We start from the raw sequence: 57,671 nt of genomic DNA, 5'->3' as shown, positions 1-57,671 counted from the left end.
TTTCCAATGGTGGCCATTATGCGAGGCATTCAGCCTAGTGAAGTGGTTGCACACACTCAAGTCTTAATCGACGCAGGATTTAGATTAATTGAGGTGCCTCTTAATTCACCCGATGCGTTTACGAGCATTCGTTTATTACAAAAGACGTTTGGTGACCAAGCGCTCATTGGGGCTGGTACCGTTTTAACCATGCCTCAATTGACTGAGCTTGTTGCTACTGGCGCAAAGTTAATGGTTTGTCCACATACCGATGTAGAACTGATTAAAGCAGCCAAAGTCGCTGGTTTGTATGCTATGCCAGGTTTTTTCACAGCGAGTGAAGCGTTCGCTGCTTTGCATGCTGGTGCAGATGCGGTGAAGCTTTTTCCAGCAGAAGCATTGCCTAGTATTAATGTTATTAAAGCATTAGGTGCTGTGATTCCTGCTCAAGCTTGGTTGTGTCCTGTCGGCGGTGTGACACCAAATAATGTTAAAGAGTATTTGGACACAGGTGCTAGGGGATTCGGTTTAGGGTCTGCTTTGTATAAAAAAGGACAAGAGGTAGCGGTTACTAAAGCCAATGCAGAGTCCTTTATGGCGGCTTGGAAAAAATATCAGGCATAATATGCGACCAAATTGGTCGTTTGAGGCATCAAAATAGCGTTGAATACGATCATTAGGTGTTGCCTAAAAAAGTGTCTTCTGTATCTTCTACTTTAGAAATATCTTTTTCAAAACCAACAAGTTGTGTTTTTGATTGAGTGGATAGAGAGTCCCTTTTTTATTGCGCTGGCCAGTGTTGATACAACTGAAGAGCAATTAGCTCAACAGAATTGACTGGTCATGTTATAGCCGTTGAACTAATTGTGTCTGGCCTATTAAGCCAGTCATGTGCAGGAGCCTAGAATGAAGTTAGGTGTTTGTTATTATCCAGAACATTGGCCGAAAAGTCGTTGGCAGCAAGACGCTAAAGAGATGCGAGAGATTGGCATTGAATATGTGCGAATTGGCGAATTTAGCTGGAGTACGATTGAGCCACAACCCGGTGAGTTACATTGGGAATGGTTGGATGAGTCATTGGATACGCTATATGCTCAAGGGCTAAAAGTTATTTTAGGGACACCGACGGCAACGCCGCCTAAATGGTTGGTTGATCGTCACCCATCCATGTTAGCAAAGGATGAGCTGGGTCGTGTTCGTCACTTTGGTTCACGCCGCCACTATACTTTTGCAAGCCTTGAATATCGTGAAGAGTGCCATCGGATTGTCACCTTAATGGCTAAACGTTATGGTCAGCACCCAGCGGTTGCTTCGTGGCAGACTGATAATGAATATGGTTGCCATGATACGATTTTGAGCTATGCCGAAGCAGACTTAATCGCTTTTCGTATTTGGCTAAAAGACAAATATACCACCATTGATGCATTAAATTCGGCTTGGGGGAATGTCTTTTGGAGTATGGATTATTGTTCGTTTGATGAAGTCGATTTGCCTAACCTGACAGTGACAGAAGCTAATCCATCTCATCGTTTAGATTTCCAGCGTTGCTGTTCAGATCAAGTAGTCGCGTTTAATAAATTACAAGTAGATATTCTTCGTCAGTATTCTAAAGAGCGCGATTTAGTTCATAACTACATGGGCTTTTTTACTGCGTTTGATCACCATAAAGTGGGCCAAGACTTAGACGTAGCGAGTTGGGACACTTATCCATTAGGCTTTTTGGATCAAGAAGACATCTATACACCAGAAGAAAAGCAGACTTATTTACGAGTTGGTCACCCAGATTTTGGCGCTTTTCACCATGATTTATATCGAGGCTGTGGTAAAGGGCGCTTGTGGATCATGGAGCAGCAACCGGGACCTGTAAATTGGGCACCACATAATCCAACGCCAGCGGATGGTGCTGTACGTTTATGGACGTGGGAGGCCTTTTCGCATGGTGCTGAACTTGTCTCATATTTCCGTTGGCGTCAGGCTCCGTTTGGGCAAGAGCAAATGCACACTGGTTTGTTGCGCCCTAATGGACAGAAAGCTGAAGCGGCAAAAGAAGCGGCGCAGGTAGCTCAAGAGGTTCGTGAATTGTCTCAAGTCATGGGGCTAGATGCAGATGATTTGATGGCTTTACCAGAATCTGGCAAGGTCGCGTTGATGTTTGATTATGACGCATGCTGGTCGCTGGATATTCAGCCTCAATCACGAGCATATAGCTATATGAGCTGGTGTTATCGTTTATACGAAGCATTACGTGAGATAGGCTTGTCCATCAATATTGTGTCGGCTGATGCGCCACTTGATACTTACGAAATGTTAATACTACCCGCTCAAGCGCATATTTCTTGCGATCTTCAAAAACGGCTAGACGACTATAAGGGCGTGCTTTTAGCTGGCCCGCGTACCGGCAGTAAAACGGACAGCTATCAAATTCCTGAAAATTTAGCACCAGGCCCGTTAGCGACATTACTACCTTTGTCGGTTGAGCGAGTTGATGCATTACCAAAGCATACCCAGCCTGAGGTATCGGGTCATTGGGGTGAGGGTAAATTACATACTTGGCATGAGCAAATTGCCACCGACTTACCCTGTCTGTTAAAAGATAATGCAGGCAATCCTGTTTTGGTGGGTGACAATAAACGCTTTTATCTTGGCTCTTGCCTTGATAAACCTTTGTTAAAAGCGTGTCTTGTGAAATTATCAGAAAAGGCTGGATTGGCAACGGAATACTTGCCATCTGGTGTACGAATTCGTGAGCGAGGTAAATTAATTTTTGCCTTTAATTACGGACTACAAGCAGCGTATTATCATCCTGATAATGCTCAGCTTATAATTGGTGCTGATACTTTACCAGCAGCAGGTTTGGCTATTTGGCAGAGAGACACTGCTGATAGCAAGTGATTGCTGTTACTTTCGTCAATAAAAAGAAAAAGGGAACTATCAAATGAAAAAAATATCACATTTACTTATTGGGGCATTTGCTTTTGCAGCGGTTTCGTTCGCTCAAGCCAGTACCTTGGTGATTAACTCAGATCAAGCGGATCCGGCGCCTAAAAAAGCGTTTCAAGAAGTGATTCAAAAATTTGAGGCCGAAAACCCTGATATCAAAGTGAAATATAACCTATATGATAAAGAAGGTTATAAAACAGCCATTCGTAACTGGTTGGCAACAAGTCCTCCAGATGTTGTATTTTGGTATGCGGGTAACCGCATGAAAACATTTGTTGATCGCGGCATGTTTGAAGATGTGAGTGACATTTGGAAAAAAGAAGATCTGAAAAAATTAATGCCTTCTGCTACTGCGGCGATGACGATTAAAGGCAAACAGTACGGTATACCATATACTTATTACCAATGGGGTATTTACTACCGTAAGGACATTTTCGCTAAATTAGGCCTAGACGTTCCAAAAACTTGGGATGAGTTTTTAGCTGTAAACGCTAAGTTAAAAGCGAATGGTGTAACACCTATTACGATAGGGACTAAGTACTTATGGCCTGCGGCAGGTTGGTTTGATTACTTAGATCTACGTGTGAATGGCCTGAAATTTCATATGGACCTAATGGACGGCAAAGTGGCTTACACTGATCCACGAGTTCGTAAGGTATTTCAATACTGGGACGAGTTGGTTAAACCTGGTTACTTCTTGGAAAACCACGCGTCTTATTCATGGCAAGAAGCGCAACCTTTCTTGTATAACGGTAAGGCTGCTATGTACTTAATTGGTAACTTTATCACGCCTAATTTCCCGAAAGAATTAGATGGAAAAATTGGTTTCTTCCAATTCCCTATTATCAATTCTAAAGTACCAGTGGCTGAAGATGCACCAATGGATACTGTTCATATTCCAACACGAGCTAAAAACAAAAAAGACGCGCGTAAATTCTTAGAGTTTATGGCACGAGCTGATAATCAGACTTTGGTTAATGCGGCGTTATTGCAAATACCAACGAATATAGACGCTCATGCTCCAGATAATGTGTTCCTAAATGATGGTGTTAAAATGCTTAAAGCTGCTTCTGGTACATCGCAGTTTTACGATCGAGATACATCGCCTACTATGGCTCGTGAAGGCATGAAAGGTTTCCAAGAATTTATGGTGAAACCTGATCGTTTAGACGCTATTTTGAAACGCCTTGAAGGTGTGAGAAAACGCTCTTTTGATGTGAAATAATTGTTATTGGTTAGAAATTTTTAGAATTGTATTTCTAAATACATAGTAAAAAGCCCGCTAGTGAAGAGACTAGTGGGCTTTTTTATTGCCTTAAACAAGCGTTTTATCTTTTGGGGATAATTAAAGAGAGATCTTGCTTGAAGAGGGTGATTAGGCAAATATCACGACACACAGCACAGTGTGTAGTGGCATAGTAGGCCGTGATATCTATGCCACTACAATCATTATAAATTATGATTGCTTAGAATTTATAAGTGACAGAAAGGTAGTTAGATACTCCCGTTGATCTCAAGCTAGAAGAGTCTCGGATGCCGTAAATATTTTTATAAAGTTTCAGACCGTACCCAACCGCATAGCGTTTAGAGTGCCAGTAAATCCCCTGAAATGTTGCACCACCAGAACTTGCGGTGCTGTATTGGCTTTTTAATCCAAATTGATAGTCAAGATACCCTTGATACGCGATAAAAGAACCGTTATCAAACGTTTTCACAGGCTTGAACCAGTTCGTAGAAAATTGATAGCCATTCCAGTCATCACGGTTATTCGTTTCATCGTAAAGTGCGTATAGATTCATGCCTACTTTGCCTAGCCATGGCATCTCTACATCCGCACCTAAGCCAACGAAATAATTGTTTACAGCATATGTGCCATAACCACCATCTTGGTTAAATAGTGTGGAGATGTATAATTCCTTAACAGGGCCGAATGAAAGGTCTTTACCAGTAATGCCATCCAGTGAGAATCGAGGGTTAAGTTTCAGAAACATTTTGTCTTTGCCATACTTATCACTGTCGGCATCGTTAGTGATATTGAAAACGTCAAGGTATCCGTATAAATCTACAATACCTGAGCGCCCGCCAAATTCCATTTCTAGGTAGTCATGACTATTTTTCCCTGGTAGCTCATTAAAAGCATACATCAGGTTAAACTGCTTCCAAGAGTAATCGTTTTTATGAATGTCATCGGAATAATCAGTTGCTAAGGCGGTTGTCGTTGCGGCTGCCATGCCTAGTGCCAAAAGTAATTTGCGCATTTTTTTCTCCATTTTATGTGGATATTAGTATTTGAATATATAACCAACTGGTCAAAATTAAGACCTTAATGTGGATGTTACATCGTTTTTTTGTCATTACAATGGCAATTTATGTAAATAAAATGATGCCCTTTTTTAGAGAGATTTTGTTCTCAGTGCACCAATAGGCTGACGTTAGAATTTGTTTTTTTATTCTTAAAATTCAAGTCATTACATTTTTTTAAAAAATAAATAACGAGTAAATGTTAGCTTTTGGTGCACTTCAGTTGAAAAATAATTTTGAATGTTTTTTTTAAAAGTTGTCCTAGTGGACAATTTTTCAAACTTACAGTCAGGAGCGAGGTGCATCTATAAGTAAATAACAGGTTTTAGAAAAAGCTGTATTTCGTTATTATTGATTGCTCTATGGGTTGGTTTATAAAGGTTGTGTTATATGTCGTTAAAAATTGGTTTTGTTGCGTTAAGTGGTGTTCTTATTTTAAGTTCATCTAGTGCTTTTGCTTTCAAGGATTATTGCACTCCTAAGCTAAATACGTATTTAGAGACGGTACAGCAGACAGTAGATTCCAAATATGTGCCAGCTAGGCAAAAGGAAGTGGCTCAAAAAATATTGGATAGAGTGAAATCAAGCCGAAATGAAACAAAAGACTGTGTGTTACTAGACAAATTTTTGCCATAAGGCGTCACTTACATTTTTATACGTAATAGCGCTGTATGCCTAATGTGCTTATTCTATTATTGATTTATCAAAATGGAGTGTAAGTTGGCATGATTGCGTTAATTTCAGCATTGAAGAGCTCAGGGCGTTTTTTGAATATGCGTTCAGCCGCTATTATTTTTGAAAATAGTAGTGTGTTGGCAAATGATCAAGATACGCAAATGGTGCAACTAATAGAGTCTTTTCGAGACTCATCTTTGACGTCTGACCTTACTGTCGAAAGTCTTGCAGATTCGCATGATCAACTAAATGCCTTCTGGAAAGGTATTGTATCCCACGGAAGTATCATAGTCCGGCGACTTGATGATCGAGGTGCTGAGGCTGTCTATTTGATGCTTTTCAATAAAAATGAAAGTGTCGGTTTTTCTGATGAGTTTTTTGATGATTTATATTTTTTAGCAAATAGTTTGAAGCAGCTTATTTTGGTGAATACCACTAAGCAGGATTTCACGCCATTTTTTGATCATTATGATGATCTGCTTGAGTTTGCGGATGATAACTCAAGCGCCATTGCTATTCTTGATGAGCAGTTTCGCTTTCGATTCGCTAATAAAAAACTCATAAATAACTTTAATTTACCCCTCGACGAGGTAATGGGCAGGCACATTTGTGACCTCCTTGGCGAGAGGGTCTATTGTGCAGTAAAGAGTGATTTAGACTCAACATTAAGTGGTTTAAAAACATCGTTTCGAGTTGAGTTACAAGGTGCTTTTGATGCTGAGGGGCTTGTGTTAGAAGCTATTTGTACGCCTAAGAAAAATAACGGCCGGATTGTAGGCTTGTATCTTGTTGCTCAAGATGTAACAGCACAACGAAAAACATTAAAAACACTGCGAGACCTTCATCAGATCACGGCTAATTCCACGACAACTTTAGAAGAAAAGTTACAAAGTATTTTAAGTGTTGGTGTCTCTCAATATAATTTACCTTTAGGGATTATCAGCTCGATCAAAGATGAAGCCTATACAGTAGAGTTTTGTATTTCCCCAAATAATGAACTTTCTCCCGGTATGGCGTTTAATTTAGGCCATACGTACTGTGTGCATACCTTCAATAACGATAGACCAACCTTTTTTCATCATACAGCCAAAAGTACGCTCAAAGATCATCCTTGTTATCAAAATTTTGGCTTGGAAGCCTATATTGGCGCAATGATTAAAATTGATGGTGAAAGCTGGGGTACGCTTAATTTTTCCAGCCCTAACCCTAAAGTAGAATTGTTTAGTGAAGATGATATTGAGCTTATGAAACTACTCGCTCAATGGGTAGGTAATGAAATAACTCAAGACAATGCTCTGAAAGAGCTAAAAGCCTCGGAGCGTCAACAAAGCCTGTTACTTAATTCAGCCCATGATGGTTTTCTTGGTGTAAATTTGGAGGGAGGAATTGTTTTTGCTAACCAAGCGGCCAGTCATATAACAGGTTATCGTTTAGATGAGCTATTGGGGCAACACTATCACGATATGCTTCATCATTCTCATCTTGATGGTCGGCCTTATTTACTTGAAGAGTGCCCGTTTAATCGGACGTTGATAACCGGCGAGAGTAGCCAGTCACTGGCAGAGCCTTTGTGGGGGAAGGAAGGTGTCTTTATTGGTGAATATAATTGTGTCGCCATGAAGGACGGCGATAATCTGGTTCAAGGTGCTGTCATTACTTTTCAGGATAGAACTAAGCAGTTTGAAATTGAACAAGAAGTGTTGGAGCAGAAAAAGCTCTTTGAATCTTTATTTGTGGACGCCCCTTCTGCGATTGCATTGGTCAATAATCTTCGCAAGGTCGTTATGGTAAACCCTGCATTTTGTGCTCTTTTTGGGTATTCAGCCGAAGAGGTTGTGGGTCAAGATACTGCTATGTTGTATGCAGATCAAGGTGATTATGCTCGTATTGGTGCTGAGTGTTATGCAGAAAATAGTACTAATAGACAGCCGGTAAACCGCATTGCTTACAGAGATAAAAGTGGTCGTATTTTTTACTGTGAGACCGCTGGAAGCATGATTAAAGGGAAAGACGGTAATGTCGAAGGTTATATTGGTCATATGACAGATATTACTAGCCGACTTCAAGGCGAGCAGGAAGCATTAAGAGCAAATCAGCGCTTTACCATGGCCTCAAATGCCGCTGGCATAGGGGTTTGGGAATGGGATTTAAATACATATGAGCTGGTGTGGGACGATTGGATGTATCGTCTTTTTGGCGTACTTAAGGAAGAGGTAAGTGATCCATATAGTGTCTGGTTGCAATTAATCCACCCTGATGATGTTGCCATGTTAAGAGATAAGCTAGAAAAGTTTATTCAGGGCGTAGGCAGTTATGATACAGAGTTTCGGATAGTGCGTTTAGATGGTCAAATTCGGCACTTGAAGGCAAAAGGTATTTTGGAGCGTAGCCTAAATGGCCTGCCATCAAGGCTAATTGGAGTGAATTTAGATATTACGGCGCAAGTCGAAACGGAGGTTGTTCTTCGTAAAGCAAGTCATGAAGCAGAAATGGCGAATAAGGCAAAAAGCAATTTTCTGGCAACGATGAGTCATGAGATTAGAACGCCACTTAATGGTGTATTGGGTATGGCTGAGCTGCTTTCACATTCTACTTTAACGGATGAGCAGGCTTCGCAGCTGGTTATTCTTCAGGAGTCTGGCGAAAGTTTGTTGGAATTAATTAATGAAATATTAGACTTTTCCAAAATAGAAGCGGGTCAACTAGCGATTGAAAATGTCGACTTCAATCTTGAAAAAACGATTTATGATGTGGTTCGCTTATTAATAGTTAGTGCAGAAAAAAAAGGCTTAGATTTATTAGTTGAGTATACAAGTCACACGCCTAAGCGCTTTGTTGGTGATGCTTTTAGAATTAAGCAGGTATTAATTAATCTTGTTAGTAATGCGATTAAATTCACTCATCAAGGTCAGGTTGTTGTGAGTGTTAGGTCACAGGCCGATTTACTTGGAAGCATCAGCCTTTCTATAGAGGTAAGGGATTCAGGTGTTGGCATTGCTGCCTGTGTTCAAGACTCCTTATTCAAAGCTTTCACGCAACAAGATTCTTCAACAACGCGTAAATTCGGTGGAACTGGACTTGGGTTGGCCATTACTAAGCAGTTAGTCGAATTAATGGGCGGCAGTGTGGTGTTGCAAAGTGAAGAGGGTGTTGGTTCCTCTTTCACTGTGTCGCTTGTGTTGATGGAAAGTTATGTCAAAGAATCTCCCGAAAAAGTGGATCTTTCTCGGTGGCGAGGTGCCAAAACATTAGTGGTGGATGATAATGCGATTAATTTGATGATTTTATCAAATCAATTATTAGAGCTTGGTATTCAGTGTGATCAAGAGCTTGATGCGCTGCATGCTTATCAGAGTGTGGTCAATGCAGGGCATGAAAAGAAACCCTATGACTTAGTTATCTTAGACTACCAAATGCCAGAATTAGACGGTTTAGAATTGAGTCGCCGTATTCGAGAGCAAAGTCTTGATAACTATTGTCCTGCAATCATTATTGCATCTTCGTCCGGGCGTTTAAATCGAAGTGATCTACAGGAGGCTGGTGTGAATGTTTGTTTGACCAAGCCTGTGGATAATCATTCTTTATCTTTAGGTCTTAGCGCAGCACTTAATAGTCAAGTGATAGGAAAGCAAATATCTTACTTTGAATTTGGTGAGCGAATGGTACAACCGCTAGAAGAAAACCATCAGCAGTTTTCTGGAACTGTGCTTATTGTTGAGGATATGAAAGCTAATATTGCTGTTGCTCGAGGTCTAATTGAAAGAATGGGGCTCGGTATTATTGAGGCTGAGAACGGGGAAGTAGCGGTGCAAAAGTGGAAGGCTTATCGGCCTGATTTGATTCTGATGGATTTACATATGCCGGTAATGGATGGTTTAACGGCTATGCGAGCAATTCGAAGCGCAGAGAAAGGGTCGACTGATAATAAAAGAGTACCTATCTTTGCATTGACGGCAGATGCGCTTAATGAAAGGTTGTCTGATGTGGAATCAGCCGGTGGGGATGGCTTAATTGCTAAGCCGTTTAAAACACAGGATCTGGTGCGAATTTTCAAAGAACTCTTTCATCAGAAAGAGAGTCTGGTTAATTCAGATGCCAAAAGCGAGTTAGGCAATGATTGGCAAGAAAGCAAAGAAACTAGATTAGATCTAACAGTATTAGATGAATTAAAGGATGTGCTAGGCGACGATGTGAGTATGTTGTTTGATGCGTTTTATGAAGATGCAGACTCTATTGTTATGATCTTAGAAAAAGAAAATAAGAAAAAAACATCGCAGGTGGATCTAGATGTAGTTTCTAGAGCGGCCCATAGTATGAAGTCCATTTCTCAAAATTTAGGTGGGCGAGGGTTGTCTGCTCTTTCTGCACAATTAGAAAGCATAGCTCGGCAGGGAAAGGTTCAAGGTGTTCACTCGTTAATCATCTTGTTGGTAAAAGAGTACATGCTATTTTCTGAAGTGCTTAATAAAGAACGATAAGGTTTTATGAATATACTCATTGTTGATGATACGAATGCGGATCGACTTTTGCTGAAAATGTATTTGTCTAAGTTGAAGCATAATGTGATTGAAGCGGCGAATGGAGAGCAAGCCATTACCCGGTATATCGAAGGTGCTGATGAACTTGATCTCATCCTTATGGATGTGCAAATGCCTAAAATGGGTGGCTTTGAGGCGGTGAGTGAAATTCGCCGCATTCAAGAGTCCCGCAACTTAGAGTGGGTGCCTATTATCTTTTTGAGCGTAAGTGCTGAAGTGGATGATATTGAAGAAGGTATTCATAATGGGGGAGATGATTATTTAATTAAACCCATTCATCAAAAGGTATTGGTTGCAAAAATGTTAGCCATGCAACGAATTGCTGATATGCGACATCGCCTTCTTATTGCGAATGGTATTTTAGAGAGCCAGGCGTCAATAGATCATTTGACTGGAATACTTAATCGTCGAGCTTTTGAAGCAGTGTTAGATAAAGAGGTCGCACGCTCACAAAGATTGTCGTCTTCCTTTTCTCTTGCTTTGTTTGATTTTGATTACTTTAAGCGAGTTAATGATGAGTATGGCCATGATGTTGGTGATATTGTTCTGGTTGAAATAGTAGATAGAATCTCTAAAGGGTTGCGTACTGATGATGTAGTAGGGCGTGTTGGAGGTGAGGAATTTGGTGTCTTTATTTCTAATGCCGTTGGTGATGGTGCTCAGTTGGCTTGTGAGAGGTATAGACGATTAGTCGCTGAGCGTCCAGTTGTCTATAAGGGCGTCAGTATTCCAATTACGATTAGTATAGGGTGTGCTGCATTCAATGTAGAAACGGATTCAAAAAAATCGATCTATAAAAAAGCGGATGTTTGTTTATATGATGCGAAGAGGACAGGTCGTGATAGAGTGGTATATCAGGATTAAGGTGTACTTATTCAAAAACATTAAAAAATAAACATGTAAAATGCCCGTATTAGCGGGCATTTTGCTTTTTATTGCAGTAGGGAAGAAATATCCAATAGGTTAATGTCGTTTCTTTTAGTAAACTTTTAGGTCTTAGTGCAAAGTAGGTGAATTATGGTAAGTCGACCGTCTTTAGAAACGGCTACAGCATCGGACCCTGATCGCTTTGTTGAGCCTTTGGAGTTGGGGAAGCGAGTGAAAGAAATTCGCTTAACCAAAGGGTGGACGTTAGAGGAAGTCAGCAAAAGGACAGGGATTGCGCGATCTACTCTTTCTAAAATTGAGAATGACCAGGTGTCGCCGAGTTTTACTATTGTTCAAAAGCTGATTAAAGGGCTGGGAATGGATTTGCCTCAGTTGTTTGTTGAGGCTAGTGAGCATTCGATTGCAGGGCGTCGTGATATTACACGCAAGGGCAAAGGAGAGCCGCACCCGACAGCGACTTATGAACATGAATTGTTAAATTTTTCCATCAGTCGAAAAAAAATGGTGCCATTTAAAACGAAGGTGCGAGCAAGAAGCTTTGATGAATTCAAAGAGTGGGTTCGTCACGATGGGGAAGAGTTTTTGTTGGTGTTAGAAGGAAAGATTAATTTTTTCTCTGAGCTCTATGAGCCAATTGAATTAAAAGAAGGGGACAGTGTGTATTATGATGCAAGCATGGGTCACACTGTGGTATCGACATCTATTAAAGATGCAGAAATTCTCTGGGTCGTTGCTCGATAGAGATCAACGCCAGAATAATAATAGATAAATAAAAAGGTTTTAAACGTTATGAATCAATGGAATCCAGCCAGTTGGAGAGAAAAAACCGCATTGCAGCAGCCAGTGTACCCAAGCGCCGAGCATTTGGCTCAGGTAGAAGGCACACTTGGTAAAATGCCACCTTTGGTATTTGCTGGAGAAGCGCGTCAATTGAGGTCAGCCTTATCTAAAGTCGCAAAGGGTGAGTCCTTTTTGCTTCAGGGTGGAGACTGTGCCGAGAGTTTTGCTGAATTTCATGCCGATAATATTCGCGACACATTCAAAGTGATGTTGCAAATGGCGGTGGTACTGACCTATGCCGGAAAATGCCCAATCGTTAAGGTAGGGAGAATGGCGGGGCAATTTGCTAAGCCGCGCTCTGCAGGCACTGAAACTATTAATGGGATTGAGCTGCCAAGTTACCGTGGCGACATTATCAATGGCATTGATTTTACCGAAGCAGCGCGGGTGCCAGATCCTGAGCGTTTAGTTCAGGTTTATAATCAAAGTGCGGCAACCATGAATCTGTTGCGTGCCTTTTCTCAAGGTGGCTTTGCAGACCTTAATCAAGTACACCAATGGAACCTGGACTTCTTAAAAGCCAGCCCTGCGGGCGAGCGCTTTCAAGGCATTGCCGACAAAATAGACGATGCGATGCAGTTTATGCAGGCGTGTGGTGTTGGTAGTGGTATGGCTCAGCTGCAAGAGACGGAGTTTTATACGTCTCATGAAGCCTTGTTGTTGCCGTACGAACAAGCGTTGACTCGTCAAGACAGCTTAACTGGCAATTGGTATGACTGTTCTGCTCATATGCTATGGATCGGAGATCGCACTCGTCAGCTAGATGGTGCGCATGTGGAGTTCTTACGAGGCGTAAATAACCCTATTGGTGTTAAAGCGGGTCCAACAATGGACCCTGAAGACTTATTGCGCCTGTGTGATGCCTTAAATCCGAACAATGATCCAGGTCGTTTAAATATCATTGTTCGTATGGGTGCCGATAAGGTAGAAGAAGGTATGCCTAAGCTGATTCAAGCCATTCAAAAAGAAGGCAAAGAAGTGGTTTGGAGCAGTGACCCCATGCACGGCAACACAGTGAAAGCGAGCTCAGGCTATAAAACTCGTCATGTGAATCATGTGTTACGTGAAGTTCAGCAATTCTTCCAAGTGCATAAAGCAGAAGGTAGTTATGCTGGTGGTGTGCATTTTGAAATGACCGGTCAGAATGTCACTGAATGTGTTGGTGGTGCGTTTCAGGTGACAGAAGAGGGACTTGCGGATCGTTATCATACGCATTGTGATCCACGTTTGAATGCGGATCAGTCTCTAGAGTTGGCATTTATGATTTCGGATACGTTAAAAAAAGCGCGTGCGTAAGTGTGTTGTTCTGAGGTGAATGCTGTTTTGCATACCTAGACAAAAAAAGCCCAGTGAATAAATATTCGCTGGGCTTTTTAATGTGCTGATCAGTCAGAGCGAAGCTCTTCGACTCTATAGTCTAGCCTTTACGGCGACGGAAAGAAGATGTAGCGGTTTTTGATGTGATATCAATTTTCGCCATAATCATTGCCATCTCTTCAGCTTCGGCTTGTTGTTGCGCTTTCAGCTTGTCTTCGCGTTCCTTTTTAGAGGTTTTCTCTGCTTCACGAAGCATGCGTTGCATGCTTGCTTTGCTTTTAGGGCGCTCGACTTTTGTTATGTCAGAGGGTTTTGTGGGGTCTGCTGCTATAGCGGTCGATGCAGGAGAGTCTAAACGATCTTCACCTATGAGCTCACCAAAAAAGGAGCGAGCCGTCGGCTTCGGTGCAACTTCTTTTTTTATTGGTAGCTCAATTGACTTTTTTACAGCGGCCTTGCGTGTTTTCTTAGGCTGCTCGGCAGTAGAGACGCCGTTTGCGTCAAACATAGCCTTTTTGCCAAAACTTAGACCAGCTGACTTTGCTGTTGTTTGGCCAATTTTATAACCGCGTAGACTTTCTCCGTTATAAATGGAGACGTAGTCTTTTTCTAATTCGTAAAGCTCTTGCTTATCTTCTGTTTCAAAAAGCTCTTCGACAGCAAATGCACTTATGTCATGCTCTCGAATGTCATCATAAAGTGGGAAATCCAGACCTTCATTCGCTGCTTCAACGTATTGTTCAAAGCGTTGAAAACCGCTATTGAAAGACGTGCCAATGTAGTGTTTACCGGTGATATTATTTGTGATTTTAAAAACGACCAAAATCGCTGCCTCTTACTTAGTATCTTTTGAATAGCACACAAACCCGATTTGCTAATGGTTGTCCGAAAGCGAATCAGGTCTATAGAAAAATAGAATTTAGATTTTTACGACGAGATTTAGTCCGTCGCGGACGTTGAGGTGAACATTTTCGACTCGGTTATCTTGCGCAATTAATTGGTTTAAATCATTGACGGCGATGTCGCTATTCTCTTTAGGGTCTAGGACTCGGCCCTGCCATAAAGAGTTATCAATGATTATTAACCCACCTTTACTTACGAGTGGTAATACCGCTTCGTAATAATTAAGGTAATTACGCTTATCTGCGTCGATAAATACTAGGTCAAAAAGACCTTCAAGACTTTGGATTGTATCTAAGCCAGGACCAAAAATTGTTTTAATTTTGTATCCGTGCGGACTACGATCAAAAAAAGACTGAGCAAACTCAATTGCTCGGGGATTGGTTTCACAGCAAATAATCTCACCGTCACTTGGCATGCCTTCAGCAATAGATAAAGCAGAGTAACCGGTAAACATACCGATCTCTAAAGCGCGCTTAGGTTGCTTTATGGTGGTAAGAATCTTCAAAGTACGGCCAATGATTTTGCCAGACAACTTATTAGGGTATCCCATGTCTGAATAGGTTTTATCAACCAATTCAATGAGAAGATCTGGTTCTGATTGAGTGGTGTCAATGCAGTAGTTGTCGAGATGGTTAAGATCCATAAGGCCTTTCAATGATTTATTTTGTTGCGAAACAGCCGACAATTTTACCCTGACCGACGAGAATGTCTATGGTTAAAAAAAGAAAAAAGACTTGATTTTAAACTATTCTCTTTTGTTGGTTTTTTCACTGATTGTAATTGGTAAATAAGCGTTCGCAAGATATCTGTAAAAATGCTATTTTAGGCGCCTTAAATTGACATGTGCTCTTTGGTATGGAGCACCACTGACTCCAATAGGAGAAAAAAATGCCTGTAATTACTTTGCCTGATGGCAGCCAACGTACTTTTTCTAACCCAGTTACTGTTATGCAAGTGGCTGAAGATATCGGGCCGGGTCTTGCGAAAGCAACGATTGCTGGTCGAATTAACGGTACTTTAGTCGATGCCTGCGAACTTATTTCTGAAGACTCAGATGTCAGTATCGTAACGGGAAAAGACCCTGAAGGGGTTGAAATCATTCGTCACTCATTCGCGCACTTGGTTGGACACGCTGTAAAGCAATTGTTCCCAACGGCAAAAATGGCGATTGGTCCGGTTATTGATGATGGGTTTTATTACGATATTGCGTATGAACGTTCTTTTACCCCTGAAGACATGGCGGCGATTGAAAAACGCATGGCTGAGTTGGTAAAAACGGACTACGACGTTGTTAAGAAAATGACGCCAGTTGCAGAAGCTCGGGCTGAATTTGAAGCGCGCGGTGAGTCTTACAAGATCTCTTTGATAGATGGTTTGGATGACTCGGTAGAAAATGTTGGCTTGTATTACCATGAAGAATACGTCGACATGTGTCGTGGGCCTCACGTCCCGAACACTCGCGTATTACGCCACTTTAAACTGATGAAGTTGGCAGGCGCCTATTGGCGTGGTGATTCCAATAATGAAATGCTGCAGCGTATTTATGGCACAGCATGGAATGACAAAAAAGAATTAAAGGCGTACTTGACGCGCATTGAAGAAGCAGAAAAGCGTGACCATCGTAAGTTGGGCAAAAAGCTTGATCTGTTTCATGTGCAAGAAGAAGCGCCAGGTATGGTGTTCTGGCATCCTAAAGGCTGGAGCTTGTACCAAACAATTGAGCAGTACATGCGTAACAAACAGCGTGAGAACAATTATCAAGAGGTGAAAACCCCTCAGATTGTTGACCGCGTGTTATGGGAGAAGTCTGGGCACTGGGGTAAGTATCATGAAAACATGTTTACGACTCACTCAGAGAACCGTGATTACGCGGTGAAGCCAATGAACTGCCCATGTCATATTCAAGTGTATAATCAAGGCTTGAAAAGTTACCGTGACTTGCCGTTTCGTATGGCTGAGTTTGGTTCTTGTCACCGTAATGAGCCTTCTGGTGCGTTACACGGTATTATGCGAGTGCGAAACTTTGTGCAAGATGATGGCCATATCTTTGTTACGGAAGGCCAGATTCAGCAAGAAGTATCAGAATTTATCGATTTGTTACACGAAGTGTATGCAGACTTTGGTTTTGATCAAATTATTTATCGTTTATCAACTCGTCCGGAGCAGCGTGTTGGCTCTGATGAAGTGTGGGATAAAGCGGAGAAAGCCTTATCAGATGCATTAAATGTCGCTGAATTGGATTGGGAAGAGTTGCCTGGTGAAGGGGCTTTTTACGGACCTAAGATCGAATTTTCTCTGAAAGACGCGATTGGTCGTGTTTGGCAGTGTGGTACGATCCAGGTTGATTTCTCAATGCCGACTCGTCTGAATGCGCAATATGTGTCTGAAGATGGCTCTCGCCAAACACCGGTTATGTTGCACCGTGCCATTGTTGGTTCGTTGGAACGATTTATCGGTATTTTGATCGAAGACACAGAAGGTGCCTTTCCGGTCTGGCTAGCGCCTGAACAAGTTGTTATCATGAATATTACAGATCGTCAGGCAGATTATTGTTCTGATTTGGAAAAAAGATTAAATTCAAACGGCTTTAGAGCGAAACTTGACTTGAGAAACGAGAAGATCGGGTTTAAAATTCGCGAGCATACTCTTCAACGCGTACCTTATATGATCGTAGTTGGGGATAAAGAAGTGGAGCAGCAACAAGTTGCTGTCCGAACTCGTTCCGGCGAAGATCTTGGAGTGATGAGTATTTCTGATTTTGAAGATTTGCTTAATAAAGAAGTAGCTCGCTGTAGTCGTAAACAAGAAATGGAGAAATAGCTATAAAAGGTAATATGAATCGTGGACGTAATGCAAGCAAGCAGCGTCCTCTAATCAACGAAAACATTCGAGCCACCGAAGTGCGTTTAATTGCAGCTGATGGTGAACAAGTTGGCGTTGTCTCGCTTGAAGAGGCACTTAAAGCGGCTCAAGAAGTAACCCTTGACCTAGTGCAAATTGCCGATTCAGACCCCATTGTTTGTAAAATCATGGACTACGGCAAGCATATTTTTGAGGCGAAGAAAGCGAAAGCGGCTCAAAAGAAAAATGCTAAGCAGATTCAAGTTAAAGAAATGAAATTCCGTCCAGGGACGGAGGAAGGGGATTATCAGGTAAAACTCCGCAACCTGATACGTTTCCTTGAAGGCGGGGATAAGGCCAAAGTATCACTACGATACCGCGGTCGTGAAATGGCCCATCAGGAGCTTGGCATGCATCTTATGAATCGAGTCGCTTTAGACTTAGAGGATTATGGTGTAGTGGAGCAAGCTGCGAAAATGGAAGGTCGCCAATTGACTATGGTGCTAGGCCCCAAAAAGAAGAAGTAGTTTGAATAACATCTGTTATTAAAAATTACACTAACATTAACGAATGCGAGAGTGGTTTTATCATGTCCAAAATTAAGTCACACAGTGGCGCAGCTAAGCGCTTTAAACGTACCGCGAATGGTTTTAAGCATAAGCAGTCTCATACTAGTCATATTTTGACTAAAAAATCGACTAAGCGTAAGCGTCATCTTCGTGCAATGAAGAGTATCGCTCAAAGCGATAAAGCTTTGATTGTACGTATGTTGCCATACATCTAGGTCGATATTTTTTAGTTCATTAATTCATTAGTATAAGGTTTATATTATGCCTCGCGTAAAACGTGGTGTTCAGGCTCGTCGCCGTCACAAAAAGATTTTAAAGCAAGCTAAAGGTTACTACGGTGCACGTAGCCGTGTATTTCGTGTAGCTAAACAAGCAGTTATCAAAGCTGGTCAATATGCATACCGTGACCGTCGTCAACGGAAGCGTCAATTCCGCGCATTGTGGATTGCTCGTATTAACGCCGCTGCACGTATCAATGGTTTGTCTTACAGCCGTTTCATTGCTGGCTTGAAAAAAGCAGCAATCGAAATCGACCGTAAAGTATTGGCTGATCTAGCTGTGTACGAGAAAGAAGTTTTTGCTGCAATCGTTGAAAAAGCGAAAGCTAGCTTGGCTTAATTTCTGACGTAGCCTTAGGGTGATTTGATCTTGCAAGATCCTGTCTTAATAGAAAGAATGACCCAATGCAGTCTTTAATAGGGGAAGAGCTAACGCTCTTCCCCTATTTTATTTTTTGGAGTATGTAAATGGAGAATCTAAAACAGATTCTTGCTGATGCGTTAAACGCAGTGGCAGCGTCTGAGACTGAGTCCGCCTTGGATGATGTACGTGTGCATTACCTAGGAAAGAAAGGGGCTTTGACCGCTTTGTTGAAACAGTTAGGTAATGTTTCTGCAGAAGATAGACCGAAATTTGGGCAGTTGGTAAATGAAGCCAAAGGCCAAGTTCAGGAAAAAATTACTGAGCGTAAGGGTAAGCTTGCTAAGGCGGCACTGGATGCAAAATTAGCAACCGAAACCATTGATATTTCATTGTCAGGGAAAGGCCAAGAGATTGGTGGTCTTCACCCAGTAACACGCACAATGGAACGCATTGAAAACTTTTTCCGTGGGATTGGCTTTGATGTGGCTGCAGGGCCAGAAATCGAAGATGATTACCACAACTTTGAAGCGTTAAATATTCCTGCGCACCACCCAGCGCGAGCGATGCAGGATACTTTCTATTTTAATCCGACAACGGTATTGAGAACACATACCTCTCCAGTGCAAGTGCGCACTATGGAGACCTCTCAGCCGCCAATTCGTATTATCTGTCCTGGTCGTGTTTATCGTTGCGATTCTGATCAGACGCACACGCCGATGTTTCACCAGGTAGAAGGGTTGTTGATTGATGAAAATATCTCTTTCGCTGACTTGAAGGGTATTTTGCAGCAGTTTTTGAATGTCTTCTTTGAAGATGATCTTAAGGTGCGCTTCCGTCCTAGCTATTTCCCCTTCACTGAACCTTCTATTGAAGTGGATATCATGCGTACCAACAGCAAAGGCGAAGAGTCTTGGTTGGAAGTATTAGGTTGTGGCATGGTTCACCCTAAAGTGCTTGAGATGTCGGGTATCGATTCAGAAAAATACACAGGGTTTGCATTTGGCATGGGCGTAGAGCGCTTTGCTATGTTGCGCTACAAAGTAGATGACCTTCGTATGTTTTTCGAGAACGATTTACGTTTCCTTAAGCAGTTTAAGTAACCAATCGACCTAGGATGTTTTTATGAAAATTAGTGAGAATTGGCTAAGAGAATGGGTCAATCCAAGCATCAATAGTGATGATTTGGTTGCTCAGATTACTTTAGCTGGCCTTGAAGTGGATGAGGTTTTACCTGTAGCGGCTGAATTTTCCGGCGTTGTTGTTGGTGAGATCATCAGTGCTGAGCCACATCCCAATGCAGACAAGCTGCAAGTGTGTCAGGTGTCTGATGGCGCTGAGCAGTTCCAAGTTGTGTGTGGTGCGCCAAATGCGCGTGCTGGCATCAAGATTCCGTTTGCCAAAATTGGCGCGGTGTTGGGTGCGGATTTTAAAATCAAAAAAGCCAAACTACGTCAAGTTGAGTCTTTTGGTATGTTGTGTTCTGCCTCAGAGTTGGGTGTGAGCGATGACAATGATGGCATCATGGAATTGCCGTCTGAAGCTCAAGCGGGTGACGATTTTCGTGCTTTCTTGGGGTTAGATGATCACATTATTGATGTGGATCTAACGCCAAATCGTAGTGATTGCTTGAGTTTGGCGGGCTTGGCTCGTGAAGTGGGCGTATTGAACAAAGTTAATGTTACGCCTGTTTCTGTCGTTGCGGCAAATGTGGCGATTGATGATGTTTTCTCTGTTCGAGTTGACGCATCAGAGGCGTGCCCTCGCTATTTAGGTCGTGTTATTCGTGGTGTAAATGTTACCGCGAAGACGCCGTTATGGATGAGCGAGAAGCTGCGTCGTAGTGGTATTCGCTCAATCGATCCTATTGTCGACATTACTAACTATGTGATGCTTGAGTTAGGTCAGCCGATGCACGCATTCGACTTGGCGCATTTATCCCAGTCTGTTGTTGTACGCATGGCGAAAGAGAATGAAAAAATTGTCTTGCTTGATGGTCAGGAAATCTCGTTGCGCGAAGACACTTTAGTAATCGCGGATGAAAAAGCGCCATTGGCCATTGCTGGAGTGATGGGGGGTGAAGGGTCAGGTGTTAATACGGCTACGCAAGACATTTTCCTTGAAAGTGCTTTCTTTACGCCGCTTGCATTAGCAGGTAAAGCGCGCTCCTACGGTTTGCATACGGATTCTTCCCATCGCTTTGAGCGTGGTGTTGATGCAACCTTGCAGGAAAAAGCCATTGAGCGAGCAACGGCCTTGGTGCTTGAGATCGCTGGCGGACAAGTAGGTCCTATCGTTCGTGAGGAGGCGCCTGCTTCTTTACCTGAAGCGGCTGTGGTGACATTGCGTCGTAAGAAGCTAGATCAATACTTAGCAATTTCAATCGACAAAGACCTAGTGACGGATATTTTAACGCGCCTTGGTCTTGAAATGCTTGAGGTGACGGATGAGGCTTGGGTGACGAAAGCACCATCTCATCGTTTTGATATCGCGATTGAAGCGGATTTGATCGAAGAAGTGGCGCGTATTTACGGCTACGATAATCTGCCTTCTTCTATGCCTCAAGCGGCGGTGAACTTTACACCTCAATCAGAAAGCAAAACACCGATTCAGGCTTTGCGTTCAGTGTTGGTTGCGCAAGGGTACCAAGAAGCGATTACGTACAGTTTTATTGATCCTGTGCTTAGTAAGCAATTTTTACCAGACATCGAGCCAGTGCCACTAGCGAACCCAATTTCTGCCGATATGGGTGTGATGCGTCCGAGTTTGATTCCAGGCTTGGTGAAAGCGTACTTGCATAACCAGAATCGCCAACAGTCTCGAGTGCGTTTGTTTGAAACGGGTCGTCGTTTTATTGGCACGGTTGATGCGCTGGATGAATTGGATCAACAGCAACAGATTTCAGGTTTAATTGCGGGCAGTCGTGATTCTGAGGCTTGGTATCACAACAGTGATAAGGTCGATTTTTATGACCTTAAAGCTCATGTAGATGCTTTGTTTGACTTGAATGATGGTCGTCAGCCTACGTATGAGCGTTCTCAGTGTGAGTTCTTACATCCTGGTCGTTCTGCTGATGTGTTCGTTGATGGTGAGTTTGTTGGTATCTTGGGTGAGTTACATCCGCAACTATCAAAAACATTAGGGGCGAATCAGCCTTTGTATGTATTTGATATTGCGTTGGCGGCTGTGATTGATGCGAAATTGCCAGAATATAAGGCGATCTCAAAGTTCCCTGAAGTGCGTCGTGATTTGGCTTTATTGGTCGATCGTTCTGTGCCGGTTGCTGATCTTGAAAAAGTTATTTCTGAAACCGCAGGGGAAGCTTTTAAAGGTGTGCTTGTATTTGACATCTATCAAGGCCAAGGCATTGATGAGACGAAAAAAAGTGTCGCTTTGGGCTTGACGTGGCAGCATCCTTCCCACACTCTTAGTGATGAAGAAGTAAACAATTCTGTGGAAACAATTGTTGCGGCATTAGCTGAGAAGTTAGGGGCCGTTGTAAGGGGGTAATCTTATGGCATCGTTGACAAAAGCGGATTTAGCCGAAAATTTAGTAGATTCTGTTGGTCTTACTAAAAAGGATGCAAAAGATCTTGTAGAAGGTTTTTTTGATGTGATCCGAGAGACTCTTGTTGAGAGACAGCAAGTGAAGTTATCAGGTTTTGGTAACTTTGAAGTTCGCGAGAAGAGTCAACGGCCAGGTCGTAACCCTAAAACGGGTGAAGAGATCCCAATTACTGCTCGAACTGTTGTTACCTTTCGGCCTGGGCAGAAGCTTAAGTCAAAGGTAGAGAGTTATATGCAAGAATAGCTTGCAGTGAATCCAGAAAAGCCATCCTGTAATAGGATGGCTTTTTTCATATATTGTTATATGTTGTACGTGATGCTGTAGGCGCCTAAAGAAACGATTGTTTGTTGGTTATGGGAGGGCGGCGAGTAGGGTTGCTTTGACGAAGTCAGAAATTTATGTAGATCAATAGGTAAGCGATATTCCCTTACTCATAAATAGATCCGATTAAATTAAAAAAAACTTTATAAAACTCTTCCCTTTTCAATTCGTTATAGTAATATACGCCCCCGCTGACAGCGACAGTGTTGCTGTTTGCATCGGGGCGTAGCGCAGCCTGGTAGCGCACTAGCATGGGGTGCTAGTGGTCGCAGGTTCAAATCCTGCCGTCCCGACCAAAAATTTGAGAAATGCCGCTATAGCTCAGTTGGTAGAGCATCTGACTTGTAATCAGAGGGTCCCGAGTTCGACTCTTGGTGGCGGCACCATATTTTGGTCGAAGTTCTTTTCTTCTTTTAGAAGGAATGAATAAAAAATAGATTTTGCTTTTATTAAAGCCGCTATAGCTCAGTTGGTAGAGCATCTGACTTGTAATCAGAGGGTCCCGAGTTCGACTCTTGGTGGCGGCACCATCTTCTAATAGAAGATGAGTTTAAAAGTAAACTGCGTCATTGAATTGCCGCTATAGCTCAGTTGGTAGAGCATCTGACTTGTAATCAGAGGGTCCCGAGTTCGACTCTTGGTGGCGGCACCACTTCTCTTAATTGAGTCGTATAGAAAATTGATTCAGCGTTAAGCCGCTATAGCTCAGTTGGTAGAGCATCTGACTTGTAATCAGAGGGTCCCGAGTTCGACTCTTGGTGGCGGCACCATTTAGCTTGAATTGTTATTTTCTCATCTACAAAAGATGTAAAACTATTGTTGGGTGTGTAGCTCACTTGGGAGATTCGTTTCCTAGCAAGGCGCGAGATACCGGGAGTTCAAACTCCACATCTAATAAGATGTAAAATTATGACGGGTGTGTAGCTCAGTTGGGAGATTCGTTTCCTAGCAAGGCGCGAGATACCGGGAGTTCAAACTCCACATCTAATAAGATGTAAAATTATGACGGGTGTGTAGCTCAGTTGGGAGAGCGTCGCCCTTACAAGGCGAATGTCGGGAGTTCGAACCTCTCCACACCCACCACTTACTAAACAGTGGGCTTATTGGAAGATAAGCGAGAGTTTTAGATTGTGTTGGAGTGGTAGTTCAGTTGGTTAGAATACCTGCCTGTCACGCAGGGGGTCGCGGGTTCGAGTCCCGTCCATTCCGCCAATTACTTATTTAAGCAATAAGTTATTGGTTAGTAGGGTTTAGCTTAATGCGGGTGTGTAGCTCAGTTGGGAGAGCGTCGCCCTTACAAGGCGAATGTCGGGAGTTCGAACCTCTCCACACCCACCATCGCATCGATGTAAAAGATGAGTCTGCTGGGACTTAAAACACACAGTGTTGGAGTGGTAGTTCAGTTGGTTAGAATACCTGCCTGTCACGCAGGGGGTCGCGGGTTCGAGTCCCGTCCATTCCGCCAATTACTTATTTAAGCAATAAGTTATTGGTTAGTAGAGTTTAGCTTAATGCGGGTGTGTAGCTCAGTTGGGAGAGCGTCGCCCTTACAAGGCGAATGTCGGGAGTTCGAACCTCTCCACACCCACCATCTGATTTTCTTCAGTTAATCCTTTCTAACTATTTGATTATAAGGATTTTTCTTCTTCATGATGCAGAAAATTATTTGTGACCAATCTGTGACCATATTTTTTTGAAATATATTGTGTGACCTCAGTGTGACCGATCTGTGACATAAATGATAATCCCTAATTTTTGTTGCTTTATTTCAAAAGCATTTCTTGTGTGTTTTTGAGGTTCGCCCTAATAAGCCACAAATCCCCTAGCTTTCTCTTCTCGAGTACCTTATTTCACCTCATTGACTCTTTTTGTCTCTCAGCTATTGTGTAATATTTATTGCTTTGTGTGTTCGCCTGGTTTTGTGTGAGTAGATTTCTATTTAAAGCTGTGTGACCTAGGCTTTTTCTTAGTCGGTGCTTGGAGAGGCGCTGAGGGTGGTCTGTACACGGGTTTGTTTACGATGTTTTTGCTTGTATCAACGAGGGCTATTTCGTTTTAAGGTGACATCTAATTGACAATCAAAGCGGTCTCTAGGATAGAATTTACCTTAAATGGGTAATGAGTTTTAAAGATGGATTCTATCATTCGATATATCAGCATACTGGAGCTAATGCCGATTGAGCCTAAGCCTGGTATTTCAACAAAAGACATACTTAAAAAGTTAGAAGAAAAAGGCTTTTCGGTATCTCTTCGTAATTTACAACGTGATCTTGTCGCCTTAGCAAAACATTATCCAATCATCTGTAACGATAAAGTCCGCCCGCATAGGTGGTGTTTTGCTTCAGATTATCAGGGAAGTTTTGCGACAATGGATGCTTCTTCAGCGGTGAGTACCATTCTCGTAAACGAATACCTGCTTGGTATAATGCCAGTGCCGCTTTTATCTCAGCTATCTCCCCAATTAAACCGAGCGAAAAGCTTTATTCAATCTCATTCGGACAGCACGTATGTAAACTGGTTGGAAAAAGTGAAAATAGTTCCAGAAGGTAAAATGCTTGTTCCTGCATCCATTGATCCAAAAATCTGGGCTACTGTGTGTGAAGCAATCATGTCAAATAAAGCATTAGATGTTGTATACACCAGTCATGCTAAAGACAATATTCAATCATTTATTCTTCATCCTTATGGGTTAATGATCCGAAAAAGCGCCACCTACGTGCTGGGGTCTTACAACGATTATAATGATGTTAGGCAGTATGCTCTGCATCGTTTCATAAGCTTGAAGTTATCCTCCTCAGACCTCCGCCCCAATCTAAGTTTCTCACTTCAGCGATATATAGACGCTGGCGAGTCAGGTGTTAAGTACTCTGATGAGTCAATCCATCTAGTGGCGCTTATTAATAGGGGATTAGCGAAAAGGCTTGAGGAAACAAAATTAAGTGATACTCAGGCCATTCTGGAGACTGAGTCTGAGAAGTGGTTTCTCTTGCGAGCCGTTATTCCTGATGATAGGGATACACGTTCTTGGTTGCTTGGTCAGGGGGCTAGTATAATTGTGCGTGAGCCAATTTCTCTAAGAGAAGAGTTGCTTAAAGAGGTGGCTTCTATCGAAGAATTATCTGAAAGTTTGAGAGGGTTAAAGCATATCTGAGGTATGTTTTATTATGTAATTTTTGTAACTTTATGTTAATAGGCGTCGTAATTTGACGGCATGGTTTTGATTGTTTATTAATTGTGTGTAAATTCTAAGCAAGATTAATTAGTTGCTGCAGGAATGTAGTAGATAGTGCTTGGAGGCTTAATGATACAAACCGTATGCAGAATTAACGTAAAACTTAAAGATGTCACATTTGATAAAAAACTAAATGCGATTGTATTTAGTAATATCAGTAAGAGTGGGAATAAATCAGTAGACTTGATTGGTAACCTTGTCACTTTACTTGCAAAAGTTGCTAATGGTAAAGGCTCTCCAATAGAAGGTCGTAAGAAGGATGCTGGCTTTAAACTTGATGCGAGAAAGTTTTCAGTCGCCGCGCTTGAGGAGCATATTCAGATAAATTATGACTTTTCAGGTAGCTCTTCTGACCTCATTCATTCTGTAAAAGAAATTGTCTGTGATGTGTTGAATCTACATTTCAAGGGCATGACGGAGTCAATTAAACAGCTTAACGAGGTTGATCAACCTGCATCAGATTCCTACGAAGTGTCAGGCTTTCCAAAAGTTCAGGATGCGTTCGAGGCTATTAAAATTCTTGATGAAATCGCTGATCACCAAGGAGTTAAAGGCTTTGATATTCAAGTAGAAGGGTATGAAGAGCCTCATCAAATTGAAATTCTTAGTCCACCTGAAAAGCCGGATTTTAGGCCTGACGCTAAAGAAATCTCATTACTAGAGTATGAAATAAATAAGGTTGAACCGATGCTGCAATACCCTTGCCTGACGTAGAGCCTAATGAGCTCGCGTTCGCAATTGTTCTTGACGATCGAAGTTGGCAGTACTTTTTACACAAAAATAGGCGGTAGCTCAGTTATTGCGCTGGTATGTATCTGTCACTCATAGTTAAGAAAGGTGGTTTTATAAAATATGCATTTGAAGCGATGCTTTTATTGTATTTTTCTGTAAGTATTCATCAAGCGTATCGGTCTTTTATTTATTCAATATTGGTAATGCCATTTTTTATCCAGAAGAACAAAAAGATGCAGATGTTCTGGTTATCACCGTTAACAATAAATCAACAACACTTTACAATACCAAGGAAGATACATGACAGGGTCATCAGAAACTCACCTAATAAATCAACAAGCAATTAACCAACAAGAGAGCTTGTTTGCGCTTTATCAGGAAATGGAATGGTTGAAGTTGGTTATTAATCAGGTGATTTGTAGCTACCTAAAACAAGACGGGCACGAGAGCCATTGGTGGGAGATACCTCAGCCGCCCATAGAAGCGGGCTCTAGCCTGTATGCGGATTTACTGATTGACTGGGAGCTTAATGTATTTGAGCGCTTGGCATTGGCGCTTGCCATGGCACCCTCTCTTAAACCGGATACCCTTGATTTTTTCTTTGGCTTAAATGGCTTGATTGACCGACCATTTACCGAATTTGGTGGCGTATCGGATAAAGCGTTCAGTGGCTTTCTGCCAACGGGTCAAACTCTGAACTTTCTTATTAGTGTTAACAACCCTGAATGGCGAGAACACTGCATGGCCATCTTGTCGCACAAAAACCGCTTAATGACGGAACAAGTGATCGAGTTGAAACCAGTGGATTCAGGCCTGCCAACTTGGGCGGGAGTGTATCAAATGAGTGACCATTGGCTGAATTATTTGGTCACGGGAGAGCATTTACGTCCTGAGCTAAGCACCAATTTTCCGGCCCATCCGTTAGACACACCGATGATTTGGGATGACCTAGTGTTGGATTACAGTGTGATGAGTAAACTCGATGACATACGCGCTTGGTTATCCCATGGTAAAACCTTAATGCAAGATTGGCAGCTTGATAAAAAAGTCAAAGCGGGTTATCGAGCGGTATTTTTTGGTCCTCCGGGCACAGGAAAAACACTCACTGCAGCCTTGTTGGGCAAGTCGACAGGCAGAGAAGTGTATCGAGTGGATTTGTCCATGGTGGTGTCCAAATACATAGGGGAAACCGAGAAAAACCTTTCTCGTGTATTCGATGCGGCAAGTTATAAAGACTGGATTTTGTTTTTTGACGAAGGGGACGCCCTGTTTGGCAAACGCAGCGAAGGCAGCTCTTCCAATGACCGCCATGCCAACCAACTAACTGGATACTTGCTGCAAAAAATTGAAGATTTCCCTGGCACCGTCATTATCGCCACCAACTTGAAAAGTAATATGGACGACGCCTTTACCCGTCGCTTCCAGAGCATGGTGCAATTCACCATGCCAGGTGTCGAAGAGCGTCTACAGCTTTGGCAAAACGCCTTTCGTGGTGTTTGTGACCTTGCAGACGACGTGGATTTACCTCAAATAGCCAAGGATTACGAAGTAGCCGGTGGACATGTGATTAACATCTTGCGGCAATGTGCTCTGAACGCGGTACGCCGTAATGAGCGTATCGTCTATAAAGCCGACTTAATACAAAGCATTCGGCAAGAGTTTCAGAAAGGAAATAAAATTATTGTGTGAAATTCAATGGAAAAAAGGTAGATTGTCTATAAAATGATCAGAAAGGCCTTTGCGTGACGTCGTGAGCAAAGGCTATAAGATACATTCACAACTCATAGGAAATGGGCGTATGTATTCAGAACGCAAAGAAAAATCCACTCGGCTGTTACAGGCACCTGTGCAACGCAACGCCAGTCATACAGGTAAAACACTGGAAGATAACCGAGAACATATCCCTGTTCAGCGCCAGCCTAATCGTACAGGCTTGCCAGATAATCTTAAAAGCGGCATGGAAAACCTCAGTGGTATGAGCCTTGACCATGTCAATGTCCATTACAACTCCCCCAAACCTGCTGCGGTACAAGCCCATGCCTATGCCCAAGGCAGCGACATTCACCTTGCTTCCGGTCAAGAAAAACACCTGCCCCATGAACTAGGCCACGTTGTTCAACAAGCCCAAGGGCGTGTTCAACCCACTACCTCCGTGGGCGGCATGGCGGTGAACGATAGTCAATCGCTGGAGAGTGAAGCAACCTCATTAGGCAACAAGGCATTGCAAATGAAGCCAACACAGAGCTACGGCGACTGAGTCTCTATATAAAGGTATTGTGGGGATTCGATCTCCCTTGGATGAAATTGATGTAAAGAGTGGTTCTTTAAAAGACGTGAAGGGTGTTAAAAGACCAGTATTGATAAAGAGATAGTCTAAATAAAGTCCACTATGGAGCTTACGAGCATGTTATCGGTAATTGCTCCTGCATTACTCTAATAAGCTACATTCCTGTAGCGATAGGCAACTGAAGAAAGCCTATAACAAGTGACTATGGTGTCAATTCCTAATGTTAAACCATTTTAGGATCCCACATGACACCATCTCTCACCATCGAATTTATGATCACTACAAGCTTTCTGATACAGGCAATGATCGCTACTTTTTTAGGTTTTCCAGCGGCTACCATTCGATGATAAATTTCTTTAAATTTCGGATTACATTGAATGGCTGACATCATGGCCATGTACATGGCGGTTCTAATTTTAGGTCTTCCACCACGTATCATTCGTTTGCCTTGATAAGCGCCACTCTCTCGATTAAATGGGGCGACACCTACTAAAGGTGCTGCTTCTTTATTGTTTACATAACCAAGCTCAGGCATGTCACTGAGTAGGTTAAATGCGACAACATTTCCGACACCAGGCACACTTTGAATAATGTCATTTTTGGCTTTGTATTCGTCACATTCTTCAATCAGTTTTTGTAGTTTTGAATCTACTTTTTCTATCTGATTCTTCAATGCCGTCAAGACAGGTTTTATAAATGAAGAGATTGTTTTGGGCATTATCTGAGAACGGTTCTTCTCCATCGTTTGCATATCCATTAGCTGCCTTCTTCTAGACAGTAAATCACTCATGAGGCGCATTTGCTCAGGCTTTAAAGTCGATAATGAGGGCTTTATCGCTTCACCAAAGTGAGCAATGAGGTGAGCATCAAGTTTGTCTGTTTTTGCTTTTTGACCGATGGCACCAGCGAAGCGCTTAATGTTCACAGGGTTGGCGATAACAAAAGGAATACTTGCTTCAGCACAGGCCATAATAAAAGGCTGTTCAAGTCGTCCAGTCGCTTCAATAATGACGCGAGTGATGGGGTATTTCTTTAATGTTTTCATGGCTTCTTTAATGCCACTTTCATTGTTTGTTACGGTGAAGTAAATGTCTAAAGGTCTGATGTAAATGTCGAGTTGGGTTTTACCTGTATCGACACCGACGTTAATTTCGTTTTGATTATTTGTGTTATCCATAATAAGCTGACTCTGCCTTGCTATTCGGGCTCGAGGCCCAGTTGACTATCCGAGTTTAATGCTTGGAGTTTATACAGCGTTCGTACTTGTTAACGGTCTCTCAATAGAGGAGCCTTCGCTTAATCGAACTACTGTATAAAAGGCTTTGGTTGCAGCCAAAGCTTGGGCCTCACATTACCCGAACCTGGTTTAAATAATAATTACTTTGTGAAATTATTATCCATACAAGCGCTAAAGAAAAATTAAAAGGTTTGAGATATGTATGAACAAGTAGAGAAATCGAAAGAGAATAAAAATAGGGCGGTTACCAATTCTGTTGTTCAGAAGAAAAATAATGGGAAGCAAGGTTTTGGGTTCGTGGATAATCGGTCTGAATATGTTTCGCAACTTGCATCTAGTATTTCTTATAACACTACAGAATATGATTTAGAGAATGGTAAAAAAGAAATAGTAGGTAAAAAAATGGATGCTCACCTCGAACAAAGTGATGCGATAAAAGGCTCATCACCTGGCGATGGTGTACAAGCTGGTTTAATGGGCTCACTGAAAACAGCTCACTATAATCGGATGATTCGAGGTCATTTGCTAAATGGACAGTTCGGTGGATTGGGAATAGCAATGAATCTGTATCCAATCACAGCGAAAGCAAATTCCTTACATAAAAACCATGTTGAAAATCCGATTAAGAAACATATTAAAGAAGGAAAAGACGTAGACTATTCAGTAGAAGTAGTCAATGCAGCGAATAAAATTTCGAGCCCTAATGCAGAATTCAAATGTGTTGCTATAGATGCGAATAATCAACAAACGTTGGTCGATGAAGTCGTTTCTTCAATTCCAAGTAAAGCAACTAACAGCGCGCTAAATGGACCAGGTATAGTTGAGGGAGGCATAGCAAATAACAGTCCAAGTATTTCGTTTCCTTCAAAGAATATGAAGGCAGGTTGGGGGGAGGTTAGTAGCGGATTTAGTATAAATAATACAGAACACAAAAATACGGCTGAAAAAATAACCTTAGTCAAGGTTGATGGTAAAAATCAGAATATAAATAATTTATCGGGTGATTTAATTGAAGGACGTTCTTTTATTAAGGGGCAGATTGACCGGAGAGAATATGCCTCAGAATTGACGGAGTCCTATATAGATGAATTCGGAAAGAAGAAACTTTATTTTGACTTTGACCCAACCAACGGGTACTTACCTAGTGACCTAGAAAATGTTATAGCAACGATGCCTAACGATAAAGTGGAAATAATTATTAATAGATTGGAAGGTCTTCTAGAAAAAATATGATTTTGCAAAATGAAAAGGAGGTATGAAGTAGACATTAAGTCAAACATAAAGAGGTAGATCTTGTCCATTCCACATCAAACTAAAGCCCATAACAAAACCTAAAAGCCATTGAAAACGTCTTTTAGCCCAATTGTTATATGCGATGAAAGAAAGCCTATAACATTGAATGAAGCTAATTTAAAAAGGTTTGAGATATGTATAAACAAGTAGAGAAAACAAAAGAAAATAAAAGTAGGGCGGTTGCTAATTTAATTACTCAGAAGAAAAGGAATGTGAAGCAATGTTTTGGATTTATGGATAATCGGCCTGAAGCTATAGCGCAAAGAAAATTTCAGTCAATAACAAACAGTCATTCTGGCTATAAATATATTCAGAAAAAGCCATGTGATCCTGTAGCTCAACTTAAACTTCCCCAATACGGAGAACCAGATACAAAGGAATATTACGAACCAATAAATAAATCTAAATCAGTCGCGTATTCTGGAGGTAGACCAGCCAACTTCAGTACACTATTTAAGTTGAAAATGGTTCAAAATGAATGGGGGGGATCATATAATCAGAGTACAGATATGTGGCATGTAGTTACCAGTGGTGAATCACAAGTAGTACTTCCCACAAATGCAATTCAAATCGATCATGTTGAGCCATGGGTAAACATTGAGGCAGATTTAAAGAAGGACCCCTCAACTATTGTAAACTCTTCAAATTTGTCGAAATTTCAAAATGATGGATTAATAACTCCAGATCATAAAAACTATTCGGTATATGCTGCAAGAAAATATTACCATGATGTAGGAAATCTAAAGCCAATGGCTGGTTCAGAGAATGCCTCAAAAGGTAAAGGTGGAAGTGGCTCTGGAATCAGTGTTGAAGAGGCGTGGGCGAACCGAGTTGCTCGAAGTGCTGGGGTTCATCATCAAATGATACAAGGAGCCCTAAAAACTCTCAGTGAATGGGGGGATGCTCAGTCGGTTACCGATGTGTTTGGGAAAATTGATGAAGTTGATCATTCTCTAATGGAGGCTGAAGATTACTTTCAGTCTTATTAATTTATGTTTTTAGGCTTGAATGAATATAAAAATTATATCTGTCCATAATATATAATGCATTGGAAGCCCATAACAAAACCTAAAAGCCATTAAAACGTCTTTTAGTCCAATTGTTACATTTAGTATGGTGCATCGACGCCGTAATTTGTTACGTGCATCCATCCTATCATCCGCAATAAGAATTCAGGTAATGACGAGGACTGGCTTTTAAACGTTTAAGCCGAATAAAACATCAAGCAGCCGCAAGGCACGATAACCCCTAAATATATGTAACTGTAATGACGGTTATCCAACGCCATTACGGTTTATCCCCTTCTTTATTAGCCCAACGAACTGTGAATAATATCAAGCCAATCACTAGCATAAAGAGCAGCAGTATTGGGCCTTGGTAGTCTTTAAAATACGGATCAGCAATAAAGACTAGCATTAATCCAACAGTGGCGGCAGCGCTGAGTGCAACAAATGGCGGTTTGCTGAGGTAGGGTCGTAGCGGATAGTACAAAATGCTAGTCATTAGTATGGTGAAGATAACAACGAAGGTGGCGAACACTATCAACCTCATTTCCCAGCGATTCGGACATACCCAATTAAATACCTTATTGATCGCTGATATGGCAGTATCTAACGATTGTGGGAAAGAGGACGTAGTGGGGAAGAAAGTCTGATTGATGAGATTTTGGCTCATGGTATTCAGTGGCAGCGGCCAATAGGCGGCGCCCAAGAAAGACCAACGGGATAATCGGACAAGTTGAGTTAGTTCTTGTTGCTTGTTGCGATTGTCTTCTGTTACTAACATTGGGGTTATGCGTTTAAAGAGTTGTTCAGCCCCTAACTGGTCCGTTTGATGACTGAGCCAGTGTTGCAGTTCCTGAATTTGTTTTAGTTCATTTTGAGGTTCACCGCTCTCGTGAGGGGTGCTTGGGCGCATGATCATTACGTTGGTGAGCTGCGCTAACGTTTTGAGATTATCGAATTGGTAAAAGCCATAATTAGTGCGATCGATAACGTCTTTTACTGGAATAATAATATTAAGATAATATCTGTCATTGGGTTGTGCCGTAATCACTTTGGCATTAGCCCGTTTACTATTGGCTTGGGTGAGTAGGGCTTTTTTTAAGTTACGTACAAACTCCAAAAACTGCTGCTGGCTTTGTGGTGTTTTAAGGTTGGATAAATTGATGTCCAGTGTGATGCCGTCTCCCATTGTGGGGATGGGGGTGAAACCAAAGGAGATGATGGGCTCCATTCTGTTGATAAAGTATTGATCGAGAGGTTGGGCAATGGCGTCGACGAGTTGTTGAATTAATTGCTCGTTATACTGCTCGGTGAGTCGTCTCTCCGTGGGCTTTTGGGCCGTGACGACGAGATCTACATTGCTACGGTACCTATGGGCCATTTGGATAAATTGGCTGTTTTCGGGTTGTGGTTTCCAGTTTGGTGGTAGGATAAGTTTGCTGCCATTTTGGTCTGGTGTGATGACGGCACCAACAAAGCCTATTCGATCAAGTTGACTGAAATTGATGGTTTGGCCTGTTTTCGGGTGATCCCAATAGGGATAAAAACCATAGAAGGTTCCAGAGCTAAAAATAGACGATACACTGTCTTCGCAACCGCAGTTGGTTGGGGCATGCCAAATGATTGGATTATTTTGTTCTGTCGGCATATCTAATTTTTTTGCGAGGCTAACAATGCTTTTTACGTCAGAGAAAGTGGTAGGAATCCCTGCGAGTTTTACCGCCATATAAAACATATAAAGACTGTGGAAAACCTCACCCTGTAGTGGCTTGAATTTATTTAAGATCTCTTCCGAAAAGTTGGATACTTTTCCTTTACTTAATACATCTTCTAAGGCCTTTGTATTAATTACCCAGACAATTTCTGGATCGTTGGTTTGTGTTGTGCTTTTTGTGCTGGTTTGTATTGCTTGCGAATGGGTTGGTTGTTTCTCATCGGTTGTATTTTTTGTTGTATCCGTAATCTGAGTGGAACTGGTGCTCTGTGTTTCGCTAGTTGATGCTTTGTCCGACTTGATAGTGATGGATTGAATCAATTGCTCTACATCTAGTGATGAATCTTGGGAAAGAGGCGGCTGTGACAAAATATCGCTAAGTGTGTTGAGAAGTTGGCTGCGTTGTTCGAACTGTTTAAGAGTAAGCGCCTGTAACTTGTCCCGCAAGATGCGATCTTGTTGCATTTTTGCAAATTCTTTTGCGTTAAGCTGATAGTAGCTTGAGCTGCTTACCGATGTGGTTGAAGTACTTTTTATTGGGTTATTCTGTTGGTTTGTTGGGGTTCCCTCCGTCCCAGTAGCAAACACTTGACCTGTGGATGTGCATAACACAGCCGCCAATAGTATAAGCGCCATAAAGGATGGTGAGTATTTTCTCATCATTTTTATGGGTAAGGAAATGAACAGTTTTATCATGATGAAGGTCCTTTAGCGCCAAGTGACAAACAAGGGTTTGTTCATCCATGGGTATTTAATTGTTTGAAAACTCCACGGCAGTTGATCGAGCAACATATCGAATGTGCCGGGAAAAACCTCTAACTGCCATTGTTTGTCTTGCGAAATTAGCTGACCACCGCGCTGTATAAAAGTGGATTGTAGGCCTTCAATGGAGGTTGAACCAATGGCTTTCCAGTGGTTAATGAGGGCATTGAGCAGTCCTTCAATAAGGGGGGCTGCGCCGTCTGGTAATCGGGCTGTGTTGGGAACTGGGTCATGAATGGCAATCCCACATAAGACTTTATTGAGCATGAGCTGATACTCGGGCGCTTCTTGGCTGCTATCTGCCATCCATTGCAAACAAAACAATGCTTGATGACGAGCTTCAAGGCTAAAAAATTGCTGACCATCTGTGAGTTTGAGTCGTTGGAACAGCATGGGGATATAGGTTGCAGCCAGTACCAGGCCTGCGTTATGAATTGGAATAGGGTCTGATGCTTCCGTTTTTTCGGCATTGGGATCTTGCCAAGGGGTTGCGTTGCTTGCGCGAGTTTTCGATTCTTTTGGTGGCGTTTGCTCTATGGCTTCATACAATTGACGAATGTCTTTTCGTTCAATATTAAGTGGCTTTGGCGCACTCGGTTTTATCGATGGCGTATCGTGCTCAGACAATTGGATTGCGCTTATTAGACCATCTTTTGCTGGCAGCGCTTTTGTTTTTGTTAGCATTTGTGAAAGTTGGCTGACCAGTGAGGTGCTTGAGTCTGCATTCAGTTTGGCTTTAATCTCAGGTTTTTCAGTTAGATCGCTGAGTATTTGCTGCAATAATACGCTGCTTATTCCTTGCCTACCTTGAAGTAGTAAGCGGTGGTAGATCACCTGCCAAAAGAGTGGTTCTTGCACGCTCTCATTTTTTAACCAGTCTTTTAAGGCTTGATGAATCGCCATTAAGTCACCAATGATGTGTGAGTAATGAATCGCTATAAGCTGGAAGTGACTGGCCTCGTTAAGTTCATTAATCCAACGTAACAGGTTTTGTGGTGATTGCAGTTGATGAGTCAGTTGCGACCAGAGTAAAGAGGGATGTTGTTGAATTAAGTGCGTGATCGTTGTCGCTTCTGGTTGTACGTCATTGCCTTTTAACCATTCTACTAATAGATCCATTTGCTCGGCAGGGTCAGTTAACCCCGCCAGCCAAGCTTGTTCTTGTGCCTTTGCTATGTGTGCGGGGGCCGTTTTGATGATGTCGCGTAGCTCATTGAACACTTGTGCCGATGTTTTGCTTGGTTGCTGTCTTTTGATTTCGTCGAATAAGAGATTCAGCCAATCGCCCATGGTTCTTGGTGCTTGTTGGCTCAGTAGCATTTGATAAAACCAGTGTGCGTTTATCCTTAGCTTGTTGAATAGGTGGCTGAGTCCAGCGAGCAAGGGTTCTAGTGATGGCCATAAATGCGGCGCTAGCGTTTTAATTAACCCTTGTTGTGCCTCGCTTGTCCATTGCTGAATGGCCCAGCGTTGAGGCAATGATGGTGCGCTTAGGTATGTCTGTAATTGTGTGTTTTGTTCTTTGGTTAATAGTATTGCTTCCTTGTCTTGCTGTAGCTGGCTGAGCAACTCGGGTTCTGTTAGCGCTGTTGTTTGGCGGAATAGTTGCTGTAAATCATTGCGCCAAGCGTGTTGGCCATCACTGTTTTCTAATAGCGCATGAATGAATTGATGGTGATTCAGGTTATGTCGTGCGGCAAGTTTGCTGGTGAGTGATGCAAGATAGCTGCGACGGTTAAATTGGCTGCCACGTTCGACCAATAAATAAGTGAAGGTCAATTCCCACAAACTGTTCCGTAGATGTGTTGGTTGAATGGCTGTCGTTTGTTTTGAGCCAGACTGTATTGGTTGAGAGGTTAACACTTGGCTGATGAGTTGATGACTGGTCATCACCTTCTCTATCGTTGCGGTGGCGGATGTATCAATTAATTCCACTAAGGTGAGGAGAATAGCGTCATCAAAGTTGGCTACCCAGCGTTGACGAATGGTGTTTGCTTGACCCAGCTCGCTGATGAATGATTGCAGCCACTGAGGTACTTGTTGTTGCCACGAAGTCGAGTTTGGCTGCTGTAGTATTTGCATCAGCGTATGTGTCGCCTCACTATGGTTGTTTGTGAGTATGGAGACTATTTTTTGATTTTGCTCAGGGCCAAAAATAACCGGATTATATGGTGATGAACGGGTGTAAACCGTGTCTGATTCTTGCTTTAATGTATTGAGCAGTGTGTGTTGTGGGTAGGGGCTTAAAGCCAAGATCATGGCTTGAATTAATTGCTCTTGTCCTAGGTTGCGTCTTGCCGCCATTTGACGCGTTAGAGAGAGTAGATAGCGATGACGATTAAACTTATTAGAGGATTCCACTAATAAGAAACTGAGTGTGAATTGCCAGAGGCTGATGCGAAGCGTGGCATCATTAATGTTTTTCGTTGGTTGGGAGGATTCAAGGTCTGCTGAAAAGAGTGCTTTTTCTTGCATGACAGAGCGAACGGCTTCGAGTGCTTTGGGTTCAATGACATGAGTCATGTCTAGTAGTATTGGGTCAGAATAGTGTTCCGCCCAGTGTTGGCGTACGGCAGCTAGTTGCCCAACCCATAATAAAAGGGATCTGAAGGCGATTTTGTCCTTGGGCCAATCATGTTTAAGGTTAGCTTCACTGCCTTTTTGCAAGATGATCAGTAAGTCATTGAATGCGTCGGTCAGCACTGGCGCGGTTTTGTTTTTTGTCTTGTCTGAGGCTGGTGCCAATAGCTGATGCCAAGCTTGTTTAATTTGCTGTGTATCGGTTAACTCATCAATGGGATTTTGCCCTAATTGATTGAGGATTTTCACTATGATGGGCCGTGGCAGCCGCTGCCAAAGTCGATCTTTTAGTTCAGGTGTAGAGGCAAAAAAAGTTAATATACCTTTGAAGGATTTAGGCTGGCGCATTAGCTGATCTATGTAAGGCGCTATCTCTGCGTCTATCTCGCCATAGAGTAAGGCGCGCATGAGACGATGGATGTCTTCTGCTCTTGTTAGATCTATATTGAACGGAGTTTTTAGTACGGGTTTTGTACTGGTTAATGTTTGGGCTATGGTGGCTAACAGTGACGCCATTTGTCGTTTCAGTGTGCTATCAAGGCTATAAAACGCGAGTGACGTTTGCAGTGTGTTAATCAATTGGGCTTGTGTTTGATTGTGTGCCGCTGCCATTTGCGTAATAAGTGCCATGAGGTATTGCTGTTTATTAAATCGGCTGCCCCGTTCGATTAGCAGGTAATGCAAGGTAAATAACCAAAGTTGCTGATTTATGGTTGTTTCTGATACGGCGGGTAACGGTTCAGCAGAGTGGGAATCGTTTGCCGCCTTTATTGTCGAGGTTGAAGAGTCTATTGCGGTTGCAGAGGCTGTTGCCTGCCAAAGTTGCGGCGTGTTTAATAATGCATAAAGAAATGGATACTCAGTCGGCTCTATGCATTTGAGTAAGGCAAAGCGTTGCGTATCATTGAGTGAATGCATCAGTGTAGACGGCAATTTTCCGTTCTGTGCTTGGGTATGTAGGGCAGCAAGCAGTGGCTGTCGGTAGTCTTGTATTAATAAATACCATAGCTCATCTAACTCGGTGAGCTGGTGGTGGCTTAAGGCATCTTGAATACGTTGTTGCCAGTATTTAGCGAGCCAAGCTTTTAATTTTGAGTGATGTCGTTTGGGGCTATTTAACAATTGTATAACGACATTTTGACAAAATATGGGGGACAGGATATCCAGTAGCTTTGTCAGTTGCTCAGCAGACAGTTGACCAACTAAACGTGTTAACAGCGGTTCAGGGCGAGACGATTGCCTGAGCGTTTGATTCAGTCTATCGGGATCATCCAAGAGTGTTTCTATCATGCCGGTTTGTTTGATTGCTTGCTTGCTATCAAATGCCCAAGGAAGTTGCCCTGTTTGAAGAAATTGCAGTGCTTGATGCCAAGAATAATCCTCATTGCTATAGCGTGTTACGCTAGCACTAACCTTCTCTGCTGGGCTTTTAGATGAGGGTTGTGGCGATAGCTTCTTAGTATTTTTTGGCTCGGAATGAATGTGTTGATTTAATTGTTCGCAAACCTGTTTCTCAATGGCATTCAGTAGGTCGCTAAATAGGCTGTTTGTTTCTAGGTTGCCAAGATCAAGAGAAAGATGATCAATGGTTATGACTTCATTGGGCGGACAATAGCGATTAAAGATCTGTTCGATATGCGGTAGTAGTTCATTCATAACCCAGTTATGTGCATTTTGCTCAAAACTTTCGGCTTCAAGAGGCGAGTTAAAATTGAGTTTTAGTTCAGCGTTTTGGATTTTATGGCCCTTTGTCATAGTATCAACTCTTCATCCTTGTTGCTGGGCTGCTGTATAAAAGCATAGAGTTTTGCCGCCAATTGATCACATTCTTTTTGCTCACTTTGATCTCCAGAGCTCGACATAGAGTCATTTAGATTGAGCACTTTGGCTTTTTGCTCCCGCCATGCAAAATAGAGTGATTCAAATTCACAGAAGTCATGAAAAGAAAGCCAATGAATATTAACGAGCAAATGAGCCGGGCTATTGTTGCGGATTAGCGCTTCGGCCTGCTGGCGAAAATGCGCGTTATGATGACGCGTGGTAAACCCTGGCAAAATGATGCTAATTTGGTGGGCATAAGGCGTGATATCGACCAATGTTTGCCTGGGACGAAGGGTAATATGTTCCACAATGTGTAGGCTTTCGCTCTCGTGATTTAGCTGAGTGAGCCACTGCTGCAAGTGGTGACAGAAGTTGAGTAGCTTGTCTTTATTCGTATGGCGTCCAATGTAGAGCCATCGTTTGTCTTCATCTTCAGACTGCTTACCAGGAAAATTGAAAAAAAGCTGATATTCCTCTTTGCGTGTGTGGTGTAACACTTGAAAACAGTGGTGATCGATACCCAATAAGAACAAAGACTCGGGAATGGTTTGGCCTTTGAAGGCGATAATGGATGAGCGCATATGACGAATTTGTCGATCGCTTAGAGCAATGTCGTCAGGACGCTCACTAAGGGGTTCGAGTAGCAAGCGTATTGGTTTACGAATTTTAAATAGTGTTTTTTGACCTATCGAGCTACGGGCAAAATGTTCATCGCTGACCACATTGAGTAAATGTCGGGTGAGGGTGCGGCTGTAGTTTGTTTTATCTGTTTTTTGTATTCCTAATAGCAAAGAAATTCTTTTTTCGTACCCGCTTTGATGATTGGCTTGGAACAAGTTAGGACCAAGACCACGCTCGTTCGTTACTGTGATAATGTCTTGCAGAAACGCTTGTTTGTTTTTTAGTAGTTGCCAATTAAGCGCATTAACCGACAGGTACGGATTAAATTGTCGATGAAAATCGTTTGGGTAGCGTTCACCATAAAGCGCCAGCAAGTAATCAAAGAGGCGTCCTTTGCGCTCGTGGAAGTCGTCAAATTGTGTTTGTAATTCTCTTAGTTGCTGGGCTGCTTGTGCTGGGTAGTGTTGGTCAATATCGTAAAACTGCTCATGACCTAATGCCTGTATTTGATAACTGTAAGGCGAGTCTAGTGAGAGAGAGAAAAGTTCACGAATCCCATCTAAATCGCGACAAAAGTTTGCCATGAGTTGATCAAATAAAAGTAAATAGCTACGTAATTGATGACGTTCTGCTTGTTGCTGGGGTTTATAGTGGTTTGGTCGCCCTGGTGCGAGATGGTAATTACGTGGAAACAATGTCTGAATCGATTCGTATTGTGCAAGATTGTAAGATTTTCCTGAAGGAAGCGAATGGCTTGCTGAGGAATCTGATGTGAGTTGAATGCGTCTGCGTTGTTGACTTAAATGAAAGTTTAGAGCTATTTCGCCGACATCAAGCGTCACTGGATGATTCTGCTGGAACAAGTTTAATTTAATGTCTGACTCCTGTTCAGGGAGCATAAGCTTCGCGTATTCAGGAAGTATTTCTAGTCGTTCATTGGTATCTAAGGCATCCACTCTTTGGAGGTATAAGTCGTGAATATGCTGTATAGCGGTATTGGCGAGCAGGTGTTCTTTGAGTTCAGTCAAAGAAGGTTTTGAATTATGTTGTCGAATCCATTGGTTGCTTTGGTCATAAATACTTGCTGTCAGTTTATTGGTATCGTCTACATCATCTGTAATATCAATAACCGCATGAAGAGATAGGCTTGTTTCGCCGATTATTCTAACCTGATCTAAATCTTCTCCGAGACCTCGAACACTGTGGTAGGCGTGAGCAATGGCATGAATGGTTTGTTGAATGTGTTGTGAAGAATCATCACGGCTTTGCTGAAATGCCACCGGAAGTAAGCCATCAATTTGATAAAGTCCACAATGTGGAGATTGTTCATTTAATCCTACCCAAACTTGATCTAAGTCGGAAATAGCCGATAGCAACCACGACTGATAGTCGCTGGGTTGTTGTGGTGGGGCTTGAAGAATGTCATCTGGGTGGGCCAGACCTTGCTTACGGAAATCAATTTGGCCGTTCGCCTCAGTGAGGTAATCACTGACATCAAAGTCACTGCGATAAATGAGGTCGGTGAGTGCATAGCACAGCTGTTCTAAAATCGTGACACCCGGATCATGGGTATTATAGTCTGTCCAGACCTTGCCACTAAGCTGCTGAATATAGGTTAGCCCCAACTGAAACAGTTGTTCAAAGCTATCTTGGTTCTCTTGATGATCGCGTTTTGAAATCGTGCTTGCCATGATTACGCCTGTTCATCTGGTAGGCGACTTTCACACAGTGTCATAAATGGGTCATGCCAAAGTTGCGTTAAGTGATAACGGATAAACAGATGTTCTCCATAATTGGTATTTGTCCTAATTTGCAGCACATAGGGTCTATTTGCACCGTTACGTGTTGTTTGTTTCCAACGTAGTTTCAGCTTATCTGCCGCTGAATGAAAAAATGCGTGTTGGGTTTTGATCGGATTTTTCTTACGCCATTGCCACCACCAAGTGTTGGGCGCACAAGTGTTAGTGGCAATGGCATGCAATAAGGCGTATCGACCACTGTGTCGAATGCCAATTCCTGCAACGACTTCAAACATGTTGCACCCTTCTAACTCTGGTGTAAGGTCGTGCCACTGGCCGTCTGCTGGAATGGGCGCTTCAAGTAATTGACTACCGCTGCGCCCCTGAGAGCCAATAACACCTTTAACATCCAGTGTGTGCTTCGGTGTTTCTGTCTGTATACCCACATAACCATCGATTGTCAGCGTTAAGTTAGGGGTAAGTGCTTTGTCTTGGTCTTCCTGTGTAATAGGGGAGAAGGCCTTGAACTGAAGATCCGCTTGCTGCTTGGCAAAACCCATTTGCCAAAGCGGTGTATTGGGGTCGCTTTGTTGATAAAAACTGAAAAGGTGCTGTTGATCCAAAGCCGTTAGCTGTAGACCCGTAGCTGGTGGTTTTACGAAGCCTTCTTCTACTTGATTGACGCATGAGTCAATCAGATCTGCAAAGTGCTCGGCAGATGGCATTGTCCCCTGGCGAAAATAATTTTTTAGTGTGCTTCGATTACGTTTTGCCATGATTAAGTTGTTCCATCGTCTGATGCAGGAGCGATTGTATTGCTTGTGGCTGCATTGTCTGTGTTGATGATAAATTGTTCTCCGACGACCAGTTCACCAATGCCTGCAGGCTCAGGAGGCATAATAGTGTTGTCGGTTGCTATCTGGATGTAATGATGCTCAGCAGGGATCAAAAGGTACCAAGGATATTCCGCTTTTATTGGTTGTTGTGTACTGGCGCTATCTTGTAATGCGTAATGAGTGTGTTGTTGACTGATTTTAAGTACTGATATACCACTGACGTTGGCAACATCTGGTTGTTGGCTGATAAAGGAAGCCAGTTTGCTTAATGATAATTGCCATCCAAGTCCCTGATTCATACTGTTTTCTTGCCAAGGACAAAGCGCACAATGAAGGGCGTAATTCAATTTGCGCAGTGCCAGACCATGATGAACGCCCTCATGAAATGAAACCTGACAACGAACTTGGATTTTTTCATACCCTGGGTTACGAACTTCAATCTGATGCCCTTGACGACTAACAGACTGTAAAATGCTTCGTATGCTGAGTAAGGTGGCAGCGTCCACGGTTTTTGGCTGACAAGGAGAATGTTGACAGTCTGTTTTGCTGGGTGTCACGATTAATAATATATGCCCTGGAATTGGCTCTTTATGTTCAAATTGATGGTTCGAAAAGCAATAGGCAGCCCCGATTTTTTCGAAATTTTCTAGAATTAAATGCTCATAGTCCCATGGCGTAATCGCTTGCCCTTTGTGACGTAATGTTTCGCTAACCCGATTGACCCACTGATCATGTCTTTCTTGTTGGGGCGCTTGTGTCATCGGCGTCAGTTGCGATATTTTCCCGAGATTATGCTGCTTTGGATACGTTTTCCATTCGCTAAATGGAGCGGCAAGAGTTGGTTCACTACGCCCGCTAACTTGCAATACATGGGTCGCGACATGCAGACAATTAGGATAGCGGTTTATACCATGATTGGTGCTTACTTTAAGCCAATATACGCCGTCTGGCATTACCTGATGGGTTGTATTGATATCTTCAGGAATATCCAGTGTGACTAGCCCCGTGGTGAGGAACCCTTGGGTGGTGTCATGAATCATGTTCTGTGGAGGGAGTGCTTTCCATTCATTATTGACAAGGTAATGCCAGTGATAGCTGGTTGATGGATAAGGTGTTAGAAGTTTAGAGCTACCATCAAGTAGAAAAAATAGATTGAGATAACCGGAAAGCTGGGAAGCGGATAAGCCGATACAGAGATGACTATCATGTTGGTAATCGGGTAGTAGCCTAGGGCATTGAAGGCGCATAGCTTCTAAAGGTGGATAGATTTGTGCTTGGCCAAATGGGTGTAGATGTATTATTTGCCCTTGGTGGGCTGGGTCTAGATTAGCAAGGTCGATTTGTACCTGTGCTTGATAATCAACCGAAAAGCGATTAAGAACCGGTGTATAAGGTATATTAGGTAGGGGCGCAGGTTTTTTGGTTTTTGCATTGGCTGTTAAAATTTGGCTGAACAATGGTCCGTAATCACGATGACCAAATGCGTTGTGTGGCCCATTCAATTTTATTTTAAACAATCCATTGCGAATCCCAGATTGCGGGCTAAATGGTGTATTTGGCCAAGCCTGCAAAACCGGTGTAAAAGCCTGCTGCATAGCATCGACTCGAAGCTGACTGCTCTTTTCTAACTGCCCAATTGCTGGTTGAAACAAAGGCTGACTTAATGGGCCAAGTTGCGTCCATAGACCATTATTTAAGACTTCGGTGGTGACTTGAAAGCTGTGGTTTCTAAAAAGGTAGGAATACCCTGCGTAGTGTTGTGTAAACCCATCACTGCCTCTGGGTAGGTCTGCCCAATCCATTTGAAATGTTAGCGATTTTACATGTTTGCGAGCAAGCTCTTCATTGGCAATGACTAAATACGATTCGTCACTTGGTTGAGCGCCAAAGGGTAAAAAAGGTTGGCTTGGGTCAGCTTGCCCATCGTTGTTATAAAGCTGCAAGCGTGTCATGCCAGTGACGTGGCAATGTATATTCACATGTGACCACTCAAAACCTTGAAAAATGGAATAAGGATAACAATTGGTTTGCGCCTTGAGGGTGAGTCTTAATGCTGGATGAGGCAAAGACCATTGCTGACCATGTAGATCTTGTGTCGCTGACGCAGTCGATGAAAATCCTGGGTCGAGTTTCAACGATAATGTGAATCCCATTTGCTGGGATGTTGCTTCATTCATAGGGTGTATTTGAATATCCTTAATGGTTTCCCAGCCTTCCGTAGTGGTAATGTCTACGTTAAATACACCATTAAACAATTGATAAAAAGCGGTTGTTTTAGAATAGGATAGTAAATTTTGAATGGTTTCCAGCGCGACTAGGTCGATAATTTTATTGTCTGCGAGTATTTTTGCGCTGTGGCAAATACTGCCTATGTCATTTTCTGTTAGCCAGTCGTTAGGGCTTAGAATGTGTCGGCAAATTATTTGACCAAAAATGCCAAAAAAGATGTCTTGCTGTTTGCTTTCTTTTAGTCGCGCAGCTTGCTGTAGCTGTTCTGTTTGCTGAAGTAACGTGAGGAAAAATAAGCGATAAATATCATTAAGTTGTTGTACTGGAGAGTGTTCGAGCAGTTGTTGTAATTGATCTGGCTGCAGCTGTTCTACCAGTTGGCTTGCTGAAATCCTTGTATCCACATGGTCAAGGAGGTGGTTATGTATAATGAGTAATTGCTCAAAGAGCGGCGTTAATATTTTACCAATGTCCGACTCTTTATCATGGCGATCTCTGGATTCGCTGAATAGATAGATCTGTTGCTCAATCATTCCTTTGCGAACTTCTTGAAGTTCAAATTGTATGGTGACATCACGTTGGCCTTCAGCCATGGATAAAATAGGATCTGAAATAACCAGTCCCATGGTCTGTATATTCGTATTTCTTGGTACGTCACCTTTTTCAATAGGGGTTCCGAAGATAGGGAAGCTCTGTGATTGTGGAAAATCTGGGCCTTTTGCATCCGCGGCCATCTTAATTTTTCGAGCATTAATACCACAAACGAAACCGGTTTCTCTTTCGGGGGAGGCTTGAGGGTCTCTGTGTAAGGTTAAATTGAAAACATGTGTCACTTCCGCATCGGTCACTATCATCGGATACGTTGCTTGGTAGTTGACTCGTTGAAACTGTGAATTATTGCCAGGACTGAAAATCCCCCCCTTAATGATTTCGGTTGGGGTAGAGCTTGTTTGCGATTGTGACAGTTTTAGATAAACCAGATCGTCGGGCACTTTTTTATAATCTTGTTGTAGAACATCTTGATAGTAAAAGAGTAGATGTCTTTGGGTGAACGTATTGATTTTTTGCTGTGCTCGTTCAAAAAGCTTTAAGAAACTGATGTAAAGCGCTAATTGCGGTGCATGTTCACCTTGTTTCAGAGAAGAGGTAAGTGTGCTTTGGCATGTGTCTTGTAATCGAGTGATGACAAGGTTGATTTTTGAAAAACAAAGTTGTGAGTGATCTGAATGATTTGGTAATGCATGTGGAATTAAAGACAGTTGATCTAGTCCCCAAAGGGGGTCAAATTGGCTAATATCTGGGCGATCCTCAGGTGTGACATTTTCTAATAGCTGTTTAAGAGGGGCTGCAAGGTGAGTTTGAAAAAGATTTAATAAAGTAAATTTTAGTTGATAAGCAATATCAGGTGAACTTGGTAAATGTATATACCATTGATTTAGCTGATGATATAAATGAAGGAGATATTGACGTGTTGAGGCTTCACCCAATTGTTTGGCTTGTTTAAACTGCTGTTTATATTGGTCCAGATTGATACTTAGCACTGTCGCGCTGACAACCAGTTCACTTTGCTCGAACATGCCTCCCCAATGCCCAGCCGCTTGATCGTTTTGATCTCGGTAAGGAACGAGTCTGGCAAATCGTTTGGCCCAAACTAATAATTGTTCAAAGCTTTGTTCGTGAAGCTGAAAAAAATGCGGGGAGAGAGCATTCTTTTTTCGTTGCTGACGCGTTGTCATGGGTTACACATCCTGTCTAGCACGTGTAGGAAGCAGGCTTGGGTTGATTAAGGTTCCTTCCTGTAAATAAAATGGGTAGACCATATTGCTGCGTGTGTTCGTTGTTACAATGAGATATTCAAGCCTAATCATTAATTCGCCTTGATCTACGTTGGGCTGGATATGAATGTCCTGTAAATCAATGCGCGATTCAAAAAATAAAATTGCTTGTTGAATTTCATATTTAATTTCAGTAAATGTTGTTTGAGTAAGTTCAGCAAAAACAAATTTATTGAGTCTACAACCATAGTCAGGACTCATTATTCGTTCTCCAGGAGAAGTAGAGAGAAGGATAGACAAACTTTGTTGAATATCCTCTTCGTCCTGACTTAATGTGACTCGCTGATTTGATGATGCAAATCTGGGTGGAAAAGCCCAGCCTGAACCTAGAAAAACGTTTTGTTTACTCATGTAAATTCCTTTTTCAAAGAGTGGTTATGTCAATAGAGTATTGATGCTTGAAGCATTATCCGCCAATCATTACCGTTGGCTCACCTAACACAATGGTGCCGCCATGGTTGGTGCTGTCACCCATTCTAGCTGCTGGTTTTCCACCAATGAGGACAGTGGCAGATCCTTTCACTATGGTGGAGGGTGGCCCTACACAGGTACACATGTCTCCTACCACAGCAGCAGGAAGATTACCAATGAGAACGGTTGGTACGCCTGGGCCAATCACGGGCCCACCCACATGGGGAATAGGTGGTAACCCTGGCGTGGCCATTGGGCACACATGCATATCAGTTAGTCTCGCTGCAAATGTCATACTTTGTCCTCCATTAATTAATTTTAACTAAGCCACCTTTGATGGTTGTCATGCCAGAGGCCGACAATTCAGCCGTTGCTGAGCCTTTGGCCGAGAGTCCTGTCTGCGCCTCTAGATTGACATTGAGCCCTTGTACTTTGACATCAGCTTGTGCGGTAATGCTAGTATTGTTTGTTGATTTTAAAACTATTTTTCCTTTGGCAGAGAGGGTGATATCTTTTGGGCTATCGAGTGTTATACCGCTATCATCCATTGTAATGGTGTTTTTATTTTGGTCTGAAAGAGTGATCGATTTGCCTTTATCACTGATAGTAATGCTATTGTTTTCAGGTGTGACGATAGTAATCACTTTATCTTCGTCATTAAATTCTACCTTCAATTGACTTTTTGTCACAATCGCTTTGGTGTTGTTCTCTGCTGTTAAATCATAAGGCGAGGTGCGTTGACTGCTGTATAGACTTCCTAACACAATGGGTTGGCTAGGGTCATTATTGATGTAGCCAATAATTACTTCATCGCCTATTTCCGGGATGAAAAAATGACCGCTTTTCTTGGTGGCGTAATAACTGGCAAGTCGTGCCCAAACTAGATTGTTTTCATCGCCCAGGGCGGGCATTTCGATTTGAATTCGGAACTGGGATTCTGGATCTTCGTCCAGTTTGGTGACAAGCCCAATTTGTAGTCCATCGACGGGGGGAAGCCAACCTGCTGCTGCTGGGGCACCAAGGTCACGATGTTCGCTGGACCACATAGGAGACAGTCCTAGATCGACTGTAGTGAGCCATTGCCCGTTTTCTATCTGGTGATGTACTCCGCCAAGATAGTGGGAACCATTGAATCGCTCACCTACACCCGATAGCTTTATGAGTGTATTGATTTTTGCCTTGGCACTCCCTTGAAAAGTGAGTGAGCCGCGGACTTTAGCTAGCATAGATTTTACCCGCTGTCCTTTGGCCCAGCTGTCGAGCATTTCTTGTGTCAGGTTGCCTGATGTTTGTAGGCGATAGTCTTTGATATCTAACACTTTTGCGAGATCACTGTCACTAAAGTTGCCCTGATCTGAAATCGATGTTACTGCTGCTTGTCCTTTGAGTATCTTTTGCTGCCCCGGGTCCCAGCCAATACCTGTTACTTGACTTAGTTGATGACGAGCATCAACTTCTGCCGAAAAATCAATCAAATCGGTCCCATAGGTAACCACTAACGCAGGTTTTTTATCGACGGAGGGGGAGGTGACAGAGAGGCTATTGGATTGGTTACTTACCACAAGTCCATTTGCTTCTGCCCGCGTTAGTAAAAAATCCCAGTCAGTGCAATTAAACTGAACCAATTCATCATGTTTCTCCGAAATACTTTCAACTTTTTCGCTTTTTAACCCGGAGTAGTTGCCAATTAGGTTATTAATAATGTCACTATCTGATTGCTTTAAAAAACTTTGGCTGTTACGAGCCACTGTCATGGCGATGGCCTGATCTTTACAGGTGATATTGAGGGTAGATTGATTGTTGTTAGTAATACGTATGGCATGAGATATAACAAGGCCTTCAAAGATGGTTTTTTCTTCACTTGAATAGCCAGCGCTAATGCTGATTTTGGTTCCAGGTTTAAATGTCTCGCCTTCACTGTTATCAAACGTTTTCTTTGCCATATTGCCATCACTTAATACTAGCTCCGCTGAGGCTATTTGATTGACTTGATAAAATACATGGATGGCAATGATTCCAATCTCACTATTGATGGCACTGCCATTTGCTTTAATAGTAAAAGAGGTTACGCCAGAGATATTTTTTGTTGGAGAGACAGCCATAACTTTCCTTGATTAGATTCTTTGATTAAATTAACGGTGGAAAATAAAGTTTGGTCCCCGGCATTATTTGCCTCACGCTTACTAGTTGATTGGCTCGAGCAACGTCCATGTAGTACGAACTGTCGTTATAAATTTTCTGACATAGCTGAGGAAGAGTGTCGCCGGCTTTAAATTCAACAATATGAGTGAGATCTGGCGAGGAGTTTTTTGCGAGTTTTTCTTTTTCTTTATCTGTTAAATATTCATCAAAACTTAAGCTGACAGTTGCTCTCAAGGGAACACCATAGGAATCAAATAATTGATAGGTGATATCCATGGATGTTAATCGGCCTTTAAAAATCAGCGTTCCCCATGTAATTATTACTGGGTAGGGTTCGTGTTTATCGCCGTAATAATCATATATAACACTTTTTAGTAATTTAAATTGTATCGGGACTGGAATAGTAATCAGTTGATCAACAGCCCCTGTGGCATCTATTATTATTTCAAAGCTCAGCTTCTCACTCTTATAGCCTTTAAGTTCAACTTTTGGTGCCAGGTTGCCTTGTGCTTGACGGTTATTGCATTCGTTATTTGTATACTCGATCCCATACCCTTGTTTCAATGAGTTAGGGTTTAGCATGGCAATATAGACGCCTTCTTGAGATAGGATTTTTAACTTATCCATTGTACTCAACGCTCCCTCTGAGCTTGTTTTAGCTTATTAAAAAGAGTTTTCATTGTCTGAAATTGTTCTCCATCATGAAGCTGTAGCTGAGATTGTTGCGTACATTCATCCGTATTTTTTTGCGGCTTTTCTTGTCCGGAGTCGTTCGTTGTATTTGCTGTGATATTTGACCGAATGGTCATTTGTTTGACTTCAATAGGCATAATTATAATGTTCTTTTGGTGCGGCTATAGCAAAGCTCAATTTCTTCAATCGCCACTTCGTTTTTAGTTGCATGAAATTCATTTACGTTCCATTTAACTGGATAAACATTATGAAACTCCCAAATACGGCACGGTGAGCCATCTGCATCTAAAAGCCGTACGGTGACAGTTTTTGTTTTGATTGGCTTGTTTAATTGTGATTCAAGGGTATTCTGACACCATTTCATTAGGGCTGATTGTGAGTCAGCAATACCTCGTTTAAGAGTGAGGTTACTATATTTGATAAATTGGGGAAGGTGATAGACTAAATTACTACCTCCTTCTTGATATTCTTGTGTTTCTATTTGTGTTTGAATCCCAGTAACTTCTTGAAATGCAGCATCATCCATACTGCCGCCAATCACGATGCTAAAATGGAATGTAGGAAGAGGCCATTGTTCAGACATTTTTATTATTTCTCTTTGGTGTACGGTTTGCTTTTATATCTAGTATTATCGTTTTGCTGAGAACAAACACCAGCCACCGAAAAATAGTGGCTGGTTTTTCCTAAGAAAATTAAACTGAAATCTCTAACCCTTCATGAGCTAATTCAATTGTTTCAACCGCGACTTCATTACCGTCTGACTTTAGATCAGTGCCAGTGACTTTAGTTGGCCATGCATTTGTCAGCTTCCAAGTCATTACTGGGCTCCCTGCTTCGTCTAACAAACTAATGGTAACCGGAGTTCGAGCAATGGTGTTCATTTTGATTTGCGAATACCAGTCATAGAATTTATTGTCTTTCTTAAAAATGCCTTTTTTCAGAGTGACGTTACTGCTTTTAACTATGCCCGGCATTTTTATGGTTGAGAAAACCTTGCTATTACCAGCACGATATTCAATGGGTTGGGTTTCTGTATCAAGTCCCGATATTTCTTGAAACGCAGCTACCATTTTAGCTCCAGCACCTCCTTCCCATTTCACCTCAAAATGGAATTTTGGCATTGGCCATACGGTTTCTGACTGTACTGATCCATCATCTGCCATGGGATTCTCCTATTTAAATGAATTTATCGCCCTAGTTTATCTAGGCGCGTGTGTTAGTGTTTTACGATTTCTGCATTTGTTGTTGGAAGGTGATTTCAATAAACTCAGCTGGACGGCTAATCGCAACGAGTACGGTGATTCGTAAGATTCCTTCTAAGATGTCATCTGACGTCATGGTTTTTCCCAGGCCAACACTAACACTGTAGGCGTCAGCAGGAGCGGCTCCCGCTAAACCACCACGCTTCCATATTCCATATAGAAAACTGCTAATCATGCTTTCCATTGAAACCCAAGTATTGGCAACGTTCGGTTCAAAAACATAGGCTTTTGAAGCTAGTCGGATCGACTCTTCCAGCATAATCATGGTTCGACGTACGTTAACATAGCGCCAGTCTAAACTGTTGCCATCTAATGTTCGCGCTCCCCATACTAGTGTGCCTTCACCGATAAACGGACGAATCGCATTGATTGACTTACCTTGAGTGGTAACGTTCAAATCCTCTTGTTCATCATCGCTAATGTTTATCGTTGGAGAGACGACTGCATTGAGACTGACGTTCGCAGGGGCTTTCCAGACGCCGCGAGCATTATCAACCATGGTATATACACCCGCCATGGCAGATGATGGAGGTAGAATGTTGTGTTGAAATTTTACGTCGGCCAAAATGGTTTTATAAAGAGGGCTGATTGTAGTGAGTATTTTGTTGAGTTGTGCTTGCTCTATACTGGCAAGATCACCAGCTAGTTTCGTGACCTCATCTAGCATTTGCTGCTTTCTTGTCGCTCTAAGTTTATTTCCACCTGTATTTAGTTCTTCTTCGCTTAGCCCTTCTAAATCTTTAAAGCTAAGAGTCACTTCATTGGTGAGTAGCTCTGTAAGTTTGTCCAGATTGCTAATATTGTTAAAGCTGAGTTCTTCATCTTGTACAATAGAGGTATTGAGCCAAGGATAATAGGTGGCTGAATAATCGAGATAATTCGTGCCTAATTTAGAGCGAAAGTTTGCTATGCAGTCTCCATCTGGGTGTTGACGGTCTTTAAAGCCCTCCCAAACATCCAAAATAGCAACGCGGTTTTTCATTTTTCCACCGCAATGACTGAGTACAGCTTGCTGGACGTTTATGCAGTCATCTTCTGCCAGTTGCACGGCTTCTGGAATAACTACCATGGTTGGTTCCTGCTCTTTTATTAACGGTGTAATGCCGCTTTTCAGTGCTTTTCCTGTTATGTCATCTTTATAACTGCCAACGGATACAATATAACAGGGGCCTCCGCCGTTCTGGAAAAAAAACAACATATTGTAATATAAAAAATGGCGGGGATTGTCTTGTTTTATTTGATACGCAACGTCGCCTTGTTGAAATACTTGTCTGGCATCGGCATCTACTTCACTTATTTCAAAAGTATGTAGAGGAGAACCACCAAAATATTGACGAAACTCCGACATGGAAGTAATTCGCCATGGTTGATTTCGAAGGGATTTTCCGCCATTGCTTGCTTGTTCTGTATAGCCTATGAAAGCAGGTACTGCCGTTGCCACTTCGACAACTGAGTTTGGAAAAGCATTTTTTTCGACTATGTATACACCCGGTGTTTTCATGACACCCATAATAAGATCCTTATAGTATGATACGCATCATTACTTTTCTTTAAAAAAAGGAAAAGAAGGGCTATTTAATTCGTTAACAAAAATATACGCCGATGCTAACTATGAATTCAACACATAAACCAATCAAGTAACTTTAATCTTTAAGTAAAGTAATAAAACTAAATTTAGTTGCTACAACGACTTATCTCAAGCAGATAGCTTACTTGAGTTCGTTCAATAAAATAGCTAAATAGTCATTTAAGCAAGAATATAAAGCATAGAAGACGACCTATTTAACAATATTCTTTTTTTTTGCACTTTTTAGGTTGTGATTTTTTTATGTTTTTTTGCGGCTCTTCATGCTACATAAATATGACATAATCTTTGATAGTTGTTTCCCTGGGTAATTAGTTCCATTTGTTTGGGGTCTGCAACGGGAAGTCTTCGAAGGACAGGATGATACTGATTTCTTAATTGAAACGTCATATCGCTACGTTGGTAGATCGGGATGGGTGTTTGAGATATAAATGTCATCACATCGCTTTGGTTATTGATCTTTTCGACTCCTTGAAATTCAAATGAATATGTTTTTTTCGGATCATCAATTTTAAATTGATTTGAATGCTTTAGTGATAGGAAATAGTATTTCCAATAGGTCTCGCAGTGTTCATAAGATAAGGTTATATGTTTGTTAGCCTCATAGTAATAATTAGCAGGAATTTCAATGTTTATGAGCCCGATTAAATTTTGGCTCAATTCATAAGGAGAGATGATTTTTTTTTCGGGATGGTCTAGTAACTCTTCTGGAGATAACCATTGTTTTGGTGTTGCATCTGAATTTTCGGAACGATTGACGACGATATCGAACTCTGCAGTGCAAAGGGATTGTGGTAAAGGGGTATTGGTATAATTTCTAAAATAGGAATCACCACTAAAGACTTTGAATTGTAGGTACTGTGAATTTTTATCACTTGAAGGCGTGTTTAGTTTGTCCGGATCAAAAAAAATACATATCCCCCCAGAGATATTTTTGATAAACATTTGGTTTGTTTCAAGCCATTGTTGCGTGTCAAATGTGGGGATGACGTCTATCTGTTGCGCTATATAAGAAGAAAAGTAGCTATGTCTGATGTTGATCGATAGGTACGGTTGATAATCGGCCATTATACGTCCTTTCTGAATAGGTTTGTATTGGTCTGCCTTAATCGGCCCGTTTGCGTCAGGATTGTTTCACTATTAGGTATCACAGCGCGAATTCTATATACACAAGATGGTAGGTAGTGTGAACCTAGCATTCCCCACATATGGCTAAGCTGCCCGTCGGGGATTGTTTCCATTTCCAACGTCATTTGTTCTATTGTATCGGCTAAGTCAGGTGCATTTTGATGATTAAAAGTTGGATTTCGATGGAAAAAGGCGAATACATGAGACAGTATTTTTAGACCATCTGTATAGTTTGACCCTGTAAAATGTGCGGCTATCACAACTGAAATAGACAGGTATAAAGGCTTGTTTGTAATGACCGCCCGCTGTCCAGGCTGAAATGCTGTCATTTGATGTCCAGGTTTAGAAAAAGTATCACGTTCTAAATTACTGATAAAAATTAATATTTTATTTTCAATGTTTGCCGTGCTATGAGTATCTTTGTCAGAAGGAGGTGAAACTACAACAATATCCTCAGTTAAATCGAAGGATGTCTTGATTGATTCGTTCATTCTGTCGCAAAGATAGTTTAAACAGTCGTCGAGCATGGGGTTATCTTTTCCTTAAATTGCTTGATTACGACCTTTACAGGAATGCTGCGCGTGACAATACAGTTTGAAAAATAGATTGAAAATGCTATGTATAATCCATAAACTTCGCTTTTTCGTCTATTTTTCCTTTACTCACGACTTCGAGAAAAGGTCTTTGATTGTAATCATCGTCCTAACAAAAAATGCACTGTATCATAAATATTAGATACATCAGAGGTAATCGCAAACTGAAGTTGTAATCAATATTGTTATAGAAAACGAAAAACAAGAATGGGCTGCCGTATCCGGCGAAGAAGAGATAGAGCCCTTAAACAAACAGGCAATACTCACTTTATGAATGCTACGATGCCCCAATAAATTATGCAACGCTGGCAAACGATCAATGTTAATTATTACCTGATTTATGCCAAGAGATTTTTTTCTAACCAAAAACTCGAAATATTATTGGTTGAACTGGCGGCTTCAATAATAGTCACGTACACAATGGTGCCTTCTTTGAGGTAAGTTCCTTCGTAAGATAACTATCTATGTACTTACTTTTAACGTGTACCATTATTGAAAATTTCTTCTATATAGCTTTAATTGCCGATGTATTAGAGCTTGCAAAAAATCAGCGTGAGTATCAATAACCTCATGGCTGATTCAGAGATTATCGTGAGTGGTATTCGTATCCACATTGTCCGTAAGGCAATTAAGAACTTGCATCTTGGCGTGTATCCACCTGAAGGTCATGTTCGTGTGGCCGTGCCAGAGCATGTGACAGACGAACGCATTCGCTTAGCGGTAATTGATAAACTAGCCTGGATCAAAAAACAGCAAGCTGACTTTATGGCGCAGCCAAGACAAAGTGCTCGCGAGATGGTGGCGGCTGAGAGCCACTATTTCTTTGGTAAAAGCTATCGCTTAGAAGTGATAGAGCAAGTTGGTAAACATAAGGTTGAGCTGGTGGGTGGTAATAAAATCCGCTTATCAGTCACCGCCAACACCAGTACAGAAAATCGTTTAAAGTTGATGAGCGAATGGTATCGCGAACGGTTAAAGCAGATCACCCCGAAACTAATAGATAAGTGGCAAGCCAAGATGAGCGTTGTTGCTGACGACTGGGGGATTAAGAAAATGAAGACCAAATGGGGGGGGGTTAACATTGAAGCGAAACGCATTTGGTTAAATCTAGATCTTGCTAAAAAGCCCCCTGAGTGCCTTGAATATATTATTGTGCATGAGTTGGTTCACTTGTTAGAGCGTCATCATAATAGCCGTTTTATTGCTTACATGGATGAATTTATGCCGAAGTGGCGACTGCATCGTGAGACCTTGAATCAATCGCCTTTGTCTCATGCCCCCAGCTGCATGACATCGATCCCAGTGTGTATCTGACGGATGTCCTGCAACGAGTAAGCCAGCACCCAGCAAAAGACGTAGCCGACCTGACCCCAAGACGATGGAAACACCTGTTCTCGGACAAACCGTTGAAATCGCCCTTGCTCTGAGTGTCAAGAACGGCGTGAAATGAACGCTAACCGTGTAATGACATTGCTTAAAGCCTCAATAATGATTAGATTTTCATCATAATGCTCTAACAAGTCTTCCATTAGTATTAGGGCTTATTTGTTTTCATCAGAGTTCGCTATACCATTCAGAATTGGCAACTGAGCGACTATCGCTTTGGCCATTTGTGTTATTTCGTTTGTAGCTAACATGTGATTTTCCTATGGTTGCTAGGATAGATTAAGGCAGGGTTGATCTTTAGTTCTTAGATGGTAGCTCGAGAAAAGCTCCATTAATCTGGATAAAATCGTCTAATATCTTCAACGATATCTAGTAAACTCAGGGTGGTCCATTTCGATCTAGGTCTCCTAACGATGATTTATTTTAAATATTTACAAATGAAATCACCGATTGACTCAATATCTGCATCAGGTGTTTTTAAAGTATCATTAATGAAATTGTAATTTTCATTTTGTTTGCTATCATCTATTTTATATAGCAGAGCGATCAACTCTGTATAGGTGAAATTGTTTTCTTTACGTTTAATGAGTTGATGTAAGAAATATTCAAAAGTATTTGTCACTGGAATATAAAAGGCTTTATTTTTAGTGGAATAGTCTAACGTAATTTTTATATCACTATATTTCAGTGTGCTTAAGTGATTAAAAACTCTTATGAAATCTAGGGAAATTATTTTTTTATTTTGACTGTAGAATAATGTGTGTAGCTGTTCAATCTCATTGTCTGATAACCCTTTTTTCATCAGGGCAAGAGCGTGAACATATTTTGATCAGCTTTGCCCCTTCTTACTTATCCTTCTGCCACGACTTTTAAGCCTGCCGCTAGCACCTTATCTAAATACTCTATGTCCATGCTGGCGATTTTCTGTTTGCGTCGAATACTGGCTTTTTTGGTCGTTTCCGCTCGTAACATGTTTACAGCAAAATGTCTCATTGTGGCTAATATTTCGGCCGATTCTCCGTTATAAATTGGGCATTTGTCTTCATTCATAGAAACATCAAGCACCCGTTAGCGTTCATTCTACGCCGTTATTTCATCTCATCTTTTTGCACTCTAAACTGGACTCCGTTTTCATCTTATAACCGATAACGGAGTCCATCTTATGACCAAACCTTATACCCGTCGTTCTTCCTCTGAATGGCAAAAAATCATTGATGATCAAGCCGAGTCCGGTTTATCCGCTCCTCAATACTGCGAACAGCATCAGGCGAGTTACGCCAGTTTTAGTAAATGGCGTCAGCATTTTTCGGGAACTAAAGCCTCGCCAGATTCTAGTCACTCAGACTTTATCGATCTCAGTCAGGTGCCCGACCTCTCAGTCCCTTATTCTGGACGTTGGAACATTACCTTGTGTTTAGGCGATGGCGTTGAACTTCGACTGAGTCGTGACTGATGTTTATGCCGGAGCCTAACGCCAACATTTGGCTGTACACTCAGCCTACCGATATGCGTAAGTCTTATTGTGGCCTGTTAGGGCTGATTAAACAGCAAATCAAAGAAAGTCCTCTCATCGGGTATTTTGTGTTCATTAACCGCCGTAAAACTCAGATGAAAATTCTCTATTTTGACGCCTCTGGGTACTGTATTTGGTGCAAAAGACTGTCGCGGGGGTAGTTCAACTATGCGCAATCAGCGAACGATAAACACGCCCTCAGTACACTCGAATTACAGCATCTATTGGCTGGCATAAAAGTGGAAAAATATCGTCAATTTAAGCGCTACAAACGCGCATTTTAAGGGGGTGGGTGGTATAATCCAACCCCATGAATGACGCCACTTATCAACCTATTTTACCCTTTAAAAACACTGACTTGCTTCACACGAATGAGGTTGAAAAACTGCGATCTCAAGTAGAGGCAATGTCCTCAAGAATCCGACAATACGAAGCCGAAGTGTGGGCGTTAGTTAAAGCGCGAATTATTCGGACCAAAAAGCGAACGCAGAGGCTTACTCACTCCTGAACAACAAGCCCTCGCTGATATTGTTGGCCCGATGCCAGCCGAACCCACGACGCTGGAGGAAGACGCCACGGTCCAGCAGGGAAAACCTGAGCCCGTCAGTGTTCGCGGAAAAGCCCCCAAGTCTCGTAAAGGCAATGAAATTACTATCACAGGGTTGCGTTTTGACGAGTCTATACCGGTTCGTGAAAAGATCATCTTAGCAGACGAAC

At 42.0% G+C, this 57,671-nt stretch carries 44 protein-coding genes, 10 tRNA genes and 3 pseudogenes (1 of these 57 running past the window's edge); 36 read left to right on the top strand and 21 right to left on the bottom strand.

What is annotated here, in order from left to right; genetic code table 11:
* From V6259_RS02775 to V6259_RS02765, 3 genes are all read left to right on the top strand, one after another.
* Nucleotides 1-603, top strand: partial view of a 2-dehydro-3-deoxy-6-phosphogalactonate aldolase gene (locus V6259_RS02775; protein WP_133011206.1) — the 3' portion only. It extends 30 nt beyond the left edge of the window; 603 of the gene's 633 nt are visible here — the last part of the coding sequence; its start codon lies beyond the left edge, outside the window; its stop codon occupies nucleotides 601-603.
* Nucleotides 604-885: 282 nt separating this feature from the next.
* A complete protein-coding gene (locus tag V6259_RS02770; protein WP_341583228.1) occupies nucleotides 886-2,871 on the top strand; it encodes a beta-galactosidase in 1,986 nt (661 codons plus the stop codon).
* Between the two features lie 43 nt (nucleotides 2,872-2,914).
* Nucleotides 2,915-4,144, top strand: a complete 1,230-nt coding sequence (locus tag V6259_RS02765; RefSeq protein WP_341583227.1) for an ABC transporter substrate-binding protein — start codon at nucleotides 2,915-2,917, stop codon at nucleotides 4,142-4,144.
* A 241-nt stretch (nucleotides 4,145-4,385) separates the two neighbouring features.
* Here the strand turns inward: V6259_RS02765 and V6259_RS02760 are convergent, their stop codons facing one another.
* Nucleotides 4,386-5,177: a nucleoside-specific channel-forming Tsx family protein gene (locus V6259_RS02760; protein WP_133011209.1), complete on the bottom strand. Its 792-nt coding sequence runs from the start codon at nucleotides 5,175-5,177 to the stop codon at nucleotides 4,386-4,388.
* Nucleotides 5,178-5,610: 433 nt separating this feature from the next.
* Here V6259_RS02760 and V6259_RS02755 point away from each other — a divergent pair, with 433 nt between their 5' ends.
* The 5 genes from V6259_RS02755 to V6259_RS02735 all read left to right on the top strand — a co-directional run bounded on the left by V6259_RS02755 (nucleotide 5,611) and on the right by V6259_RS02735 (nucleotide 13,457).
* Entirely contained in the window at nucleotides 5,611-5,856 is a 246-nt protein-coding gene (locus V6259_RS02755) for a hypothetical protein (protein ID WP_341583226.1), read from the top strand.
* A gap of 89 nt (nucleotides 5,857-5,945) precedes the next feature.
* The gene (locus tag V6259_RS02750; protein WP_341583225.1) at nucleotides 5,946-10,373 is read left to right on the top strand and encodes a PAS domain S-box protein; all 4,428 of its coding nucleotides are present in this window, start codon (nucleotides 5,946-5,948) and stop codon (nucleotides 10,371-10,373) included.
* Between the two features lie 6 nt (nucleotides 10,374-10,379).
* Nucleotides 10,380-11,297, top strand: a complete 918-nt coding sequence (locus V6259_RS02745; RefSeq protein ID WP_341583224.1) for a GGDEF domain-containing response regulator — start codon at nucleotides 10,380-10,382, stop codon at nucleotides 11,295-11,297.
* A gap of 153 nt (nucleotides 11,298-11,450) precedes the next feature.
* The gene (locus V6259_RS02740) at nucleotides 11,451-12,062 is read left to right on the top strand and encodes a helix-turn-helix domain-containing protein (RefSeq protein WP_341583223.1); all 612 of its coding nucleotides are present in this window, start codon (nucleotides 11,451-11,453) and stop codon (nucleotides 12,060-12,062) included.
* Nucleotides 12,063-12,110: 48 nt separating this feature from the next.
* The gene (locus tag V6259_RS02735; protein ID WP_341583222.1) at nucleotides 12,111-13,457 is read left to right on the top strand and encodes a class II 3-deoxy-7-phosphoheptulonate synthase; all 1,347 of its coding nucleotides are present in this window, start codon (nucleotides 12,111-12,113) and stop codon (nucleotides 13,455-13,457) included.
* 121 nt (nucleotides 13,458-13,578) lie between these two features.
* On the opposite strand, the gene V6259_RS02730 is transcribed toward V6259_RS02735, so the two are convergent.
* Together V6259_RS02730 and V6259_RS02725 are read right to left on the bottom strand one after the other, a co-directional pair.
* Nucleotides 13,579-14,301, bottom strand: coding sequence for a GIY-YIG nuclease family protein (locus V6259_RS02730; RefSeq protein WP_133011215.1), 723 nt, complete (start codon nucleotides 14,299-14,301; stop codon nucleotides 13,579-13,581).
* A 96-nt stretch (nucleotides 14,302-14,397) separates the two neighbouring features.
* Complete coding sequence (locus V6259_RS02725; protein ID WP_341583221.1) at nucleotides 14,398-15,024, bottom strand: O-methyltransferase; 627 nt, start codon at nucleotides 15,022-15,024, stop codon at nucleotides 14,398-14,400.
* 245 nt (nucleotides 15,025-15,269) lie between these two features.
* On the opposite strand from V6259_RS02725, the gene thrS reads away from it, so the two are divergent.
* The 21 genes from thrS (at nucleotide 15,270) to V6259_RS02620 (ending at nucleotide 28,540) form a co-directional block, all read left to right on the top strand.
* Complete coding sequence (thrS, locus tag V6259_RS02720; RefSeq protein ID WP_341583220.1) at nucleotides 15,270-17,201, top strand: threonine--tRNA ligase; 1,932 nt, start codon at nucleotides 15,270-15,272, stop codon at nucleotides 17,199-17,201.
* A 14-nt stretch (nucleotides 17,202-17,215) separates the two neighbouring features.
* Complete coding sequence (gene infC / locus V6259_RS02715) at nucleotides 17,216-17,749, top strand: translation initiation factor IF-3 (protein ID WP_341583219.1); 534 nt, start codon at nucleotides 17,216-17,218, stop codon at nucleotides 17,747-17,749.
* A 62-nt stretch (nucleotides 17,750-17,811) separates the two neighbouring features.
* Nucleotides 17,812-18,006 (top strand): 50S ribosomal protein L35, encoded by a 195-nt coding sequence (gene rpmI / locus V6259_RS02710; protein ID WP_036162540.1) that lies wholly within the window; start codon nucleotides 17,812-17,814, stop codon nucleotides 18,004-18,006.
* A gap of 46 nt (nucleotides 18,007-18,052) precedes the next feature.
* Nucleotides 18,053-18,409, top strand: coding sequence for a 50S ribosomal protein L20 (rplT, locus tag V6259_RS02705; RefSeq protein ID WP_115898707.1), 357 nt, complete (start codon nucleotides 18,053-18,055; stop codon nucleotides 18,407-18,409).
* Nucleotides 18,410-18,537: 128 nt separating this feature from the next.
* Complete coding sequence (gene pheS / locus V6259_RS02700; RefSeq protein WP_133011219.1) at nucleotides 18,538-19,533, top strand: phenylalanine--tRNA ligase subunit alpha; 996 nt, start codon at nucleotides 18,538-18,540, stop codon at nucleotides 19,531-19,533.
* 22 nt (nucleotides 19,534-19,555) lie between these two features.
* Nucleotides 19,556-21,940: a phenylalanine--tRNA ligase subunit beta gene (pheT, locus tag V6259_RS02695; RefSeq protein ID WP_341583218.1), complete on the top strand. Its 2,385-nt coding sequence runs from the start codon at nucleotides 19,556-19,558 to the stop codon at nucleotides 21,938-21,940.
* Nucleotides 21,941-21,944: 4 nt separating this feature from the next.
* Nucleotides 21,945-22,241, top strand: coding sequence for an integration host factor subunit alpha (locus V6259_RS02690; protein WP_133011221.1), 297 nt, complete (start codon nucleotides 21,945-21,947; stop codon nucleotides 22,239-22,241).
* Between the two features lie 297 nt (nucleotides 22,242-22,538).
* Nucleotides 22,539-22,615 (top strand) — tRNA-Pro (locus V6259_RS02685).
* Between the two features lie 14 nt (nucleotides 22,616-22,629).
* A tRNA-Thr gene (locus V6259_RS02680) sits at nucleotides 22,630-22,705 on the top strand.
* 68 nt (nucleotides 22,706-22,773) lie between these two features.
* A tRNA-Thr gene (locus V6259_RS02675) sits at nucleotides 22,774-22,849 on the top strand.
* A gap of 46 nt (nucleotides 22,850-22,895) precedes the next feature.
* Nucleotides 22,896-22,971 (top strand) — tRNA-Thr (locus V6259_RS02670).
* A gap of 42 nt (nucleotides 22,972-23,013) precedes the next feature.
* A tRNA-Thr gene (locus V6259_RS02665) sits at nucleotides 23,014-23,089 on the top strand.
* A gap of 237 nt (nucleotides 23,090-23,326) precedes the next feature.
* Nucleotides 23,327-23,402, top strand: a tRNA-Val gene (locus V6259_RS02660).
* Between the two features lie 52 nt (nucleotides 23,403-23,454).
* Nucleotides 23,455-23,531 (top strand) — tRNA-Asp (locus V6259_RS02655).
* 50 nt (nucleotides 23,532-23,581) lie between these two features.
* Nucleotides 23,582-23,657: transfer RNA gene (locus V6259_RS02650), tRNA-Val, on the top strand.
* Between the two features lie 50 nt (nucleotides 23,658-23,707).
* A tRNA-Asp gene (locus V6259_RS02645) sits at nucleotides 23,708-23,784 on the top strand.
* Nucleotides 23,785-23,834: 50 nt separating this feature from the next.
* Nucleotides 23,835-23,910 (top strand) — tRNA-Val (locus V6259_RS02640).
* A gap of 540 nt (nucleotides 23,911-24,450) precedes the next feature.
* Nucleotides 24,451-25,470, top strand: a complete 1,020-nt coding sequence (locus tag V6259_RS02635; protein ID WP_341583217.1) for a helix-turn-helix transcriptional regulator — start codon at nucleotides 24,451-24,453, stop codon at nucleotides 25,468-25,470.
* 150 nt (nucleotides 25,471-25,620) lie between these two features.
* The gene (locus V6259_RS02630) at nucleotides 25,621-26,265 is read left to right on the top strand and encodes a hypothetical protein (RefSeq protein ID WP_341583216.1); all 645 of its coding nucleotides are present in this window, start codon (nucleotides 25,621-25,623) and stop codon (nucleotides 26,263-26,265) included.
* Nucleotides 26,266-26,583: 318 nt separating this feature from the next.
* Nucleotides 26,584-27,972 (top strand): ATP-binding protein, encoded by a 1,389-nt coding sequence (locus V6259_RS02625; RefSeq protein ID WP_341583215.1) that lies wholly within the window; start codon nucleotides 26,584-26,586, stop codon nucleotides 27,970-27,972.
* 109 nt (nucleotides 27,973-28,081) lie between these two features.
* Nucleotides 28,082-28,540 carry an eCIS core domain-containing protein gene (locus tag V6259_RS02620; protein WP_341583214.1) on the top strand — a complete coding sequence of 153 codons (459 nt, stop codon included), beginning with the start codon at nucleotides 28,082-28,084 and terminating at the stop codon, nucleotides 28,538-28,540.
* Nucleotides 28,541-28,793: 253 nt separating this feature from the next.
* On the opposite strand, the gene V6259_RS02615 is transcribed toward V6259_RS02620, so the two are convergent.
* Nucleotides 28,794-29,747 carry an IS110 family transposase gene (locus V6259_RS02615; protein WP_341583213.1) on the bottom strand — a complete coding sequence of 318 codons (954 nt, stop codon included), beginning with the start codon at nucleotides 29,745-29,747 and terminating at the stop codon, nucleotides 28,794-28,796.
* 258 nt (nucleotides 29,748-30,005) lie between these two features.
* On the opposite strand from V6259_RS02615, the gene V6259_RS02610 reads away from it, so the two are divergent.
* Both V6259_RS02610 and V6259_RS02605 read left to right on the top strand, forming a co-directional pair.
* Nucleotides 30,006-31,040 carry a DNA/RNA non-specific endonuclease gene (locus tag V6259_RS02610; protein WP_341583212.1) on the top strand — a complete coding sequence of 345 codons (1,035 nt, stop codon included), beginning with the start codon at nucleotides 30,006-30,008 and terminating at the stop codon, nucleotides 31,038-31,040.
* A gap of 194 nt (nucleotides 31,041-31,234) precedes the next feature.
* Nucleotides 31,235-32,089 (top strand): hypothetical protein, encoded by an 855-nt coding sequence (locus V6259_RS02605; protein ID WP_341583211.1) that lies wholly within the window; start codon nucleotides 31,235-31,237, stop codon nucleotides 32,087-32,089.
* 298 nt (nucleotides 32,090-32,387) lie between these two features.
* Here the strand turns inward: V6259_RS02605 and V6259_RS02600 are convergent, their stop codons facing one another.
* The 15 genes from V6259_RS02600 to V6259_RS02530 form a co-directional block, all read right to left on the bottom strand.
* Nucleotides 32,388-34,514: a hypothetical protein gene (locus V6259_RS02600; protein ID WP_341583210.1), complete on the bottom strand. Its 2,127-nt coding sequence runs from the start codon at nucleotides 34,512-34,514 to the stop codon at nucleotides 32,388-32,390.
* Nucleotides 34,515-34,526: 12 nt separating this feature from the next.
* Nucleotides 34,527-38,915: a contractile injection system tape measure protein gene (locus V6259_RS02595; RefSeq protein WP_341583209.1), complete on the bottom strand. Its 4,389-nt coding sequence runs from the start codon at nucleotides 38,913-38,915 to the stop codon at nucleotides 34,527-34,529.
* Entirely contained in the window at nucleotides 38,912-41,293 is a 2,382-nt protein-coding gene (locus tag V6259_RS02590) for a hypothetical protein (protein ID WP_341583208.1), read from the bottom strand. The genes V6259_RS02595 and V6259_RS02590 overlap by 4 nt, the downstream gene beginning before the upstream one ends.
* Nucleotides 41,294-41,295: 2 nt before the next feature.
* Entirely contained in the window at nucleotides 41,296-42,117 is an 822-nt protein-coding gene (locus V6259_RS02585; protein ID WP_341583207.1) for a hypothetical protein, read from the bottom strand.
* A 2-nt stretch (nucleotides 42,118-42,119) separates the two neighbouring features.
* Entirely contained in the window at nucleotides 42,120-46,142 is a 4,023-nt protein-coding gene (locus V6259_RS02580) for a hypothetical protein (RefSeq protein WP_341583206.1), read from the bottom strand.
* A gap of 3 nt (nucleotides 46,143-46,145) precedes the next feature.
* Entirely contained in the window at nucleotides 46,146-46,592 is a 447-nt protein-coding gene (locus tag V6259_RS02575; protein ID WP_341583205.1) for a GPW/gp25 family protein, read from the bottom strand.
* A 55-nt stretch (nucleotides 46,593-46,647) separates the two neighbouring features.
* A complete protein-coding gene (locus V6259_RS02570; RefSeq protein ID WP_341583204.1) occupies nucleotides 46,648-46,947 on the bottom strand; it encodes a PAAR domain-containing protein in 300 nt (99 codons plus the stop codon).
* A gap of 13 nt (nucleotides 46,948-46,960) precedes the next feature.
* A complete protein-coding gene (gene vgrG / locus V6259_RS02565; RefSeq protein WP_341583203.1) occupies nucleotides 46,961-48,754 on the bottom strand; it encodes a type VI secretion system tip protein VgrG in 1,794 nt (597 codons plus the stop codon).
* A 25-nt stretch (nucleotides 48,755-48,779) separates the two neighbouring features.
* A complete protein-coding gene (locus V6259_RS02560) occupies nucleotides 48,780-49,421 on the bottom strand; it encodes a CIS tube protein (protein WP_341583202.1) in 642 nt (213 codons plus the stop codon).
* Nucleotides 49,422-49,426: 5 nt separating this feature from the next.
* Entirely contained in the window at nucleotides 49,427-49,624 is a 198-nt protein-coding gene (locus tag V6259_RS02555) for a hypothetical protein (protein ID WP_341583201.1), read from the bottom strand.
* 2 nt (nucleotides 49,625-49,626) lie between these two features.
* Nucleotides 49,627-50,070 carry a phage tail protein gene (locus tag V6259_RS02550; RefSeq protein ID WP_341583200.1) on the bottom strand — a complete coding sequence of 148 codons (444 nt, stop codon included), beginning with the start codon at nucleotides 50,068-50,070 and terminating at the stop codon, nucleotides 49,627-49,629.
* Nucleotides 50,071-50,179: 109 nt separating this feature from the next.
* Nucleotides 50,180-50,650, bottom strand: a complete 471-nt coding sequence (locus V6259_RS02545; RefSeq protein ID WP_341583199.1) for a phage tail protein — start codon at nucleotides 50,648-50,650, stop codon at nucleotides 50,180-50,182.
* A 61-nt stretch (nucleotides 50,651-50,711) separates the two neighbouring features.
* Nucleotides 50,712-52,259, bottom strand: a complete 1,548-nt coding sequence (locus tag V6259_RS02540) for a phage tail sheath family protein (RefSeq protein ID WP_341583198.1) — start codon at nucleotides 52,257-52,259, stop codon at nucleotides 50,712-50,714.
* A gap of 336 nt (nucleotides 52,260-52,595) precedes the next feature.
* A complete protein-coding gene (locus tag V6259_RS02535; RefSeq protein ID WP_341583197.1) occupies nucleotides 52,596-53,402 on the bottom strand; it encodes a hypothetical protein in 807 nt (268 codons plus the stop codon).
* Nucleotides 53,402-53,953 carry a DUF4255 domain-containing protein gene (locus V6259_RS02530; RefSeq protein ID WP_341583196.1) on the bottom strand — a complete coding sequence of 184 codons (552 nt, stop codon included), beginning with the start codon at nucleotides 53,951-53,953 and terminating at the stop codon, nucleotides 53,402-53,404. Before V6259_RS02530 ends, V6259_RS02535 begins: the two co-directional genes overlap by 1 nt.
* Before the next feature lie 672 nt (nucleotides 53,954-54,625).
* Between V6259_RS02530 and V6259_RS02525 the strand changes: the two genes are divergently transcribed.
* A complete protein-coding gene (locus tag V6259_RS02525; protein WP_341583195.1) occupies nucleotides 54,626-55,369 on the top strand; it encodes a M48 family metallopeptidase in 744 nt (247 codons plus the stop codon).
* A pseudogene (locus V6259_RS02520) lies at nucleotides 55,336-55,482 on the top strand (transposase domain-containing protein); the annotation flags it as partial. The gene V6259_RS02525 and the pseudogene V6259_RS02520, both read left to right, overlap by 34 nt.
* Nucleotides 55,483-55,859: 377 nt before the next feature.
* On the opposite strand, the gene V6259_RS02515 reads toward V6259_RS02520, so the two are convergent.
* Complete coding sequence (locus V6259_RS02515; protein ID WP_341583194.1) at nucleotides 55,860-56,243, bottom strand: hypothetical protein; 384 nt, start codon at nucleotides 56,241-56,243, stop codon at nucleotides 55,860-55,862.
* 47 nt (nucleotides 56,244-56,290) lie between these two features.
* Nucleotides 56,291-56,506: pseudogene (locus V6259_RS02510) on the bottom strand (transposase); the annotation flags it as partial.
* A 97-nt stretch (nucleotides 56,507-56,603) separates the two neighbouring features.
* On the opposite strand from V6259_RS02510, the gene tnpA reads away from it, so the two are divergent.
* The 3 genes and pseudogenes from tnpA to V6259_RS20020 all read left to right on the top strand — a co-directional run.
* Nucleotides 56,604-56,894, top strand: a complete 291-nt coding sequence (gene tnpA / locus V6259_RS02505) for an IS66 family insertion sequence element accessory protein TnpA (RefSeq protein WP_341583193.1) — start codon at nucleotides 56,604-56,606, stop codon at nucleotides 56,892-56,894.
* Nucleotides 56,894-57,115 (top strand): IS66 family insertion sequence element accessory protein TnpB, encoded by a 222-nt coding sequence (tnpB, locus tag V6259_RS20025; protein WP_445928496.1) that lies wholly within the window; start codon nucleotides 56,894-56,896, stop codon nucleotides 57,113-57,115. Before tnpA ends, tnpB begins: the two co-directional genes overlap by 1 nt.
* Nucleotides 57,116-57,418: 303 nt before the next feature.
* Nucleotides 57,419-57,671 (top strand): annotated as a pseudogene (locus tag V6259_RS20020) (hypothetical protein); the annotation flags it as partial.

The sequence above is a fragment of the Marinomonas sp. TI.3.20 genome (assembly GCF_038155025.1).
In the GTDB taxonomy this organism is placed as follows: domain Bacteria; phylum Pseudomonadota; class Gammaproteobacteria; order Pseudomonadales; family Marinomonadaceae; genus Marinomonas; species Marinomonas flavescens.
Note: the sequence above shows the minus strand (reverse complement) of the source record. Positions and strands in the feature narration are given on the sequence as shown.

Bases quoted from the DNA above. Each gene is read 5' to 3' on its own strand.
- V6259_RS02770 (WP_341583228.1), top strand. From the start codon at position 886: ATGAAGTTAGGTGTTTGTTATTATCCAGAACATTGGCCGAAAAGTCGT.
- V6259_RS02765 (WP_341583227.1), top strand. From the start codon at position 2,915: ATGAAAAAAATATCACATTTACTTATTGGGGCATTTGCTTTTGCAGCG.
- V6259_RS02760 (WP_133011209.1), bottom strand. From the start codon at position 5,177: ATGCGCAAATTACTTTTGGCACTAGGCATGGCAGCCGCAACGACAACC.
- V6259_RS02755 (WP_341583226.1), top strand. From the start codon at position 5,611: ATGTCGTTAAAAATTGGTTTTGTTGCGTTAAGTGGTGTTCTTATTTTA.
- V6259_RS02750 (WP_341583225.1), top strand. From the start codon at position 5,946: ATGATTGCGTTAATTTCAGCATTGAAGAGCTCAGGGCGTTTTTTGAAT.
- V6259_RS02745 (WP_341583224.1), top strand. From the start codon at position 10,380: ATGAATATACTCATTGTTGATGATACGAATGCGGATCGACTTTTGCTG.
- V6259_RS02740 (WP_341583223.1), top strand. From the start codon at position 11,451: ATGGTAAGTCGACCGTCTTTAGAAACGGCTACAGCATCGGACCCTGAT.
- V6259_RS02735 (WP_341583222.1), top strand. From the start codon at position 12,111: ATGAATCAATGGAATCCAGCCAGTTGGAGAGAAAAAACCGCATTGCAG.
- V6259_RS02725 (WP_341583221.1), bottom strand. From the start codon at position 15,024: ATGGATCTTAACCATCTCGACAACTACTGCATTGACACCACTCAATCA.
- thrS (WP_341583220.1), top strand. From the start codon at position 15,270: ATGCCTGTAATTACTTTGCCTGATGGCAGCCAACGTACTTTTTCTAAC.
- infC (WP_341583219.1), top strand. From the start codon at position 17,216: ATGAATCGTGGACGTAATGCAAGCAAGCAGCGTCCTCTAATCAACGAA.
- rpmI (WP_036162540.1), top strand. From the start codon at position 17,812: ATGTCCAAAATTAAGTCACACAGTGGCGCAGCTAAGCGCTTTAAACGT.
- rplT (WP_115898707.1), top strand. From the start codon at position 18,053: ATGCCTCGCGTAAAACGTGGTGTTCAGGCTCGTCGCCGTCACAAAAAG.
- pheS (WP_133011219.1), top strand. From the start codon at position 18,538: ATGGAGAATCTAAAACAGATTCTTGCTGATGCGTTAAACGCAGTGGCA.
- pheT (WP_341583218.1), top strand. From the start codon at position 19,556: ATGAAAATTAGTGAGAATTGGCTAAGAGAATGGGTCAATCCAAGCATC.
- V6259_RS02690 (WP_133011221.1), top strand. From the start codon at position 21,945: ATGGCATCGTTGACAAAAGCGGATTTAGCCGAAAATTTAGTAGATTCT.
- V6259_RS02635 (WP_341583217.1), top strand. From the start codon at position 24,451: ATGGATTCTATCATTCGATATATCAGCATACTGGAGCTAATGCCGATT.
- V6259_RS02630 (WP_341583216.1), top strand. From the start codon at position 25,621: ATGATACAAACCGTATGCAGAATTAACGTAAAACTTAAAGATGTCACA.
- V6259_RS02625 (WP_341583215.1), top strand. From the start codon at position 26,584: ATGACAGGGTCATCAGAAACTCACCTAATAAATCAACAAGCAATTAAC.
- V6259_RS02620 (WP_341583214.1), top strand. From the start codon at position 28,082: ATGTATTCAGAACGCAAAGAAAAATCCACTCGGCTGTTACAGGCACCT.
- V6259_RS02615 (WP_341583213.1), bottom strand. From the start codon at position 29,747: ATGGATAACACAAATAATCAAAACGAAATTAACGTCGGTGTCGATACA.
- V6259_RS02610 (WP_341583212.1), top strand. From the start codon at position 30,006: ATGTATGAACAAGTAGAGAAATCGAAAGAGAATAAAAATAGGGCGGTT.
- V6259_RS02605 (WP_341583211.1), top strand. From the start codon at position 31,235: ATGTATAAACAAGTAGAGAAAACAAAAGAAAATAAAAGTAGGGCGGTT.
- V6259_RS02600 (WP_341583210.1), bottom strand. From the start codon at position 34,514: ATGATAAAACTGTTCATTTCCTTACCCATAAAAATGATGAGAAAATAC.
- V6259_RS02595 (WP_341583209.1), bottom strand. From the start codon at position 38,915: ATGACAAAGGGCCATAAAATCCAAAACGCTGAACTAAAACTCAATTTT.
- V6259_RS02590 (WP_341583208.1), bottom strand. From the start codon at position 41,293: ATGGCAAGCACGATTTCAAAACGCGATCATCAAGAGAACCAAGATAGC.
- V6259_RS02585 (WP_341583207.1), bottom strand. From the start codon at position 42,117: ATGGCAAAACGTAATCGAAGCACACTAAAAAATTATTTTCGCCAGGGG.
- V6259_RS02580 (WP_341583206.1), bottom strand. From the start codon at position 46,142: ATGACAACGCGTCAGCAACGAAAAAAGAATGCTCTCTCCCCGCATTTT.
- V6259_RS02575 (WP_341583205.1), bottom strand. From the start codon at position 46,592: ATGAGTAAACAAAACGTTTTTCTAGGTTCAGGCTGGGCTTTTCCACCC.
- V6259_RS02570 (WP_341583204.1), bottom strand. From the start codon at position 46,947: ATGACATTTGCAGCGAGACTAACTGATATGCATGTGTGCCCAATGGCC.
- vgrG (WP_341583203.1), bottom strand. From the start codon at position 48,754: ATGGCTGTCTCTCCAACAAAAAATATCTCTGGCGTAACCTCTTTTACT.
- V6259_RS02560 (WP_341583202.1), bottom strand. From the start codon at position 49,421: ATGGATAAGTTAAAAATCCTATCTCAAGAAGGCGTCTATATTGCCATG.
- V6259_RS02555 (WP_341583201.1), bottom strand. From the start codon at position 49,624: ATGCCTATTGAAGTCAAACAAATGACCATTCGGTCAAATATCACAGCA.
- V6259_RS02550 (WP_341583200.1), bottom strand. From the start codon at position 50,070: ATGTCTGAACAATGGCCTCTTCCTACATTCCATTTTAGCATCGTGATT.
- V6259_RS02545 (WP_341583199.1), bottom strand. From the start codon at position 50,650: ATGGCAGATGATGGATCAGTACAGTCAGAAACCGTATGGCCAATGCCA.
- V6259_RS02540 (WP_341583198.1), bottom strand. From the start codon at position 52,259: ATGGGTGTCATGAAAACACCGGGTGTATACATAGTCGAAAAAAATGCT.
- V6259_RS02535 (WP_341583197.1), bottom strand. From the start codon at position 53,402: ATGGCCGATTATCAACCGTACCTATCGATCAACATCAGACATAGCTAC.
- V6259_RS02530 (WP_341583196.1), bottom strand. From the start codon at position 53,953: ATGAACGAATCAATCAAGACATCCTTCGATTTAACTGAGGATATTGTT.
- V6259_RS02525 (WP_341583195.1), top strand. From the start codon at position 54,626: ATGGCTGATTCAGAGATTATCGTGAGTGGTATTCGTATCCACATTGTC.
- V6259_RS02515 (WP_341583194.1), bottom strand. From the start codon at position 56,243: ATGAAAAAAGGGTTATCAGACAATGAGATTGAACAGCTACACACATTA.
- tnpA (WP_341583193.1), top strand. From the start codon at position 56,604: ATGACCAAACCTTATACCCGTCGTTCTTCCTCTGAATGGCAAAAAATC.
- tnpB (WP_445928496.1), top strand. From the start codon at position 56,894: ATGTTTATGCCGGAGCCTAACGCCAACATTTGGCTGTACACTCAGCCT.